At 62.4% G+C, this 57,671-nt stretch carries 47 protein-coding genes (2 of these 47 running past the window's edge); 21 read left to right on the top strand and 26 right to left on the bottom strand.

All coding sequences use genetic code 11. The features are described from left to right. Positions 1–713, top strand: the 3' portion of a protein-coding gene (gene sepH / locus J7I86_RS19515) for a septation protein SepH (RefSeq protein ID WP_214822527.1). Its footprint begins 631 nt before the window's first position; only the last 713 of its 1,344 coding nucleotides appear in the window; its start codon lies off the left edge, out of view; the stop codon is at positions 711–713. A gap of 69 nt (positions 714–782) precedes the next feature. Here the strand turns inward: sepH and J7I86_RS19520 are convergent, their stop codons facing one another. The 4 genes from J7I86_RS19520 to J7I86_RS19535 are packed head-to-tail and all read right to left on the bottom strand — an operon-like array spanning position 783 to position 6,224. Next, entirely contained in the window at positions 783–1,535 is a 753-nt protein-coding gene (locus J7I86_RS19520; protein WP_214822528.1) for a thymidine kinase, read from the bottom strand. Next, positions 1,528–2,757, bottom strand: a complete 1,230-nt coding sequence (locus J7I86_RS19525; RefSeq protein ID WP_214822529.1) for an alkaline phosphatase family protein — start codon at positions 2,755–2,757, stop codon at positions 1,528–1,530. The genes J7I86_RS19520 and J7I86_RS19525 overlap by 8 nt, the downstream gene beginning before the upstream one ends. Next, positions 2,754–3,479 carry a DUF5998 family protein gene (locus J7I86_RS19530; RefSeq protein ID WP_214822530.1) on the bottom strand — a complete coding sequence of 242 codons (726 nt, stop codon included), beginning with the start codon at positions 3,477–3,479 and terminating at the stop codon, positions 2,754–2,756. The genes J7I86_RS19525 and J7I86_RS19530 overlap by 4 nt, the downstream gene beginning before the upstream one ends. A gap of 57 nt (positions 3,480–3,536) precedes the next feature. Beyond that, positions 3,537–6,224 carry a bifunctional GNAT family N-acetyltransferase/acetate--CoA ligase family protein gene (locus tag J7I86_RS19535; protein WP_214822531.1) on the bottom strand — a complete coding sequence of 896 codons (2,688 nt, stop codon included), beginning with the start codon at positions 6,222–6,224 and terminating at the stop codon, positions 3,537–3,539. Positions 6,225–6,279: 55 nt separating this feature from the next. On the opposite strand from J7I86_RS19535, the gene J7I86_RS19540 reads away from it, so the two are divergent. Beyond that, the gene (locus J7I86_RS19540) at positions 6,280–8,796 is read left to right on the top strand and encodes a DNA topoisomerase (ATP-hydrolyzing) subunit A (RefSeq protein ID WP_214822532.1); all 2,517 of its coding nucleotides are present in this window, start codon (positions 6,280–6,282) and stop codon (positions 8,794–8,796) included. A 90-nt stretch (positions 8,797–8,886) separates the two neighbouring features. Here J7I86_RS19540 and J7I86_RS19545 read toward each other — a convergent pair whose 3' ends face one another. After that, a complete protein-coding gene (locus J7I86_RS19545; RefSeq protein ID WP_214822533.1) occupies positions 8,887–9,270 on the bottom strand; it encodes a VOC family protein in 384 nt (127 codons plus the stop codon). Positions 9,271–9,399: 129 nt separating this feature from the next. Here J7I86_RS19545 and J7I86_RS19550 point away from each other — a divergent pair, with 129 nt between their 5' ends. Continuing rightward, positions 9,400–9,918, top strand: a complete 519-nt coding sequence (locus tag J7I86_RS19550; RefSeq protein ID WP_214822534.1) for a DinB family protein — start codon at positions 9,400–9,402, stop codon at positions 9,916–9,918. Positions 9,919–9,922: 4 nt separating this feature from the next. On the opposite strand, the gene J7I86_RS19555 is transcribed toward J7I86_RS19550, so the two are convergent. The 4 genes from J7I86_RS19555 to J7I86_RS19570 are packed head-to-tail and all read right to left on the bottom strand — an operon-like array spanning position 9,923 to position 17,167. Continuing rightward, positions 9,923–10,933, bottom strand: coding sequence for a GNAT family N-acetyltransferase (locus tag J7I86_RS19555; RefSeq protein ID WP_214822535.1), 1,011 nt, complete (start codon positions 10,931–10,933; stop codon positions 9,923–9,925). A 9-nt stretch (positions 10,934–10,942) separates the two neighbouring features. Beyond that, a complete protein-coding gene (gene cydD / locus J7I86_RS19560) occupies positions 10,943–14,440 on the bottom strand; it encodes a thiol reductant ABC exporter subunit CydD (protein ID WP_214822536.1) in 3,498 nt (1,165 codons plus the stop codon). A gap of 7 nt (positions 14,441–14,447) precedes the next feature. Then, a complete protein-coding gene (gene cydB, locus J7I86_RS19565) occupies positions 14,448–15,530 on the bottom strand; it encodes a cytochrome d ubiquinol oxidase subunit II (protein WP_214822538.1) in 1,083 nt (360 codons plus the stop codon). A gap of 38 nt (positions 15,531–15,568) precedes the next feature. After that, positions 15,569–17,167 (bottom strand): cytochrome ubiquinol oxidase subunit I, encoded by a 1,599-nt coding sequence (locus J7I86_RS19570; protein ID WP_214822539.1) that lies wholly within the window; start codon positions 17,165–17,167, stop codon positions 15,569–15,571. A 279-nt stretch (positions 17,168–17,446) separates the two neighbouring features. Between J7I86_RS19570 and J7I86_RS19575 the strand changes: the two genes are divergently transcribed. Together J7I86_RS19575 and J7I86_RS19580 are read left to right on the top strand one after the other, a co-directional pair. Then, a complete protein-coding gene (locus J7I86_RS19575; protein WP_011774471.1) occupies positions 17,447–17,833 on the top strand; it encodes a BlaI/MecI/CopY family transcriptional regulator in 387 nt (128 codons plus the stop codon). Positions 17,834–17,838: 5 nt separating this feature from the next. Continuing rightward, positions 17,839–18,861, top strand: coding sequence for a M56 family metallopeptidase (locus J7I86_RS19580; protein WP_214822540.1), 1,023 nt, complete (start codon positions 17,839–17,841; stop codon positions 18,859–18,861). Positions 18,862–18,948: 87 nt separating this feature from the next. On the opposite strand, the gene J7I86_RS19585 is transcribed toward J7I86_RS19580, so the two are convergent. Continuing rightward, positions 18,949–19,485: a Chromate resistance protein ChrB gene (locus J7I86_RS19585; protein WP_214822541.1), complete on the bottom strand. Its 537-nt coding sequence runs from the start codon at positions 19,483–19,485 to the stop codon at positions 18,949–18,951. Between the two features lie 34 nt (positions 19,486–19,519). On the opposite strand from J7I86_RS19585, the gene J7I86_RS19590 reads away from it, so the two are divergent. Then, complete coding sequence (locus tag J7I86_RS19590) at positions 19,520–20,725, top strand: MFS transporter (protein ID WP_214822542.1); 1,206 nt, start codon at positions 19,520–19,522, stop codon at positions 20,723–20,725. Here the strand turns inward: J7I86_RS19590 and J7I86_RS19595 are convergent. Beyond that, the gene (locus J7I86_RS19595) at positions 20,722–22,830 is read right to left on the bottom strand and encodes a type IIA DNA topoisomerase subunit B (protein WP_214822543.1); all 2,109 of its coding nucleotides are present in this window, start codon (positions 22,828–22,830) and stop codon (positions 20,722–20,724) included. The genes J7I86_RS19590 and J7I86_RS19595 overlap by 4 nt on opposite strands. A 255-nt stretch (positions 22,831–23,085) precedes the next feature. Between J7I86_RS19595 and J7I86_RS19600 the strand changes: the two genes are divergently transcribed. Then, positions 23,086–23,307 carry a hypothetical protein gene (locus J7I86_RS19600; RefSeq protein ID WP_214822544.1) on the top strand — a complete coding sequence of 74 codons (222 nt, stop codon included), beginning with the start codon at positions 23,086–23,088 and terminating at the stop codon, positions 23,305–23,307. 170 nt (positions 23,308–23,477) lie between these two features. On the opposite strand, the gene J7I86_RS19605 is transcribed toward J7I86_RS19600, so the two are convergent. The 4 genes from J7I86_RS19605 to J7I86_RS19620 all read right to left on the bottom strand — a co-directional run bounded on the left by J7I86_RS19605 (position 23,478) and on the right by J7I86_RS19620 (position 28,710). Continuing rightward, the gene (locus tag J7I86_RS19605; protein ID WP_214822545.1) at positions 23,478–24,785 is read right to left on the bottom strand and encodes an RNA polymerase sigma factor; all 1,308 of its coding nucleotides are present in this window, start codon (positions 24,783–24,785) and stop codon (positions 23,478–23,480) included. A 246-nt stretch (positions 24,786–25,031) separates the two neighbouring features. Then, complete coding sequence (locus J7I86_RS19610) at positions 25,032–26,291, bottom strand: DUF4192 domain-containing protein (RefSeq protein WP_214822546.1); 1,260 nt, start codon at positions 26,289–26,291, stop codon at positions 25,032–25,034. Positions 26,292–26,380: 89 nt separating this feature from the next. Beyond that, positions 26,381–27,736, bottom strand: a complete 1,356-nt coding sequence (locus J7I86_RS19615; RefSeq protein WP_214822547.1) for a nitrate/nitrite transporter — start codon at positions 27,734–27,736, stop codon at positions 26,381–26,383. 35 nt (positions 27,737–27,771) lie between these two features. Continuing rightward, a complete protein-coding gene (locus tag J7I86_RS19620) occupies positions 27,772–28,710 on the bottom strand; it encodes a proteasome assembly chaperone family protein (RefSeq protein WP_214822548.1) in 939 nt (312 codons plus the stop codon). 361 nt (positions 28,711–29,071) lie between these two features. On the opposite strand from J7I86_RS19620, the gene J7I86_RS19625 reads away from it, so the two are divergent. From J7I86_RS19625 to J7I86_RS19640, 4 genes are all read left to right on the top strand, one after another. After that, positions 29,072–30,595, top strand: coding sequence for a leucyl aminopeptidase (locus J7I86_RS19625; RefSeq protein WP_214822549.1), 1,524 nt, complete (start codon positions 29,072–29,074; stop codon positions 30,593–30,595). Between the two features lie 295 nt (positions 30,596–30,890). After that, positions 30,891–32,273 (top strand): dihydrolipoyl dehydrogenase, encoded by a 1,383-nt coding sequence (lpdA, locus tag J7I86_RS19630; RefSeq protein ID WP_024820508.1) that lies wholly within the window; start codon positions 30,891–30,893, stop codon positions 32,271–32,273. Between the two features lie 111 nt (positions 32,274–32,384). Continuing rightward, complete coding sequence (gene sucB, locus J7I86_RS19635; protein WP_214822550.1) at positions 32,385–34,055, top strand: 2-oxoglutarate dehydrogenase, E2 component, dihydrolipoamide succinyltransferase; 1,671 nt, start codon at positions 32,385–32,387, stop codon at positions 34,053–34,055. A 178-nt stretch (positions 34,056–34,233) separates the two neighbouring features. Further along, positions 34,234–34,587 carry a hypothetical protein gene (locus tag J7I86_RS19640; protein ID WP_214822551.1) on the top strand — a complete coding sequence of 118 codons (354 nt, stop codon included), beginning with the start codon at positions 34,234–34,236 and terminating at the stop codon, positions 34,585–34,587. Here the strand turns inward: J7I86_RS19640 and J7I86_RS19645 are convergent. Continuing rightward, positions 34,584–34,967, bottom strand: a complete 384-nt coding sequence (locus tag J7I86_RS19645) for a VOC family protein (protein WP_214822552.1) — start codon at positions 34,965–34,967, stop codon at positions 34,584–34,586. The genes J7I86_RS19640 and J7I86_RS19645 overlap by 4 nt on opposite strands. 132 nt (positions 34,968–35,099) lie before the next feature. Between J7I86_RS19645 and J7I86_RS19650 the strand changes: the two genes are divergently transcribed. After that, positions 35,100–35,528, top strand: a complete 429-nt coding sequence (locus tag J7I86_RS19650) for an OsmC family protein (protein ID WP_024820504.1) — start codon at positions 35,100–35,102, stop codon at positions 35,526–35,528. Positions 35,529–35,626: 98 nt separating this feature from the next. Here the strand turns inward: J7I86_RS19650 and J7I86_RS19655 are convergent, their stop codons facing one another. Next, complete coding sequence (locus J7I86_RS19655; protein WP_214822553.1) at positions 35,627–39,154, bottom strand: S41 family peptidase; 3,528 nt, start codon at positions 39,152–39,154, stop codon at positions 35,627–35,629. 85 nt (positions 39,155–39,239) lie between these two features. Between J7I86_RS19655 and J7I86_RS19660 the strand changes: the two genes are divergently transcribed. Next, entirely contained in the window at positions 39,240–40,139 is a 900-nt protein-coding gene (locus J7I86_RS19660) for a TIGR01777 family oxidoreductase (protein WP_214822554.1), read from the top strand. Positions 40,140–40,179: 40 nt separating this feature from the next. Here the strand turns inward: J7I86_RS19660 and J7I86_RS19665 are convergent, their stop codons facing one another. Next, positions 40,180–41,844: a serine/threonine-protein kinase gene (locus tag J7I86_RS19665; RefSeq protein ID WP_214822555.1), complete on the bottom strand. Its 1,665-nt coding sequence runs from the start codon at positions 41,842–41,844 to the stop codon at positions 40,180–40,182. Positions 41,845–41,993: 149 nt separating this feature from the next. Between J7I86_RS19665 and lipB the strand changes: the two genes are divergently transcribed. The 3 genes from lipB (at position 41,994) to J7I86_RS19680 (ending at position 44,540) form a co-directional block, all read left to right on the top strand. After that, complete coding sequence (lipB, locus tag J7I86_RS19670) at positions 41,994–42,662, top strand: lipoyl(octanoyl) transferase LipB (protein WP_214822556.1); 669 nt, start codon at positions 41,994–41,996, stop codon at positions 42,660–42,662. Next, positions 42,659–43,666 (top strand): lipoyl synthase, encoded by a 1,008-nt coding sequence (gene lipA / locus J7I86_RS19675; RefSeq protein WP_011774451.1) that lies wholly within the window; start codon positions 42,659–42,661, stop codon positions 43,664–43,666. The genes lipB and lipA overlap by 4 nt, the downstream gene beginning before the upstream one ends. 112 nt (positions 43,667–43,778) lie before the next feature. Next, positions 43,779–44,540, top strand: a complete 762-nt coding sequence (locus tag J7I86_RS19680; RefSeq protein ID WP_214822557.1) for a DUF4191 domain-containing protein — start codon at positions 43,779–43,781, stop codon at positions 44,538–44,540. A gap of 93 nt (positions 44,541–44,633) precedes the next feature. On the opposite strand, the gene J7I86_RS19685 is transcribed toward J7I86_RS19680, so the two are convergent. Beyond that, positions 44,634–45,071, bottom strand: a complete 438-nt coding sequence (locus J7I86_RS19685) for an RDD family protein (RefSeq protein WP_214822558.1) — start codon at positions 45,069–45,071, stop codon at positions 44,634–44,636. Between the two features lie 311 nt (positions 45,072–45,382). On the opposite strand from J7I86_RS19685, the gene glnA (J7I86_RS19690) reads away from it, so the two are divergent. After that, positions 45,383–46,807 carry a type I glutamate--ammonia ligase gene (gene glnA / locus J7I86_RS19690; RefSeq protein WP_024820496.1) on the top strand — a complete coding sequence of 475 codons (1,425 nt, stop codon included), beginning with the start codon at positions 45,383–45,385 and terminating at the stop codon, positions 46,805–46,807. Positions 46,808–46,878: 71 nt separating this feature from the next. On the opposite strand, the gene J7I86_RS19695 is transcribed toward glnA (J7I86_RS19690), so the two are convergent. The 4 genes from J7I86_RS19695 to glnA (J7I86_RS19710) form a co-directional block, all read right to left on the bottom strand. Further along, positions 46,879–47,229, bottom strand: a complete 351-nt coding sequence (locus tag J7I86_RS19695; protein WP_214822559.1) for a hypothetical protein — start codon at positions 47,227–47,229, stop codon at positions 46,879–46,881. A gap of 123 nt (positions 47,230–47,352) precedes the next feature. After that, positions 47,353–47,910 (bottom strand): GNAT family N-acetyltransferase, encoded by a 558-nt coding sequence (locus J7I86_RS19700; RefSeq protein ID WP_396019919.1) that lies wholly within the window; start codon positions 47,908–47,910, stop codon positions 47,353–47,355. 32 nt (positions 47,911–47,942) lie between these two features. Further along, positions 47,943–50,954, bottom strand: a complete 3,012-nt coding sequence (locus J7I86_RS19705; protein ID WP_214822561.1) for a bifunctional [glutamine synthetase] adenylyltransferase/[glutamine synthetase]-adenylyl-L-tyrosine phosphorylase — start codon at positions 50,952–50,954, stop codon at positions 47,943–47,945. A gap of 9 nt (positions 50,955–50,963) precedes the next feature. Further along, entirely contained in the window at positions 50,964–52,304 is a 1,341-nt protein-coding gene (gene glnA, locus J7I86_RS19710; protein ID WP_142939511.1) for a type I glutamate--ammonia ligase, read from the bottom strand. Positions 52,305–52,494: 190 nt separating this feature from the next. On the opposite strand from glnA (J7I86_RS19710), the gene panB reads away from it, so the two are divergent. Then, positions 52,495–53,400, top strand: a complete 906-nt coding sequence (panB, locus tag J7I86_RS19715; protein ID WP_214822562.1) for a 3-methyl-2-oxobutanoate hydroxymethyltransferase — start codon at positions 52,495–52,497, stop codon at positions 53,398–53,400. 14 nt (positions 53,401–53,414) lie between these two features. On the opposite strand, the gene J7I86_RS19720 is transcribed toward panB, so the two are convergent. Further along, a complete protein-coding gene (locus tag J7I86_RS19720; protein WP_142939513.1) occupies positions 53,415–53,579 on the bottom strand; it encodes an SPOR domain-containing protein in 165 nt (54 codons plus the stop codon). A gap of 108 nt (positions 53,580–53,687) precedes the next feature. On the opposite strand from J7I86_RS19720, the gene map reads away from it, so the two are divergent. The 3 genes from map to J7I86_RS19735 all read left to right on the top strand — a co-directional run bounded on the left by map (position 53,688) and on the right by J7I86_RS19735 (position 56,228). Beyond that, positions 53,688–54,566: a type I methionyl aminopeptidase gene (gene map, locus J7I86_RS19725; protein WP_214822563.1), complete on the top strand. Its 879-nt coding sequence runs from the start codon at positions 53,688–53,690 to the stop codon at positions 54,564–54,566. A gap of 71 nt (positions 54,567–54,637) precedes the next feature. After that, positions 54,638–55,441 carry a polyphosphate--glucose phosphotransferase gene (ppgK, locus tag J7I86_RS19730; protein WP_286180053.1) on the top strand — a complete coding sequence of 268 codons (804 nt, stop codon included), beginning with the start codon at positions 54,638–54,640 and terminating at the stop codon, positions 55,439–55,441. 7 nt (positions 55,442–55,448) lie between these two features. Then, positions 55,449–56,228, top strand: coding sequence for an SDR family oxidoreductase (locus J7I86_RS19735; protein ID WP_214822565.1), 780 nt, complete (start codon positions 55,449–55,451; stop codon positions 56,226–56,228). A gap of 62 nt (positions 56,229–56,290) precedes the next feature. Here J7I86_RS19735 and nrdR read toward each other — a convergent pair whose 3' ends face one another. Together nrdR and hisD are read right to left on the bottom strand one after the other, a co-directional pair. Next, the gene (gene nrdR / locus J7I86_RS19740; protein WP_214822566.1) at positions 56,291–56,788 is read right to left on the bottom strand and encodes a transcriptional regulator NrdR; all 498 of its coding nucleotides are present in this window, start codon (positions 56,786–56,788) and stop codon (positions 56,291–56,293) included. Positions 56,789–56,963: 175 nt separating this feature from the next. Then, positions 56,964–57,671 carry the 3' portion of a histidinol dehydrogenase gene (hisD, locus tag J7I86_RS19745; RefSeq protein WP_214822567.1) on the bottom strand. It continues 657 nt past the right edge of the window, so 708 of the gene's 1,365 nt are visible here — the last part of the coding sequence; its start codon lies beyond the right edge, outside the window; its stop codon occupies positions 56,964–56,966.

Here is a 57,671-nt window from a genome sequence, read left to right on the forward strand (position 1 = left end):
CGGTCCCTGCACGGCGGCTTGCTGCGGTCTCGGACAAGCCGTTCGATTTCGAGTCCGACGCCGAAACAGCAGCACGTGCATCCGCGAAAGAATCAGACAGCCTTTTGGAAATGCTCCGTTCGCGGCGCGGCCAACGTTTGGGCGTGGACGAAGACGGCGACGACGCCTTGGCTATACTGCTGAGCAACGTCCCTGCAGCGCATCCCCGGCCGGGTGAAGAGGCCGATGAGACGGCCGAAGATACCAGCCTCACTGTCGCCGAGCCGGTGGCCCCTGGTGTTGAAGAGCCCGCACGAAAGGACGGGCGGCCTTCGATGTTGTCGCGGCTGAGCTTGGCTCCGCGGCACTTCGAGTCCCGGGACGACGCCGAAGACGATTCCCTTAAGCTCCACGACGGAGTCAGCACCGATACCCGTGAAATAACAGTGGTAGCCAGTCCGCTGCGTCCTGTGACGTCGCTGACGGGCCGCAAACCTGCAGGGCTGGATGAACTCCTGGGAGGCAGCGGAAACCCGCAACCGCGCTCAGACGATGAGTCCACTGATGCTCAAACGGCCCATGACGACCATCAGAACGAGTCGTCGTCAGAAGATCAGAAAGACGCCGAGGCACATAAAGACGTTGACGCCCCTGCAGAACGCCAACCGTCCCGCCCCAAGCGGTCCAGCATCCCGAGCTGGGACGAGATCGTCTTCGGAGCCCGCGGCGACTAGCTCCGGCGGCCGGCAGGATGCCGGCCTGTAGTAAACCGGGCACGGATGGATCCCGGCCAGTTGAAATGGCTAGCTACGCCGACGAGCCCCAGCGCCGGGCCAGAGGCAGGCATCAATGTCGAACGGCAGCGGCTGGTCCGCGCCGGCCATCACCTTGGCGCCGTGGGCCGTGACGCGCCTCATGTAGTGCCGGCGGCACAAAGTCTCATAACCCACCACCTGCGCGGGTACGGTTTCCATGGGCAAGGTGTCCTGCACGGCCTCCGGATGCGCAGCGTCGTCGCTGTTTTGCGGCGCGACGTCACCCACCATCACCTGGTCACCCTCCACTACCATGATGCCGTTGACGGTACGGGCGTTTTGGGTTGCGCGGCGGCCGCACCAGCACAGAGCTTCAACCTGGAGTACCTGGACTTTGTCGGCGAGTTCAATGAGCCGCTGCGAGCCGGGGAACAGGCGGGTGCGGAAGTCAGCGGTGATGCCGAACGCGAAGACGTCTACCTCCATCTCGTCTACAACCCGTGCCAATTGCTCCACCTGGAGGGGCGAATAGAACTGGGCTTCATCACAGATGAGGTAGTCCACTCGGAGCCCGTTGGTTCGCCGGGCCACTACTTCGTCCCAGAAATCGGTGGTATCCACAACTTCCATGGCATCGGTTTGAAGACCCAGCCTGCTGGAGATGGTTGAATCACCTGCGCGGTCGTTGCGGCTGAACCGGACACCTCCGCGTCCCCGTGCACGGTGGTTGTGGTCCATTTGGAGTGCCAGGGTGGATTTGCCGCAGTCCATGGTGCCTGAGAAGAAGACCAGCTCAGCCACGTTTGCCCTTTTTACCTGCAGCGGCGAAACACAGTAACGGTACTTCGCGTTCTGCTTTGGTCAGCGATCCGTGCTGGCCCACCACTTCCAGTGAGGCCGGGCGGGCCCTGCGGGTGTCATACAGCGCCAGTGTGTCCCGCGCTGCGATCATGACGTCGCCAATCCGGGGAGCGACCTCGGGGCGCACCGCACCGAACAACCCTGCGTCAATGGCCTGTTCCCGCGTAAAGGCCCAGATCCTCTCACCAAAGCGCGAACGCCAGGCCGTCATCAAGGATTCCTGGTGGGCCGGGGTGGCATCCGGTTCAAGATAGAGATGCACCATGCGGGGCTCCCCGGCAGTGTGCCGGACTCCGGCCACCAGAGGTTCATCAGCGGAGTAGTCGATCCTCTGGGATTCCGGGACGTCCAGCATGCCGTGGTCCCCCGTCACCAGGATGGTTGTCCCGGGGGGCAGCGTGGAGGAGAGCCTTTTCACCGTGGAGTCGAGTTCCTCCAGCTGGTGTTCCCAGCGATCCGACTGGCAGCCGTAGCGGTGGCCGGCTTTGTCCAGTTCATTGGCGTAAAAGTACATCAAGGATCGTCTGCCACCGGACATGGCCTCGGCGGCAGCGGCTGTCCGGGCATGGAGCGTGGTGCCGCCAACAAAGCGGCTCCCCCGGAGTGCGGCCTGAGTCATCGGGGAATTTCCGAACTGCGGCAGGCTCACGGTCACCACGTCCAGCTCTCCGGCCAGCCGCTCGAAGACCGTGGCGTGCGGTTGCCACTGTGCAGGGTCCACGTGGGAATCCCAATTGCCCAGGAGGTTCACTACCTTGTCCTGGGCGGGATCGAGGACGTCATAGCCCACCATTCCATGCTGCCCGGCCGGCAAACCAGTGCCGAGGCTCGCCAGGGATGCCGCGGTGGTGCTGGGGAAGGCGGCGTCGATCCACGTGGGGACGTTGCGTTGTCCCCCGGCCACGACCGATCGGAGGAAAGGCGCGTGGGAAGACTTCTGCTTCAACAGGCTCCGTCCGAGACCATCGGCAAGGACCACGCAGACGCGCTGCGCTGATGGCAGCTGCAGGTGATTGGTGAAGCCCGGCATGCCCAGGGATGCGGCAGAGCTGGTAAAGACTTCCGCTATGGACTTGCTTCCGAAAAGCGGGGGGGACGGGAGGTCAGCGGGCGGGTTGCTTTCCGCGGACGTGCTCACCGGGTTCTGTGCAGCTTCCCTCAACGCTGGTGTCCGCGGCTAAGGCGGTTGCTGAAGACGCCCGAACGCGGCCTCGGCGCAGGAATGCCGGCATGTTGGGCCGGAGAAGGATTGCCCGTATTGACCGCACGCAGTGCACGGGCAAAGATCTTGGCGTCCTGAACCGCTTGGAGCCCGTCTGCCTCAGCGCTGATCCGCAGGACGATGTCTTCCTGGGCGATGGTTCCGCTGTAACCGTGATCGGCTTCGCACTGGGGATCCCCGCAGCTTGCCGGTCCCATGTCCAGGCGTTGGCCGCCGGACCAGGCGATGGACACTGTCATTTCACGGACAGGGTCAGAGGGCTTGTAGTCCTGGGGCTGCGCATACATGTAGCTGAGGACCACCGAACGGATCTGGGCCACGGGAACAGATTCAGTGGAAACCTGGGCAACGATTTGTTCTCCGGCCTCATCCAACTGCTGGTCATCAACGTGGGCGATCACCAGCATGTCTTCGGTGAGCACCAGCACCGTGATGTGCCTGCGGACCTCGGCCCGGTCAAAGTGGGTCTCCAAGTGGACCAGGTGGGAGAGGCACTCCCGGCCGTCCAAGGCGTCATCAACGACGTCGGCCACCAACCGCGGGTAGAAACCTGCCTGCTGCAGCGCCTGGTCCAGGCTCTGTCCTTGCGAGCTGTGATGGTGGGCGGTGTGGGCCCCGGCATTGGACGGGCGGGATTGAGGCGTCGGAGACTGGGTGCTCATTCCCCCATTTTCACAGATCGCTTGGTGACTACCTAACTGTGCGGCGCACTCCTGTGACTAACCCCGCATCGCGCGCCGGGCACTGTCCGTGCGCTGCGCTGCGTTGCCGATCCACACATCCGCTCCCAGAATGGTGGCTCCAGAGGGACCCGCCAGAACGGGGTTGAACTCCACCAGTGCGATCCCGGGGTGATCGTCTTTGAGCTTGGCGAGCCGGGCCGCAATGTCCTCAAGGGCTTCCACGTCAACGGCGGGCAACCCTTGGTAGCCAAAGAGCTTCCGTGACGCCCGTGGTGAACGGATCACATCATGCAGATCGGCAGCTGACAGCGGTGGCACCCGATGCGCCCAGTCGTCCAGCAGGTTCACGGCATCACCGGCCAGCCCAAAGGACACTACCGGCCCCAAGAGCGGGTCCTCCATGGCACGGAAGGTGCAGGCCTGCCCCACAGGCGCCATCGCCTGTACTTCCAGTGACGGCGATCCGTAAGGCTCCAAGGCCCGGCGCATCTGGGCTACGTTCTGCCGCAGGGATTCGGCATCCTGGATATCCAGGCGCACCCCGCCGAGGTCCAAGCGGTGCCGCAACGCGGGATCGGTGGTTTTGAGTACCACCGGCCAGCCCACAGTCTCTGCGGCCTGCACGGCCTCTTCAGCGGTACCGAATCCCAGCGTAGGCACCACCTCGATCCCGTAACCTGACAGCAGCGCCGCGGCAGCACCGGCGTCGAGCTTCCTGATCTTCTCACCTGTGACGCCGGCCAGCATGGCACTTAGCATGTCCCTGGTGCCGTCTACATCGCAGTCCCCGGGCTCCACAAAGAGCCCTTGGTCCCGGTCGCGCCACTGCGCGTACCTCACGATCGCGCCAAGAGCCGCCACAGCGGCACCGGCATTGGAATAGCACGGCAGGACGGGCTTGCCGGCAGCACCCACCATTCCCTCGACCTGCACGGAGGGATCCAGGATTCCGGTGAACGCCGCCACAACAGGCTTGCCGGCCTCGGCAGCGCATTCGGCCAAGACGCCGGCGAGCGACTCCACGGTAAGCCCCCGCGCCGGAAGAAGGGCCGCCACAACAGCATGGACGGAGTCGTCCGCGAGGCTTTCCCGGAGGCTGGCCTTCAGTGCGGGAAGCGCGAGTGACATTCCGGCGTCGAGATCAAGGTCCGTCACCAGCCTGTTCACATCCAGCCCGAACGGGCCGGCAGAATCGGCCACCACTTTGGCCAGCGCCACGGAATTGGAGTAGACGGCCACACCCGGCCCCTTGGGCAACGCCTGCGAGGAAGCTATCTGGGCGATGTCCATGAGTTGCTCGATCGTCTCAACACGGATCACGCCGGCCTGGCGCATCATCGCATCCACTGCTGCCGAGGGCGCTTGGGTGGTGCGGACCTCGTGGCCGGGCGGCAGGCTGAGGCCCGTGACGTCGGACTTGGCAACAATCACGGGTTTGCTGCGGGACAACCTGCGTGCCAGTCGCGAGAATTTGCGGGGGTTGCCGATTGACTCAAGGTAGAGGCCCACGGCGGAAGTATCGGCGTCGTCCTCCCAATACTGCATGGCATCGTTACCGGATACATCCGCACGGTTTCCTGCGGACAGGAAAGAGGACAGGCCGAGCCGACGGCGGCTGGCGGCAGCGTAAACCGCCACGCCCACGGCAGCGGACTGGCTGAACAAGCCCAAGCTGCCCCTGGGCGGCATCGTGGGAGCCATGGAGGCGTTCAGGGACACCGACGGGTGGGTATTCAGGATTCCGAGGGACTCCGGGCCAATGACGCGCATGCCGTTCGCCCTGGCCCGTCGCACCAACTCATGCTGACGCGCGAGTCCCCGCTCGCCGTCGTCGGCAAATCCGGCCGTGGCCACCACGATCCCCTTGACGCCCGCAGCGGCGCAGTCGTCCACCACCTTGGGCACTTCTTCGTACGGAACAGCGATAATGGCCAACTGAACCGGCCCGGGGATCTCGGACAACTTTCCGAACGAAACCATCCCGGCGAGTTCGAAAGCTTCCGGATTGACGGCATAGACCGGTCCTGTGAAACCGCCTTCAATGATGTGCTCCAACAGTTGGTAACCCACGGTTCCCCACTTGCGGCTGGCACCAATGACGGCCACCGACGACGGCGACAAAAGGTCCCGCACGCTGCGCGCCTCCGCACGGTGCTCGCGTGACTCCATGACGGCCCGCGATTTCTCCGTGGGGTCGATGTTGAATTCCACGCTGACGACGCCGTCATCGAATTGGCGTTTGAGGTCATAGCCTGCGTCAGCGAAGACCATCAGCATCTTCCGGTTGTCGGGGAGGACCTCGGCGGTAAAGCGGCGGATCCCGTTCTCCCGGGCGGCAACGGCCAAATGCTCCAAAAGGATGGGGCCGATCCCGCGGCCTTGGTGGGCGTCGGAAATATTGAAGGCGACCTCGGCCTCGGTGGGATCGTCTAGACGGTCGTAGCGGCCGATCCCCATAATTTCGCCGCCGATGGTAATAACGAACGCCACGCGGTTGATGTGGTCCACTTCAGTGAAGCGCCGGACTTCCTTACCGGAGAGCTTTGGCTTGAAGGAGAAGAACCGCATGTAGATGGAGGCCTGTGACTGGCCGGCATGGAACGCCTGCAAAGCGTCGCCATCCTGTGGCCGTATGGGACGAAGGTGGGCTGTGCCGCCGTCGCGCAGCACGACATCAGCCTCCCAATATTCCGGATAAATGCCGACGCCGGGCTGATCCACCATAGGCTTAGCCTAGCTAAAACATCCGCAGTACAACTTTCGAGGATTCACCGACCCCATGGCCCGCAGCCAAAAATCAGCACGCACAGCCGAGCCCCTCGGCGATTTCACCGAGAACATCGTGGACATCGACGTCACTTCGGAGATGGAAGGCTCCTTCCTGGAGTACGCCTACTCGGTGATTTATTCGCGTGCACTCCCGGATGCCCGCGACGGACTAAAGCCTGTTCAACGGCGCATCCTGTACATGATGTCCGACATGGGCCTCCGCCCGGATCGCGGACACGTCAAGAGCGCGCGCGTGGTGGGCGAAGTCATGGGCAAGCTCCACCCGCACGGCGACACCGCGATCTATGACGCCATGGTGCGCATGGCGCAAGACTTTTCGCTCCGCCTGCCGCTGATTGACGGCCACGGCAACTTCGGATCGCTCGACGATGGACCGGCAGCACCGCGTTACACGGAGGCACGGTTGGCGGCCGCCGCGCTGACCATGACGGATCACCTGGACGAAGACGTCGTGGACTTCGTCCCCAACTACGACAACCAGCTGACGCAGCCCGATGTCCTCCCGGCAGCTTTCCCCAACCTGCTGGTTAACGGCACCACGGGCATCGCCGTGGGCATGGCGACGAACATGCCTCCGCACAACCTCGTTGAGGTCATCGCCGCTGCACGCCACCTGATCGCCAACCCCGGTGCCACGCTGGAGGAGATCATGAGGTTCATCCCGGGGCCCGACCTTCCCACCGGTGGCAGGATCGTGGGCTTGGACGGAATTCGTGACGCCTACGCCACGGGACGTGGATCCTTCAAGACCCGGGCGAAGGTTGAGGTGGAACAGCTGTCCGCCCGCCGCACCGGCTTGGTGGTGACTGAACTTCCTTACATGGTGGGTCCGGAAAAGGTGATCGAGAAGATCAAGGATGCGGTCAACGCGAAGAAGCTGACAGGCATCAGCGATGTGGTTGACCTCACGGACCGTAATCACGGCCTGCGCCTGGTTATCGAGCTGAAGAACGGTTTCAACCCCAACGCCGTGCTCCAGCAGCTGTACCGCTATTCGCCCATGGAAGATTCCTTCGGCATCAACAACGTCACCCTGGTGGACGGCCAGCCGCAAACGTTGGGCCTCCTGCAACTGTTGCAGGTGTACGTGGAACACCGCCTGAATGTGGTGCGCCGCCGTACCGCCTTCCGCCTCGGCAAAAAGAAGGACCGCCTCCACCTGGTGGAGGGCTTGCTGATCGCGATTGTGGACATCGATGAGGTCATCCAGATCATTCGTTCCTCCGACGAAGCCTCGGCCGCGCGTGAACGCCTCATGTCCATCTACGACCTCACCGAAATCCAGGCAAACTACATCCTGGAACTGCGCCTGCGGCAGTTGACCAAATACTCGCGTCTTGAACTTGAGAAGGAACAGGACGAACTCCGCCGCGAAATTGAGGCACTTGAAGCCATCCTTGCTTCGGATGAGTTGCTGCGTGACCTTGTCTCCGGCGAGTTGGCTGTAGTCGCGGAGAAGTACGGCACACCCAGGCGCACAGTGCTCCTGGAATCGGAAGCAGTCTCCCCCACTGTGGCTGCAGCCTTGGCAGCGTCCGTACCCGGGCCCAAGGGCAAGGCTGCAGCGCTCCCCCTGGAAATTCCGGACGACCCCTGCTGGGCCCTGCTGAGCGTTTCGGGCCAAATTGCCAGGACTTCCAATCAGGAACCGCTGGCTGAGGCGGGCCCCCGCACCAAGCATGATGTCTTCCGCTCCGTGGTGAAGACCACCGCCCGGGGCGAAATCGGTGCCGTCACATCACAGGGGCGCATGCTGCGGCTCCAAGTGATGGACATGCCCGTTTTGCCGCCCGTCTCAGGCCTGCCAAACCTGGCCGGTGGCGTTCCGGCCAAGGACTTCATCACCTTGCTCAAGGGGGAAACCCTGGTGGCATTCGTGCCCTTGGATGCCGTCTTGGCCATTGGCACAGTCCAGGGCGTAGTGAAGCGCGTCCAGCCGGACTACCCGCTGAACCGGGAGGACTGGGAGATCATCGCCCTGAAGGACAAGGACTCGGTCCTCGCGGTGGAACCGGCTCAGGAGGACAACGTTGACCTGGTCTTCGTGACACGGCAGGCGCAGTTGCTTCGATTCAGCGCATCCAATGTCCGCCCCCAAGGACGCACGGCCGGTGGCATGGCGGGCATCAAGCTTGCCGCTGACGACGAAGTGATCCACTTCGGTACCGTTCGCGCGGACGATCCTGCCGCCGTCGTGGTGACTATTGCAGGAACCAACGGCGCCCTGCCCGGGACGGCGCCGGGAACTGCGAAGGTAACCGCTTTCGAGGAGTATCCGGCCAAGGGCCGGGCCACCGGCGGCGTGCGTGTCCACCGATTCCTCAAGGGCGAAGACACCCTGCTCCTGGCTTGGGCAGGGCATGGTCCGGCCAAGGCGTCCTCAGCGGCAGGCGTTGCACGTGCACTCCCGCACGAACACGGCCGCAGGGATGGATCCGGGGTCCCGTTGTCCCAGCCCGTGGAAGCAATCGGCCCAAGCATGGCATGGGCTGAAGCGGTGGAATAACCGCAGACTCACTCTGACAGGCACGGCAAAGGCCGGAAGTTACAGACCTCCGGCCTTTGTGCTGCAGTGGCCTTGAAGCCACCGCATGGGCTAGCCGGTTTGGTTGAGGCTCAGTATGTTTCCCTCACTGTCCAGGAACCAGGCCGCAGCGCTGCCGTCCGGCATGGTGGCGACGCCGTCCTCGGTCTTCAGGCCAGGGAAGTCGTAGTCTTCAAACGCAACTCCCTTACCTCGGAGTTCCTGCACAGCGGCTTTGACGTCACTGACCATCCAACCCATCTGGGTGTTCTTCGCCGACCCGGCATTCGATGTCTGATAGATAAAGAATCCCGTTCCATCGCCGCACCTGTATTGCAGGTTGTCGTCGGCGTCCGGATTTTCGGGTTCGAGTCCGAGTTTCTCGCTGTAATACGCGCGCGCCCGGGCGATGTCCTGTGCCGGTAGGACGGCACCAACCTGCTGATCCTTGAGCATTGTTTTCTCTTTCCGGCTCTCCCCCCGGAACGAACTTTACTCCCGGGAGAGTCCCCGCGTAATCCAAAAACGACACCATATTTCCTGGCCCGGGCAAGGGTGAGTGCCGGGAAAGCTTAGACTGGCCGCATGCCGATCATCCCTGATGAAAAAGACTGGACCTGGGTGCTCTCGGAGCCCTGCCCCGAGTGCGGTTTCGACCCCGCCACGGTGACCCCTTCCACGGTGCCCGGCACCGTCCTGAACATGCTTCCCCGGTGGCGGGCCGTGCTGCGCAGGGAGGATGTGGCCACGCGTCCCAATGACCACACGTGGTCCAACCTTGAGTACGCATGCCACGTCCGCGACGTCTTCAGCCTGTTCGATCAGCGCCTGAACCTGATGCTCACGGAGGATGACGCCCGGTTCGCCAACTGGGACCAGGACCAAGCGGCGATCGACGGCGAGTATGGTTCCGCTGATCCGAGAATGGTGGCCGACGAACTTGAAGCGGAGGGTAAGGAAATTGCCGAGTCTTTTGCCCGGGTCACCGAAGATGATTGGCAGCGCACCGGGACGCGAAGCAACGGATCCTCATTCACCGTGCTGACGTTCTCCCAGTACTTCCTCCACGATGTTGTTCACCATCTTCATGACGTGGACGGCTAGGAACTCAGAGCATTTTTTCCCACGTCATGCTGCGGTTCACTGGCGTGTAGCCCATGCCAAGGTAGAGTTCCAGCGCGCCGGTGGGGTTGGCTGAGTCCACGTCCAGTGACGCCACCTCCATTCCGGCTGAGGCGTAGCGCTGCATCGCGTCGGCAAGCAGGGCTTGGGCTATGCCGCGGCCTCGATAGGCACGCCGCACGCCAATAAGCTCCGTGTAACCTTCCTTGAAACCGCGGTCTGCGGCAGAGTCGGGATCGAAGCTGGTCAGTTGGTACGCGGCTACCTCTCCTGTGGAGGAATCGATGACCACCGCGCTGAGATCATGCCGGGCAGTAGGTTCCTCGATGGTGAAACGCCAGGATTCTTCATCCCGTGGCTCGCTCCCCCAATGATCCCTAAACGCATCGTTGTGGGCCTGGCGCACGGGTTCAAAGAGCGAAGGGTCCAGCGTCCTGAGCTCAAGTCCTGCAATCAGTGGCGCCCGTGGCAGTTCGTGGGAAAGGGGCCGGTGCATTTCGTTGAACCAGCGCACAGCACCGTAGCCATGGCCCATCAGAAGTGTCGCCTGGTGCTCGTGCTGCTCCTCCGTCTGGATCCGGAGACGGGGTGGCGCAGTGGTGTGACCTGCCGCCTCATCGTCGTGGAACCGGTTGCGTACTTGTCCTTCCTGCCACACCAGGATTGCGGAGCCGATCCCCCGTTGCTGCCATTCCGGGTCAACACACGCCATTCCGGTGGCTTTGTCTCCGTCCGGGTTTTTGGCGATGCGTCCGTAGGCCCGGGCCACGCCGTCGGAGTCCAAACCCAGGAGTGTGCTTGTCTCCGCCGGGTTCTTGGTGGACTCCAGGACATGAACCAGATCGCCGCGCTTTTCGTACCAGACAGGATGTTCGACGGCGGCTGTGCGGGCGATCAGGCCTGCCCAGTTATCGAGGTCCGCCATGGTGGCTGGTCGCCAGCTCAGACCGGTGGCAACGGCATCAGGCAGGGCTTGGCTTGCGGATTCGAAAGGCATGCCAACAGGCTACTGAGGAGTAGGCCTTCCTGCCAGTTCCGGCGCGCCCTGCACCTTTCCCGCGGAAGCACGCTTCAAGGAAGCCTGCTCTTCGGAAACGTGCGTGGCGGGCAACTCCAACCTCGCGTCTGAGGGGTCAATGTCGTCCGGATTATGGGTGACCAGCACAACGGTCACGGCCTTGAGTCCGTTGCGCAGGATGGCCATCATTTCCCGGGCCGAGCCGGCATCCAAATGCGCTGTTGGTTCGTCGAGCAACAACACGGACGCTCCGGTCAGGAGCGTTCTGGCCATCGCCAGGCGCTGGCGTTCACCTCCACTGAGGAAAGAACCGCCGGGCCCGATCCTGGCGTCGAGCTTGTCCGGCAATGCTTCCACCACTGCATCAAGCCCGACGTCGGCCAGGGCCTTGTGCATCTCTGCCTCGCTGGGCTTGGAGGCAGCCGGCCGGCTCAGCAGGAGATTGCCCCGGATGGTGGAGTCGAACAGGTGCGCCTCCTGGGGGCACCACGCCGCCGTGCCGGAGATCTGCACAGTTCCTTCCGCCAACGGCAGGAATCCCAGCAGCACGGAGAGGAGCGTGGACTTCCCTGCGCCGGAGGGGCCGGTCACGGCGAGCCAACGGCCCGGCACGGCAACCGCGTTCACGCCGGAGAAGACCTTCGGGCCACCCGGCCACGCCGCTGAAGCGTCCCTCAATTCCAGTCCTGCCTGACCGGGACGATCCGGCAATTGCCGCCTGCCGGCGTCGTGGTCTATTGAGACGTTCTCTCCTGAGACGTTCCCTTGTGACGGGTTCGTCGAGTCGGGGGTGTGCAACGAGCCGGGGGTGTCCAACGCGCCGGATGCGGCCGCGCGGCCCAGGACGGCTGCGAGCGCCGGGGCCTGGCGGACGGCGGACACGGTTCCCCCGAAGGGTTCAACCAGGGCGAGTTGCATCAGGACTATGACGGCTGCGAGTTCCGGGGCAACAGTGCCATTGAGCACGGTGGGGGCGCTGAGGGCGCCCGCCCACAGCGCTGTCAACGAGCACGCCAGGACAATCATGGCTTGGCCGAGCCCTTCGGCCCATGCCGAGCGCTGCGCGGAGTGGGTGGCGCTGCGGTCCTGGGCGCGCAGTGCGGCGAGGACCGGCTCCCCCACCCCGTTGGCGCTGAGTTCCTCACGGGCGTCAAGGGCTGCGGCCACTCCCCTCAACACCATTGAGCGCATCTGTTGCTCGGCAATGGCAGCTTTCCTGTCGGCCAGGACAGCCAGGGTTGGTGCAACGAGCAGTCCCACCACGGTGGACGCCACTACAGCAGGCAGCGCCTCGGGCAGAACGACGGTTGTGGCGAGGATGGCCGCGACTCCAACTCCCACGGCAGTCATGGGCGGGAGGACAACCCTGGGCAGGAGATCGCGGAGGGTGTCAACGTCGTCCACGATGGACCCCAAGACGTTGCCGCCTTGGAGGAGGCGCCGGAGGGAAAGTGCCCTGCGGCTTAGTGAGGCCCAGAGCGCACCGCGGAGGCGGGTCATGGCTGCGAAGACGGCATCATGGGTCAGAAGCCGTTCGCAGTAGCGCAGCACGGCCCTTCCGATGCCGAAGAACCTTACTCCGACGATCGCGCCGAGCAGGTAGAGAATGGGGGGCTGTTCGCTGGCCCTGATGATGAGCCATCCGGACAGGCCTGATAACGCGACTGCGAAGAGGGCGTCCAGGACGGCCACTACACCTGCGGCGGCGAACTTCCAGCGCACGGGTTTCAGTGCCCGCAGGAGCCGTCGCAGGCTGCCTGTGGTGGGAGCGGAGAGCAAGTCACTGTGTAGGGTGGCGTCCTTCGGCGGGACTGTAGCGGCCCCTGATGATGTGGCGCTCCAGTCCGGAGTGGTCGCTCCGGACACTGCAGGCGCCGGGTGCCGACGCTGGTTCCCTATGGGTACCAGGTGGTCGGCGAGCGCCCGGGTGGCGGCGTCGTGGGCCACCAGGATCACGGTGACGTTGCCACGAAGCGACTCTATGGCGCGGCGGACCACGCTTGCCGAGTATTGGTCAAGATGGGCGGTGGGTTCGTCGAGCAGCAGGACGGTAGCGCCGGCTTCCACACGGGCCAGGCCACGGGCGAGGGCAACCCTCCGCAATTCTCCGGGGCTCAGTTCTGCTGGGTTCCCGGCTGCCAGGTGTTCCGCGGAGGCCTTCCTGAGGACACGGGTGACTGCCTCGGCTGTGTTCCCGGTGTATCCGTGCAGATAGAGCATAATTTCTTGCTGCACAGTTTCGGTGGCCATGACCGGGTGTTGGGGAACCCACGCGATTGAATCCGGGGCGGCACCGGTGATGGTTCCTGTGACCGAGGCTCCCGGTCCTTGCCCGATCAGCCCGGCAAGGACTCTCAGCACGGTGCTCTTCCCGGCGCCGCTGTCGCCGTCGAGGGCCGTGACGTGCCCCGGCTCAGCTCTAAAGCTGAGGGGCCCGACGGCGGGCGCGGACCTTCCGTGGTAGGTCACCGACAACCCGCTCACCACCACCCCCGTGGACTTGGATACGGCAGTTCCGGATGGACCGCCCCCTTGCAATCGCTGGTGCGAGGGGGCATCCAGTACGGCGTTGGTGGTTTCGAGTGCCGCGCGACCGTCATCACTGGCGTGGTGGGCAGTGCCGAGCTCCCGGAGGGGAAGGTAGCAATCCGGAGCCAGGATCAATGCCAGGAGTCCGGCTTCAAGTGCCATGTCGCCATGCACCAACCGGACACCGATGAACACCGCCACCACGGCCACGGAGATGGTTGCGATGAGTTCCAGGGCAAGTGCGGAAAGGAACGCAGTGCGGAGGGTTTCCATGGTCCGGGTACGGTATTGCTCGGAAATGTCTTCCAGGGCTGCGCGTTGCTCGGTGGCACGTCCAAGGCCCACCAGGACGGGAAGCCCTTTTGCGAGCTCCAGGATGTGGCCGGACAGTTTCCGGAGCGTGCTTTGCGCCTCCCGGACGGTGTCTTCGGTGTGCCTGCCGATCAGGACCATGAACAGCGGCACCAAAGGAACGGTCAAGACGATCACCACGGCACTGACCCAATCGGCAAAGAGGATCCGTGCCCCGATCAGCAGCGGGACCGTTGCGCAGTTCACGATTGCCGGCAGGTATTGGGTGTAGTAGTCGTCCAGCGCGTCCAGGCCCCGCGTGGCAAGGATCGCCAGGCCGCCGTCGTTCATTCCCGCTACCGGTGACGATCCGGCGTCGGACAATGAGCGCCGCAGCAGCCGCGCCCGCAATTCTTCCTTGACGCCCAGGGCAGCCCGCCTTGAGGCAATGCCTTGGGCGTATACGGTCAGCGACCTCAGAACTGCTCCGGCCGCACCCCAGACAAGCCCGCTGTTCCAGTCCCCTGATCCGGAGGCGAGCCCTGCCAGCATCCCTGCTACGGCTTGCGCCATGAGTACTAGGGACAGGGCCTTGAGGGCGGACATGAGGCCGATGGCGTAGAGCGCCGATCGCGTTGCCGGGCCGGAAGGGAACACGGGTTTCATGGGGCGACTAATCTCCGGGTCGGGTGGACGTGGCCGGGGTGTTGTCCTTGGGAATCATCACCTTGGCGGCAATTGCGGGCAGGAATCCGTGGGCTTCGGGGATGTGGGCCGCGCTGACACGCCGCCGGAACACCCAGTAGGTCCATGACTGGTAGGCAATCACGAGTGGCAGTCCAACTGCTGCGACGATGCTCATGAGGCCCAGCGTGTAGTCCGAGGACGAGGCGTTCGAGATGGTCAGGTTGAAGGCGGGGTCAATCGTGGAGGGAATGACCACGGGGAACGCGGCCCCGAAGATCGACGCTGTGGCGCAGACAATGAAGGCTCCGAGGGCACTGAAGGCGCGCCCTTCGGATCCCACGCGTGCCAGCCGCCAAGCCAGGACGACGGCTGCCACTGCCGCCGCCACCAAAGCCCAGGTCCACGGCTTGCCGCTCAAGAACTGGACAGATACCATCCACCCGAACATCGGCAACACCGCAAACGGCACGAGTCGCACAAACCAGCGGCGGGCCCGGTGCCGCACGTCGCCGTCGGTCTTCAGTGCAAGGAACGCCAGGGCGTGCACCAGCGCGAACGCCACCACACCGAAACCGCCCAGGAGTGCGTAACCGCTGAACCAGGACATGGGGCCGCCTACACGGTCGCCGTTCTCGTTCAAGGGCAGTCCCGTGGTGGTCAAGGCCAGAGCTGCGCCGATGCCGAACGCGGCTACGAAGGACCCGACGGCGATCGCCCAGTCCCAGCGGTTGCGCCAGCGTTCGGAATCCACCTTGCCGCGGTATTCGAAGGCGACCGCCCGGAAGATCAGAGCGGCCAGGACAGCCAGGAGCGGGAGGTACAGGGTGGAGAACAGCGAGGCGTACCAGAGGGGAAAGGCAGCGAAGGTGGCACCGGCTGCAGTGAGCAGCCACACTTCATTGCCGTCCCATACCGGGCCGATGGTGTTCAGCAGCACACGGCGGTCAGTGTTGTTGCGGGCGAACAGCTTCATGAGCATGCCCACACCGAGGTCAAATCCCTCCAGGAAGAGATAACCGGTCCACAACACCGCGATGGCCACGAACCAGATGGTTGGCAACAGTTCCATTGTCATTACCCTTTGGCGTTTAGTAGGCGAATTGGCTTCTAGTAGGCGAATGCCAGGACGTCGTCGCCGGACTTGCCCGGACCTGCGCCGTCGTCGTTCTTGTCGTGGTGGTCTGCCGAATCCTGGGCGTGCGCCAACTCAGGCATCGCCGAGGCCACACCACCACGGATGTACTTGACCAAGAGCTTCACTTCCACCACCAGCAGCGCGGCATAGATGGCGGTAAGAACCACCAGCGAGGTCATGAGCTCACCTGCGCTGACGCCCGGTGACACCGCAGCGGCGGTAAACATGAACACCTGGTCGATTCCGTTCATGTCCGGGTTGGGGGCAACCACGAACGGCTGCCTGCCCATTTCGGTGAAGATCCAGCCGGCCGCGTTGGCACCGAACGGTGCAAGGATCCCTAAGACGGCCAGACGCATGAGCCATTTGGACTCGGGGACTATGCCCTTGCGCGTCACCCAGAGCGCGAGCAGGGCGGCGAAGGCGGCGATACCGCCGAAGCCGATCATCATGCGGAAGCCCCAGTAAGTGACTTCCATAACGGGAACGTACTGGATTTCCTGCCCGGCGCGTTCGCCGTACAGCGGGTTGTCCGGCAGGTGGGTGCCGTACTTTTCCTTGTACTCACCCAGCAGGCTGTTCACACCCTTGACCTCGGTGGTGAAATCACCCTTGGCCAGGAAGGAGAGGATGCCTGGTACTTCAATGACCGCCACGATGTCATCGCAGTTTGTGGCACCGAGGTTGCCCACGCTCAGGACCGAGAAGCCCGTGCCGTCGTGGCAGGCAGCTTCAGCGGCTGCCATCTTCATGGGCTGCTGCTCGAACATGAGCTTGCCCTGCAGGTCACCCGTAATGGCAGTTCCTGCGAAGGAGATCATGGCAACTACTGCACCGATGCGCAGGGACGTCATCCACACGGTGTAATCGGTCTTGTCGCGACCCGGGATTACGGCCTCGCCAGGGACCAGCTTGCCGTCGTTGCCCACAACGTCAATGCCATCGTGGCGTCGACGCCAGAGGTGGTACCAGGCGATGCCCAGGAGGAAAGCTCCCGCTACAGCGAGTGCGCCAAACAACGTGTGGGGTACCGCAACCAGCGCCGTGTTGTTGGTGAACACAGCCCAGGCATCGGTCATCACGGGCCGGCCATCCACCATCTCAACGCCAACAGGGTGCTGCATCCAGGAGTTCGCCACAATGATGAAGTATGCGGAGAAAACTGAACCGATCACGGCGATCCACAAGCAGGCCAAGTGAACGCCACGCTTGAGCTGCTTCCAACCAAAGATCCACAAACCCAGGAAGGTGGATTCGACGAAGAAGGCCAACAAGGCTTCGAGGGCCAGCGGCGCACCGAAGACATCTCCGACGAAGCGACTGTACTCGCTCCATGCCATGCCGAACTGGAATTCCTGGACGATGCCGGTAGCTACACCCATGATGAAGTTGATGAGGAAGAGCTTTCCCCAGAACTTGGTCATCCGCAGGTATTCGGGCTTGCCGGTGCGGTACCAAATGGTTTGGATGATGGCCACCACAAGGCCGAGGCCGATGGTGAGCGGCACCATCATGAAGTGGTAGACGGTGGTGATGCCGAATTGCCAGCGTGCGATTTCCAAGGCGTCCATGGCTGTCCTTTGTGCGGTGGACCGAAGTACGATGACCCTACTTCTACGTCACGTAGAAAACTTCTCTTCTACACAGTGTAGAACAAATGGAGACCGCCGAGCCCCATTCTTCAAGTGGCGTGACGCACGCGCAAGGGTCTTCCGTCGCGAGCGGCGCGCCGATAGTTCTACCTCACGTAGAATGAAGGACTGAAAAGCGGTAGATTTATTACGGAATGTTGGATCATCGCTTCCGACTGCAGCACTCTGCATCGGGAAGCGGAAGGTAGGGACGTATAGATGGCAAGTCTTGGGGAACTGGAACGGGCAGTGATGGATCTGCTCTGGGCAGGCCAGGAGGCTGCAACTGCCAATACACTGCGTGATCTTTTGGCGCAGGATTCCGAGGCCGGCGACGGCACAGCGGGTCATCAGGGCAAGGACCTGGCAGTAACCACGGTCCTCACCGTGCTCTCTCGCTTGGAAAAGAAGGGCCTGGTGGAGCGCGAACGCGGAACGCGCCCGCACCGCTACCAAGCCGTATCGAGCCGCGCTGACCACACCGCAGAGCTCATGCATGAAGTTCTGGGCTCCGCGCCGGACCGCGAGGCCGTCCTCGCCCGGTTCATAGGCTCCGTCACCGAAAGTGAAGCCGCTACCCTGCGCAAACTGCTCGGCTACAATTAGCCACTATGTTCTGGACCTCATACCTGCTTGCGGTCCTGGCATTGATTCTGGCATGGCCGGTCCCCGTGTTGCTGTCGCGCGCGCAGTGGCCGGCACGATCCCCCTTCACAGCCATGGTGCTGTGGCAGGCGATCGCCCTCGCCGGTGGTTTGTCCATGATCGGAGCCATGCTCGTCTACGGACTGGAGCCGATCGGGGACAACCTGATAGCGGGGCTCAAGAGCCTGGCCGGGATGGTTTTCAATAACGAACCCACCACCGCGCTGGGCTTCTGGCACCTTTTTGCCCTCTCCGCGGCAGCGCTGCTGACCGCACACCTGGTCTTCACCCTGCTGCTGACCTATTACAAGATTGAGCGCCAACGGCGACGCCACCGCGAACTGCTCGCCCTGCTGGCATCACCTTCCGACGACGGCCCCGGCACCGTAGTGATCAACCACGACTCCCCCGTCGCATACTGCCTGCCCGGGGGTGCCCGGTCAGTAACGGTACTGTCCGACGGCCTCATGGCAGCACTGGAGCCGGCTGAGCTCAGGGCTGTCCTCATTCACGAGAACGCCCACCTGTCCCAGCGCCACGATCTCCTGCTGTGGGCCTTTGCTGCTTGGCGCCAGGCGCTGCCGTGGTTCCCCACCACCCGGCTGGCCCAGACGGCCGTGAATTCACTGATCGAAATGCTGGCCGACGACGTCGCACTCCGCACCGAGAGCAAAGGCACGCTCATCAAGGCCATCGCCATTGTTGCCAGCGGTAGCTCACAGCCGACCCCGGGCGGGCAGGCATTCAGCAGGGGTCCCGAGCTGGCCGGCAGCCAGGCATTAAGCGCTGGCAGCGCCGTCGTGGAGGGCAATGCCGTCAGCGCCACCGGCGGTGCCGACTCGCCGCGCACGACGGCGTCACGCGTCAGCCGCCTGCTCTCGCCCAAGCCGCCACTCACCAAGCCCGTCCGTGTGCTGGTCCTCTTGGCCTCGGCCCTGCTGCTAGCAGTGCCCACGGCCCTATTGATCGTTCCAGGCCTGCTGGGATGACTTCCTGCCCGATTGAATCCTTGCCCAGCTGAAATCTTGCCCAGCTGAATTCTTGCTCGGCCAATGGGCCCTTGAGGCTACTGACGCCTATTGGGGCAGCTTCGCGTCGTACACCAGGGATGCGTAGCCCTCCAAAGCTTCGATGCATCGGGCCAAGTGTCCAGCAGCGTCGCCCGCCTGGGGCAGGCGGAGGACGTCGCGCGACTTCAACTCCCTGTACCAGCGCCGCAAGCGCTCCAGGCTCTGCTCCTCCTCCTCTAGTTCGGCGAAAGTGAACTTTTCCCGTGAGATCTCTTTGGCTATCTCCTGCTCAAACTTGCCGCAATCGGCCGTAAACTCTTTCCATTCCTCCAGTCGGGCAGCTTCAAAGGCGTGACGGAGAGTAATCGCCCCCTGAGCGCGCGGCGCGGCGTCCACCAGCGTCCAGGAACCGCCACCTTTGGCTACCAGTGCCTCAGCCCGCGAGAGACCGTCGTCAAAGGCCGGGTGGGCAGGAAGAAGCCAGGTTCCCGGCGACAACGGAACTGCCCCGATCCGACGCAACTCCCGCCATACGGCCACCCTGTGCCTGGAGGGCTGCGCGGGAACCTGCACAAGAATCAGTAGCCAATGTTCATCAATCACACTTATGAATGTAGCAGCTGTTACATTCAGTGATGTGAACGCCCCAGAAGCACTTCCTTCCATCTCGGCCAGCCAGCGTTGGCCCCTCTACGCCGCCGATTTTACCACAGCCTTCGGCGCCCATGCTGTCGCTGCAGGACTGGGGGCCGAAAGCGCCGACATCGGACTGAGTTTGCTGGCTCTGGGCATCCTGTTGGCTTTGTACGACGTCGCGGAAGTGTTTCTCAAACCGATCTTCGGCGCCCTCAGCGACCGTATTGGACCCAAACCCGTCATCGTTGGTGGACTGCTGGCTTTTTCGGTCACGTCCTTGATTGGTCTATGGGCCGACCAGCCCGTCATGCTTGCCGCCGCCCGCTTGGGGCAAGGGATGGCGGCCTCTGCCTTTTCACCGGCCTCGTCGGCCAGCGTGGCCCGGCTCTCCGGCGGCAAGAGCGGACACTACTTCGGGCGGTACGGCTCATGGAAAGGGCTCGGTTACGCCATTGGTCCTCTGTTGGGAGCTATGGCCATCATCACGGGTGGTTTCAGCCTCCTGTTCGCTACCCTCGCGGTACTGGGCCTGACGGTAGCCGTGTGGGCCCTGGTATCAGTGCCTCCCCTGAAGCCGCTTCCTCGCCCCCGCTACACGATCGTGGACGTCTGGCGCCAAAGCACCGAGCGATCGTTCCTTGGACCAACACTCGTACTGGCTGCCGCCACGGGAGCACTTGGGGCGGCCGTTGGCTTTCTCCCTGCCCTGGCCGCAAGGGAGGGTTTGGGGACCGGCGGCAGCGTCGCCGTTGTCACAGTGCTTGCCGTAGCATCAGCGCTGATACAGCCCCGCGTGGGCCGGCTACGCGATCACGGAAGACTTTCCGACAGGCCAGGCATGGTAGCCGGCCTGCTCGCTATCTCGGCAGGCACCCTGATGGCCGCTGTGTTGCCAGGGGCAGCTTGGATCTACTGCGCGGCCGTGCTCATTGGCGTGGGGATCGGCACTTCCACGCCCCTCGCTTTCGCCCACTTGGCCGACGCGACGCCCGCCGAACGCCTCGGCAGGACCATGGGTTCAGCCGAACTGGGCCGTGAACTCGGCGACGCCGGTGGACCGCTACTGGTGGGCGGCGTTGCCGTGGCCGCCGGACTGCCCTGGGGTCTGGGGGCGCTGGCTTTGATGGTGGGCGCCGCCTCGTTCGCCGCACCCTGCCGCGCAACATCGGCTACTAATGATGCCCGGCTGCCGCCCACCTCGGGCTAAGCGTCGATGCGTTCCCGGTCCAAGGTGGCAGCGCCTGCAATGATGAATTCCTTGCGCGGTGCAACGTCGGAACCCATCAGGAGGTCGAAGACTTCCTCGGCGCGCTGGGCACTTTCGATGCCCACCTTCCGAAGCGTCCTATGGCGCGGATCCATGGTGGTCTCAGCCAACTGCTGCGCATCCATCTCGCCCAGACCCTTATACCGCTGGATGGGTTCTTTGTAGCGCTTGCCGTCCTTGGCAAGATTGGACAGGAGCACGTGGAGCTCGGCCTCCGAGTAGGTGTAGATCATCTCATTGGCTTTTTGGCCCGGGTTAATGACCTCCACGCGGTGCAGGGGCGGGACAGCCGCAAACACGCGGCCCGCCTCAACCATGGGCCGCATGTAACGGAAGAAAAGAGTCAGCAGCAGGGTGCGGATGTGCGCGCCGTCAACGTCTGCATCGGTCATCAGGATGACTTTGCCGTACCGGGCAACGTCAAGGTCGAAGCTGCGGCCCGAGCCTGCGCCAACAACCTGGATCAACGCCGCGCACTCAGCGTTGGACAACATGTCGCCAACGGATGCCTTCTGGACATTCAGAATCTTTCCCCGGATGGGAAGCAGCGCCTGGAAGTCCGAGGACCGCGCAAGCTTGGCGGTACCTAGAGCGGAGTCACCCTCTACGATGAACAATTCGGAGCGCGCCACGTCATCAGTCCGGCAGTCGGCAAGCTTGGTGGGCATCGATGACGTTTCAAGGGCATTTTTACGGCGCTGGGTTTCCTTGTGCACGCGGGCTGAGATGCGCGACTTCATCTCAGCCACCATCTTCTCCAAAAGGAGCGCGGACTGGGCTTTGTCATTGCGGTTGGCCGAATTGAGCCTCGCCGATATTTCCTTCTCAACAACCTTGGCAACGATGGCCCGGACCGCCGAGGTGCCAAGGATCTCTTTGGTCTGTCCCTCGAATTGCGGTTCCGCAAGGCGAACTGTCAGGACGGCTGTCAGACCGGCGAGAATGTCATCCTTCTCGATCTTGTCGTTCCCGGCTTTGAGCTTGCGTGCGTTCGTCTCCACTGCTTTGCGGAAGGTCTTCAGCAGCGCGGTTTCAAAACCGGACTGGTGTGTGCCGCCCTTGGGCGTAGCGATGATGTTGACGAAGCTGCGCATAGTGGTCTCATAACCAATGCCCCAGCGCAGGGCGATGTCCACTTCACAGTCACGTTCGACTTCGGCGATCTTGCTGTGCCCGTTGTCGTCCAGGACAGGAACGGTTTCCTTAAACTTTCCGGAACCATGAAGGCGCCAAACGTCCGTCACTCCGGAATCGGCCGCCAGATACTCGACGAACTCGGAGATGCCGCCGTCATGGTGGAATACCTCCTCATGGACGCCGGACTCCCCCGGTGTGCCGGCCAGTTTGCGTTCATCGCGCACGGTGATCTTCAGGCCGGGCACAAGGAAGGACGTCTGACGAGCCCTTGACGCCAGGTCGTCGTACGAGAACTTGGCATCCGGAGTGAAAATCTGGCGGTCCGCCCAGTAGCGCACGCGGGTTCCCGTGACACCACGCTTGGCCTTGCCCACAACATCGAGCACCGACTTTTCAACAAACGGCTCAAAGGGTGCATTGGGGCTCGGCTTTGCCCCGGAATCCACGAAACGTCCAGGCTCTCCCCTGCGGAATGACATCTGGTACGTTTTGCTGCCTCGATCCACCTGGACGTCCAGGCGGCTGGACAAGGCGTTTACTACAGAGGCACCTACACCGTGCAAGCCACCCGAGGCAGTGTAGGAACCGCCGCCGAATTTGCCTCCGGCGTGCAGTTTGGTGAACACAACCTCGACGCCGGAGAGGCCGGTCTTGGGTTCGAGGTCCACGGGAATACCGCGCCCATCGTCGTGGATTTCCACCGAGTTGTCCGCGTGAAGGATCACCTTGATGTCATGTCCAAAGCCGGCCAAGGCCTCATCCACGGCGTTATCAATGATTTCCCACAGGCAGTGCATGAGACCGCGGGAGTCCGTGGAGCCGATGTACATGCCCGGGCGCTTTCGAACGGCTTCCAGGCCCTCAAGGACAGACAGATGCCGGGCGTTGTATTCAGAACTCGGTGCCACTCGCGGTGTGCTCCTTCGGGGTATATCTCGGGGGTACTTCCCAGCCGCATTTGGCTGGTAAATCAAGGCAAACACTGCCCGTACCAGCCTAGCCGGGGAAGGCAACAAGGACCGTTTGCCACTCCAGTGGTGACGCAGCGTTCCCGGCTACGTTACGCACATGTGATACGCGGACAGCGAAAGTGACCCATCCTTGCCATGGATCTGCGTCGAATGCTGGTTATATGGATGTACAGAACTACTAAGGAGGCCGACATGACAACAGCAGTTGCAGACCGCACGCTGAACGCAGCTGATCGCTGTGACCGTTGCGGAGCCCAAGCGTACGTCCGCGTTGTACTCGAGTCCTCCGGCGGTGAGCTGCTTTTCTGCGGCCACCACGCCCGTGCAGTAGAAGCTACGCTCCGGCCCATGACTTCCGACTGGCACGATGAGACCGAGCGACTCACCGAGAAGGCTCCCGTAACCGTCGACTAGGCATTCCGGCTCACCGGAAACCCTTTTGATCAGATAACAAGGCTCCTCCCATCCGGGAGGGGCCTTGTTGCGTTTGACGGGTTGCGCTCAAGAAACCCAGACGGTTGCGCTCCAGAAAAAAGTGGCCCGGCCGGATGTCCGGCCGGGCCACTTCACATGACTCTGTTCGTTTAGTCCAGGTAGTCCCGCAAAACCTGCGAACGGGACGGGTGCCGCAGCTTGGACATGGTCTTGCTTTCGATCTGGCGGATGCGCTCACGCGTGACACCGTAGACCTTGCCGATTTCGTCTAAAGTCTTCGGCTGGCCATCGGTCAGGCCGAAGCGCATCGCCACAACTCCGGCCTCGCGCTCGGACAGGGTGTCTAAAACGGAGTGCAGCTGCTCCTGCAAGAGCGTGAAGCTCACGGCGTCGGCGGGAACAACAGCCTCCGAGTCCTCAATCAGGTCACCGAACTCCGAGTCACCGTCCTCACCCAGCGGGGTGTGCAGTGAAATCGGCTCGCGCCCGTACTTCTGAACCTCAACAACCTTTTCGGGCGTCATGTCCAGTTCGAGTGCCAGCTCTTCAGGTGTCGGTTCACGGCCGAGGTCCTGAAGCATTTGGCGCTGTACGCGGGCCAGCTTGTTGATGACTTCCACCATGTGCACCGGAATACGGATGGTACGGGCCTGGTCTGCCATGGCGCGGGTAATTGCCTGACGGATCCACCATGTTGCGTAAGTGGAGAACTTAAAGCCCTTGGTGTAGTCGAACTTCTCTACCGCGCGGATAAGGCCCAGGTTGCCTTCCTGAATCAGGTCCAGGAAGAGCATGCCACGGCCCGTGTAGCGCTTGGCCAACGAAACGACGAGGCGCAGGTTGGCTTCGAGCAGGTGGTTCTTGGCGCGCTTGCCATCATGGATGACAAATTCAAGCTCGCGCTTGAGCTTGGGATCCATGGATCCGTCGTCGGCGTTGATCTTTTCCTCGGCAAAGAGGCCGGCCTCAATACGAAGTGCAAGATCAACTTCCTGCTCCGCATTCAGCAGTGCAACCTTGCCGATCTGCTTGAGGTAGTCCTTGACGGGGTCGGCTGTTGCGCCGGCCGACATGACCTGCTGGACAGGTGCGTCGTCGTCATCGGCATCCGAGTAAACGAATCCCGAGCCGGAGGGCGCAGCCTTGTCCTTGGCGGCCGCGGCGCCGTCCTCGACGTCGTCGTCTCCGACTTCCTCGGCAGCTGCGGGATCAAAGTCTTCATCCTCGCCGCTGGAGTCCTCAGCGTCCGAGCCAGAGGTCTTATTCGCGGCTTCAGCGGCGGCCTTCGCACCGGGCTTGGGTCCACGCTTCTTGGGTGCCGGCTTGTCAGAGTCGCCCTCTGAGGCCTTGTTGGCAGCACGTGTCGCTGCGCGCTTTGCCGATGTTGCCGCCTTCTTTTCCTCAGCGGACAATTCGGCCTGGGCGGCGGGTTCCTTCTCGACGGAAGACGGGGTCACAGAAAACCTTTCTAGCGGCGGTCTGTGGAATCACCATACGGGCAACACCACTATGACCCTGTCAAGTCCGCGATCAATTTCAAATGCGATCGCCGTCTGCAGAGTCTCTATACAGAACTCTCGACGACACTGTATTGTTCCCGGCGAAGGGGCCAATTCAGGCATTCGAACGCGGACCCAACCGGGTCTCGGCATCCATTGTCTCACGGTTTTGCGAAACTCACGCCGGATGAATGTCCAAACCCTCTAAAAGACAGTGTCTTTGGGCCCCCGCCAAGCAGTGCTTGAACTTCGTGCCCAGGCACAAATGGTCCCTTGCCCCAGGAGATCCATGAGCAGCTCGGCGAGTCGATAGCCCGGTTGGGCCTCCCCTGCCCCGCTGAGGCACGCATAGGCAATGGATCCGCGCCCCTTGCACCAGGCAATCCAGCCCTGCAGGGTCAGTGCCGCCGCCGGGACAACGCCGGATTCGCCATCGACGCACAGCCCGATAAGAACTTTCTCCAGTGCATCCAGCGTGCCCCAGCACGGCATGTCCGGTTGCATTCCAAGCAGGACATCACCGTAGGTAAAGACGTCGCCATCGGTATTTGGTGCAGGCGGTACCTTGGCAGCGGGGAGGACCGGGACGGCTACTCCGAATTCTTGCGGGTCGAACGGAGTGTCGGAGTAATCGTCGTCGTCAACGAACAAACCCAACGCGGAGGCGCCGGACTTCGCGGATTCCATGCCTGCCGCCGCCATGACCACCACAGCGTCACGCCACGCAGGGACCCTGAGAGTTGTTCTAAGGAGGCCCATGATGTGTGCGTCGGTGCCGCACTGCAGGAGGTGGCCTGCTTCAACCCGGTTCAGCACGTGGTGCCATACAGCAAGGACAGTGTCCAGACAGTGCTCACTCCTCCATCTACCAAGAATCTGCTTGCCGTAGCGCGACTCCGCGGCGAGTACCAAAGGGTCGAGCACCCCTGGGCTGGCAAGCCGAGGTTTTGCAGACGTGCTCCTGGGTGATGGCCCTATGGAGCTCCCCCTGTACACCAGCTCTGCGCTGAGTCTGCTGTTTTTTATGCGATCAACCGGTAAGCCCGGAACCGGGCAACATTGCAAATCTGTGCAGTAGGCGCTGCGCCAATACTCGGGGCCAACAAGCCACGCGTCCCGGACCGATAAGTCAACCTCATCCAGACTCAGCTGAAGGGCTTCGAGCAACGGGATTGCCTGACGGACAACATTGCCGTCCTCCCAACCGGAGTCGGTATAGACGGCGAGCACCACCCCGTTGGCGTCCTCATCGGCAATCAGGAAGCTCCGGATCTGGTCCGCAAAACCTGCGCGGGCTTCGAGTGAAGCAAGGGTTGGCAGATCCACGCGCAGCGTGGCTCCCAGGACTTTCCCTTGCATGGTGATTGCCACAAGACTGTCCTCGGGCCAGTAACCCAACATGTGGGGAATGTAGCCAAGAATATCTTCGGGTTGGTGGATGCTGAGCGTTCTGTTCGAAGTCATGGTTCCACCCTGCTCAACTCCGGCCGGCGGAGACAGGGACCATCATGCTTATGTGGAAAAGCAGCGCGGCAATACAGCGACGTGCGGTCCTACTGGTCGTCCGCGGACGCGGGCCGTGTGGCGCGTCGTCGCTCCACCCGTTCCCGGCGCTGCCTGGCGAGGGCGGCCAGCAGCGGCTGCACGTGAATCCCCTGTGTTGCCATCTGGCGGCGCACCTTCCGCCGCGTCACCAGAATGAGTACGGTTCCGAGGCCCAGCAGTACGAATTGAATGCTAAGGGCAATGCGGAACGGTGCGAGACCGTAAAGATTACCGCCGGAGAAACCACTGGCGTACAGGATATCGAGCACCAAGCCGATGAGGTAGATCGCAACGAGCGCCGCGATGAAGCCGCCAACGTTGACAATACCGGTGGCTGTTCCGATCCGGTGCGAGGGATTGAAGGTACGGGCAAAGTCGAATCCGATCATGGATCCGGGCCCGCCCACAGCCAGCACCACTACCAAAATAGCCAGGAGCCACAGAGGGGCGCGCTCGGGAAGAATGAGCACAGCAGCCCAAGCCAAGGTCGTCGCCAAAGCTATGAGCAGGACCATGGCGGATCTTCGCATGGGATGTTTGGAAACGAATCGGCCGAACCCGGGCCCGGCAGCTATAGCGGTGGCCACGAAGAGCGCCATCAGGCCGGAGACTGTTGCGGCATCGAGTCCCTGGGCAGACAACAGGAAGGGATACCCCCAAGTCATCGCAAAAAGGTTGCCGCTGAATTGAACCGTGAAGTGGCTCCAAAGGCCCAGCCGGGTTCCGGGTTGTTTCCACGCGCGGGACAGGGAAACGCCAGTGGCACGGAGGCCCTGGCCGGTTTCCCGGGGCGGGTGCCCGGGCGGGGCATCGCGGAGCATCGCCAGTACGAGGACCACTGCCAGCACAGACATCGCCGCCAGAGTGAGGAATGCGGGTGTCCATCCGGCCGTGTGAAGAAGCAGTGCGAACGGAACAACGCTGAAGAGCTGACCGAGTTGGCCACTCATGCCGGTCAGCTGGGTGACCAGCGGAACCTTTGCAGGAGCGAACCACAAGGGGACCAAGCGAATTACCGAGATAAAGGTCATAGCATCGCCGGCCCCCACCAGGACCCGGCCCAGGACGCCTCCGGGGACACTGTCCGCAAAAGCCAACTGCAACTGCCCCAAGCCCATCAGCACGGCACCGCCGGCGATCATGGCCCTCGAACCAAACCTGTCCACCAGGACGCCCACGGGAATCTGCAAACCTGCGTAGACCAGAAGTTGAAGCACCGTGAAAAAAGAGATGGCGGAGGCGCTGGCGTGGAATCTGTCAGTGGCCTCCAAACCTGCCACACCAAACGAGGTTCGCTGCGCTACCGCAACCAGGTAGGCGAATACGCCGATCGTCCAGATGAGCCAGGCACGGGGAGCATTCACCCCATAATTATGCCTGCCGACCACTCAAAGCTGATTTATTGAGGCGAGTCTTTACGTGCCAGATAGGCCTCGACCGCAGCTCCAATGTCTTCGGCGTTGGGCAGTTCATCGTTCTCATCAGCCAACAGTGATCGGCGGACAACGCCTTCGGATTTCTCGTCGTAACGCGTCTCGAGATTCGTCACTACTGCCTGCACTTCCTCGGAAGCTTCGATCTGATCGGCGATCTGTCGGCCCACTTCACGGCCAGCTTCCCGGAGCCTGTCCGTCGGCAGCATGAGGGACGTTGCCGCTCCCAAGTATTCCAATCCGGCTACTGCTGCCGGCGGGTACTCCGCTTCGGAGAGGTAATGCGGGACATGGATGACGTACCCGGCCACGTTCCGTTCCGCTTCGGTGAGCCGGAGTTCAAGGACGTGTCCAATGGCGGCCGGTACATCAACGGTGGGCTTCCAACTGGAAATCCCCGCAATGAGCTCAGGCATGTTGCCATGAACCGTGACGCCAACAGGCCGCGTGTGCGGGACGGGCATGGGGATGGAATGGATCCAAGTCACCAAGTTGACGTCGAGCTCTTCCACGATTCCAACCACAGCCCGCGAGAAGCGCTCCCATTGCAGATCGGGCTCGAAGCCGGCAAGGAGCAAAAAAGGTTGGCCGAGGCCGTCATTGAGCTTGTAAAGGCCAAGCTTTGGCGCCTGGTAGTCCTGCAGATGGTCTTCAACGAAGCTGATGTGAGGCCGCCTGGAACGGTAATCGATGAGTTGGTCGGCGTCGAACATGGCCACCACCTCGGCGTCCAGTTCGTCCAACAGTTCCGCGTTGATCTGCCGGACTACGTGACCGGCATCGGCAAAACCCGTGAATCCCATGACCATGTTCAGCCCACGAAGTTCGGGGCTGTGGAAGGTCTCAATGTTTCGCGCATAGAGCGATTCGGGGTCCAGGAGAGAGCCGGATATCCGTTCAAACACGGCGTGTTCCTTTCGCAATGACAAAGTCAGGGAGGTCCACCGCACCGTCGAATGGACAACCGGTGAAGTGACGCCTGAAACATCACACCACCGGACACCACTGTTTGACTGCGGGGCACTATTAATTCATACAACGCTGCAATGCCAAGGCGCATTCCTGCCCCCAGTGTGCCGCAGCTCTCATTTGATGACCGTCCGCAGCGTTCGGAGAGACTACGATCGAAACGGGTCCTCGTCCTTTGCGACGCCGGACCTGGAGACCAAGGCCGCCGTCGCCAGAAGACGTCGGGCGCGTACCGGGGCAGGCCGCCAAACATGCGGTCCCGCCATGCAATGCAGAGAGAAGTGAGGACACATCCTCGTGGTCAAGACTACTGACATCATCCTGGGCATCATCGCCAAGGACCTGAAAAAGTCCCCCAGCGACGCACTCGTGATTGGCGTTGCCCAAGGAGCGGACGGGCCGGTACTGCTGTCCAACCCGTTGAGCGCAAAGGCCGCAGAATCCGTTGCGGGGTCACTGAAGCTCTTGGGAATCACCGGCGCTGCCGACCAGGCTCACCGACTTCCGGGCTTGCCGGAGACAGGCTCAGGGATTCTTGTCCTTGCAGGAGTAGGAAAGCTCTCCGATGACGGAGGCCTGAGCGAAGAAGCCCTACGGCGCGCCGCCGGATCCGCTGTGCGCCAACTCGCCGGGACACCTTCGGTCACCTTGGCGTTCCCGACGGCGACCCTCGCGGATGTCACGGCTGTGGCCGAAGGAGCCGCTTTGGGCGCGTACTCCTACACGGAGCACCGTTCCAGCAAGGACGGGCTGAAGGCGCCTGTCACCAAGGCGCTGATTTTCTCGGACGTTGATGCCAAGTCTGCCCAGCCTGCGCTGGATCGGGCCATTGTGCTCGCTCGTGCCGTCAACTCAACCCGCACCTTGGTCAACCAGCCGCCGAGCCACCTGTACCCCGAGTCCTTCGCGGAGTCGGCCAAGGAACTGGCTAAGGGCCTTCCGGTCAAGATCACTGTCTGGGATGAAAAGCGCCTGGAAAAGGAAGGCTTCGGGGGTATTCTGGGCGTCGGCAAGGGCTCCACGCGCCAGCCTCGCCTCGTCAAAGTCGAATACGCCCCCGCCAAGGCCACAAAGAAAATTGCCCTCGTCGGCAAGGGCATCACGTTCGATACCGGCGGCATTTCCATTAAGCCGGCCCTCGGCATGGGCGACATGAAGAGCGACATGGCCGGAGCCGCCGTCGTACTTAACACCGTCCTGGCCATCGCCTCACTCGGTCTGCCCCTCAAGGCGACCGCATGGCTCTGCATTGCCGAAAATATGCCTTCAGGCGCCGCAGCCCGGCCTGCTGACGTATTCACCATTTATGGCGGCAAGACAGTTGAGGTTCTGAACACGGACGCTGAAGGTCGTTTGGTCATGGCCGACGGCATCGTCGCTGCCAGCATGGAGAAGCCGGACGCCATCATTGATGTCGCAACACTGACAGGTGCTCAGCTGATCGCCCTTGGTTTACGCACGGCCGGCGTCATGGGATCCGATTCCGTCACCGCAGCTCTGAAGTCAGCCGCTGACAGGGCAGGCGAACTGGTATGGCCCATGCCACTGCCCGAAGAGCTCCGTCCGAGCCTGGATTCACAGGTGGCGGACCTGGCTAACATCGGTGAACGCAACGGCGGCATGATGACCGCAGCGGTCTTCCTCCGCGAATTCGTGGGAAAGAACGACGCCGGCCAGCAGATCCCGTGGGCCCACGTGGACATCGCCGGACCGTCGTTCAACAACGGCGCCCCTTATGGTTACACGCCCAAGCAGGGTACCGGATGCACCGTCCGCACGCTGGTTGCCTACGCCGAGGATCTCCTGGCCGTCTCCGCCTAGCACCCGCCTTGCCCTTCCGGGGCTGTGCGGGACCCTGCCGGATCTCCGGCGAGGACCCGCGCAACCCCGGAATTATGCGGGGTGTAGCGCTGTGTCACAAGTGAACGTGAGTCTGGACACAAGCGCTCCCCAAAACGCCCGCAGAGGGTGGAGCATGGGTAGGTGGTTCGCTAAGGTGAACTCGATAGTCACAAATGCAAGAGAACTTAGGTGCTGGCATAATCACGGCAGAACAAGTTCCAAAGACCAGATGGCACGCAGTCCCGTGTCATCATTCACGCGAGGGAGCGTTTTAGTGGCCGATCAGGCAACTGCGCAAGAATTCGACATCCTGGTACTCGGTGGCGGCAGCGGCGGCTACGCCACTGCCCTGCGGGCCGTTCAGCTTGGGTTCACCGTTGGCCTTGTGGAAAAGGCAAAGCTCGGCGGAACCTGCCTGCACAACGGTTGCATTCCCACCAAGGCACTCCTGCACTCGGCCGAGCTGGCCGACCATGCACGCGATTCCGCCAAGTACGGCGTGAACGTCACGCTCGACAGCATCGACATGTCGGCCGTGAACGCGTACAAGGACGGCATTATTGCCGGTAAGTTCAAGGGCCTCCAGGGACTTATCAAGTCCAAGGGCATCACCGTCATTGAGGGTGAAGGCAAGCTCCAGGGCAACAACACCGTCGTTGTGAACGGCACCTCCTACACGGGCAAGAACATCGTCCTGGCCACGGGTTCCTACTCCCGTTCACTGCCTGGACTGGAAATCGGCGGCAAGGTCATCACCTCTGACCAGGCCCTCACCATGGACTACATCCCCAAGAGCGCCATTGTCCTGGGCGGCGGCGTCATCGGTGTCGAATTCGCTTCCGTGTGGAAGTCCTTCGGCGTGGACGTCACCATCATTGAAGGCCTCCCCTCCTTGGTTCCCAACGAGGACGCCGCGATCGTGAAGAACCTTGAGCGTGCTTTCAAGAAGCGCGGCATCAAGTTCACCACCGGCATCTTCTTCCAGGGTGTTGAGCAGAACGACGACGGCGTCAAGGTCACCTTGGTTGACGGCCAGACGTTCGAAGCCGACCTCCTCCTGGTTGCCGTTGGCCGTGGTCCCGTGACCGCCAACCTCGGCTACGAAGAAGCCGGTATCACCATCGACCGAGGCTTCGTCATCACCAACGAACGCCTCCACACCGGTGTTGGCAACATCTACGCCGTTGGCGACATCGTCCCCGGCGTCCAGCTCGCACACCGCGGCTACCAGCAGGGCATCTTCGTCGCCGAGGAAATCGCCGGCCTGAACCCGGCAATCGTCGAGGACATCAACATCCCCAAGGTCACCTACTGCGAGCCCGAAATCGCCACTGTGGGCTACACCGAAAAGGCCGCCAAGGAAAAGTTCGGCGACGACCAGGTGCAGACCCAGGAATACAACCTGGCCGGCAACGGCAAGAGCTCAATCCTTGGCACCGGTGGCCTCGTCAAGCTTGTCCGCCAGAAGGATGGCCCCGTGGTGGGCATCCACATGATCGGCTCCCGCATGGGCGAGCAGATCGGTGAAGCCCAGCTGATCGTGAACTGGGAAGCCTACCCGGAGGACGTGGCCCAGCTGGTCCACGCCCACCCCACCCAGAACGAAAGCCTGGGCGAAGCCCACCTTGCCCTCGCGGGCAAGGCTCTCCACGGCTAAGTCTTACCAAGACCCACGGGTCGGGTGCATGCGGCGCAATATGCCGCATGCACCTGACCCGGACCAGCAGAATTCATCCGCACAAAGATCAATAAGGAGAACGGGGACGACATGTCTGAATCCGTTAACTTGCCCGCCCTCGGTGAGAGTGTCACCGAAGGAACCGTCACCCGCTGGCTCAAGCAGGTTGGTGACCGGGTGGAGATCGACGAGCCGTTGCTCGAGGTTTCAACCGACAAAGTAGACACCGAAATCCCTTCTCCGATCTCTGGCGTCATCGAAGAAATCCTCGTCGCTGAAGACGAGACGGCCGAAGTAGGCGCCCCCTTGGTCCGCATCGGCGACGGCTCCGGTTCAGCCGCGCCGGCAGCTGAGGCCGCACCGGCTGAGGAAGCCCCCGCTGAGCAGGCCGCACCGGCCGAAGAAGCTCCCGCAGCCCCCGCAGCTGAAGAAGCACCGTCAACCGAAGCACCCGCGGCTTCAGGCGAAGGCCACGAAGTTACCCTTCCTGCTTTGGGCGAGAGCGTTACCGAAGGTACCGTCACCCGCTGGCTGAAGGCTGTAGGCGACACCGTTGAGGTGGATGAGCCCCTCCTTGAGGTTTCCACCGACAAGGTAGACACCGAGATCCCCTCCCCCGTTGCCGGCACTCTGCAGGAAATCCGCGTGAGCGAGGACGAGACAGCAGAGGTTGGCTCAGTCCTGGCCGTCATCGGCTCCGGCGCCGCTCCGGCTTCGGCTCCCGCCCCGGCTGCAGCACCAGCCGCAGAAGCACCGTCTGCGCCTGCAGCTGCACCGGCACCCTCGGCTCCGGCCCCGGCTGCTCCCGCAGCAGAAGGTTCTTCGGAATCCGGTTACGTCACTCCCTTGGTTCGCAAGCTTGCCAACCAGCACGGCGTAGACATCGCGTCGGTCTCCGGCACCGGTGTCGGCGGCCGCATCCGCAAGCAGGATGTCCTCGCCGCAGCTGAGGCCAAGCAGGCAGCCGCAGCCCCCGCTGCAGCTGCTCCTGCCGCAGCTCCTGCTGCCAAGGCCACTGCACCCGTGGTCGCGTCCTCCTTGCGAGGCACCACCGAGAAGGCCCCGCGTATCCGCCAGGTTATTGCCCGCCGTATGCGCGAGTCACTTGAGGTCTCCACTCAGCTGACCCAGGTGCACGAGGTGGACATGACCAAGATCGCCAAACTCCGTCTCAAGGCCAAGAACTCGTTCCAGGCCCAGAACGGCGTCAAGCTGACGTTCCTGCCGTTCATCGCCAAGGCTGTGGCCGAGGCCCTGAAGCAGCACCCCAAGCTCAACGCTGCCTACGACGAATCCAAGCAGGAAATCACGTACCACAACGCCGAGCACCTGGCGATCGCCGTCGACACTGACAAGGGTCTTCTGGTTCCCGTCATTTCCGACGCCGGCAACCTGAACCTCGCAGGCCTGGCCAGCAAGATCGCCGACGTCGCAGGCCGTACCCGCGACGGCAAGATTGGCCCGGATGAGCTTTCCGGTGGCACCTTCAGCATCACCAACATCGGCTCCGTTGGTGCATTGTTTGACACCCCGATCATCAACCAGCCGCAGGTCGGCATCCTCGGAACCGGCGCGATCGTCAAGCGCGCCGTCGTAGTTGCCGATGAGAACGGTGACGACTCGATCGCCATCCGCTCCATGATGTACCTGTCGTTGACGTACGATCACCGCTTGGTGGACGGTGCGGATGCAGGCCGCTTCCTGCAGACCCTCAAGGCCCGCCTCGAAGAAGGTGCTTTCGAAGCTGACCTCGGTCTCTAGCACCAAGCGGCACTAAGAACGGCTTGATGAACCAAAAGGCAGGTTACCGGACACCGGTAACCTGCCCTTTTGCTTTGTCTGCCCGTTTGTTATAGGTACTCTCCAGCTTCATCAGCACCTGACCCGCATCCGCGTGGCTTTACTACGGGACGTAGAACCAACTGGATAAGCTGGGTTCATGAGTATTCTCTTCAGCATTCTGGTGTTCTTGCACATCGTCGGCGCAGCCATGATTGTGGGCTACTGGATCGCCACCCTCAAGACACCCACGGTTCACCCGCGCCAGCGCGACGGCGCCTTCCTTCAGCTCCTCACAGGCATCGCCATGATGGGCTTGTTTCCCTTGCTGCCGGACGCCGATCCCAACTACTTCAAGCTCGGCGTCAAGTTCGCCATTGGTGTGGTTGTCGCTGTCCTCGCCGTTATCGGCTCCCGCAAGGTGAAGAACGGCGAGCCGGTTTCAACGGGGCTGGCCCACGGCGTAGGTGGCCTGGCATTGATCAACATCGCCATAGCCACCCTCTGGAACTAGTCCCGGGCTATACAGAATTCGTTGCCCTCGGGATCCTGCATTACGTCCCAGTGGAAGTCTCCAATGGTGTATTCCTCAACAAAAGTGGCCCCCAACGTCTCAGCTTTACGCCGCAACGCTGAGGGGTCGGCGTCGTGAAGGTCCAGGTGCAGGCGGCGCCGCCCCTCGGTGGGTGCTGCGACTTGTTGAAATGCCAGCTGCGGCAGGCCGGATTCAGCGGGACGAAGCCAGATAAAACCCTCGTATTCCGCTGACACGGGCATGTCCAGCAGCACTGACCAAAATGATGACAAGCGGGCAGCATCCACGGCGTTGACCACGATGGACGCGATTCTGGGGCCGCTGATGCGCCCGGACTGTGCAAGTTCTTCGGTTTCCATGTCGCCAGTGTAAGGGTCACAATCCACCGTCAGCGGAATGGCCGTGCGGTCCGGCGGGCGAATCCATAGGATTGATCCGGTGGCACCTGCCGAAGGCTGGTTGCCGACTCACAACGATCCCAAGGAGTGGACATGGCAGCAACACGCACCGCACACACGGTTTGGAACGGCAACCTGATCGAGGGCGCCGGCAACACAACGCTGGACAGCTCAGGACTGGGCACGTTCGATGTCACTTGGAAGGCACGCACCGAGCAGTCCGGCGGCAAGACCAGCCCCGAAGAACTGATTGCCGCTGCCCACTCCGCTTGCTTCTCCATGGCGTTCAGCCACGCACTGGCAGGCGAAGGGTTCACGGCAGAAGAAGTGAACACCAAGGCGGATGTTACGTTCGTTCCCGGTACGGGCATCACTGGTAGCCACTTGACCATGACCGCAAAGGTTCCGGGCCTCTCCGAGGAAGACTTCCGCCGGATCTCCGAAGACGCCAAGACCGGCTGCCCGGTTTCCGGCGCGCTGGCAAGCATCGAGATCACTCTGGATGCCACCCTCGCCGCATAGCATCACACAGGGGCTGAACATCACGGCCCTGACAGCATGGAAAGAGCCCCGCCACTCCCTGAGGGAAGTTGCGGGGCTCTTTCCATACCTGGGTTTCGCTAGCCCTTTTGGGGACGCGACGGCAGCGGTGCCGGCCGGAGCTTTCGGTAGCCTTCACGCAACGGTGGACGGTCGGTGGGCAGTTCCTGGACCATTTCCTTCAGCGCACCAATTCCGTACTCCAACTGGGGATCCGTTCCGGCCGCATACGCGTGGGGCGGGAACAGTACCTCGATGTCCGGCTCCACGCCACGGTTTTCGACGTCCCAACCGATTCCGCCATTGAACCACGTGGCATATCGAGGCTGGGTGACACCGGTGCCGTCAGCAAGTGAGAAGCGGTTATCTATGCCCACTACGCCACCCCACGTCCGCGTTCCAATGACGGGGCCGATGCCCCTCAGCTTGGACACCTGGGTGATGATGTCGCCATCGGATCCGGCAAATTCATCGGCAAGGATGATCACCGGTCCACGTGGCGCATGATGCGGGTAGGTCCGCGGCTTTTCGCCACGCGGCATACTCCATCCCGTGACCTTGCGTCCGATCAGTTCGGCAACCAACTGGGATGTGTGTCCACCGCGGTTGCGGCGCACATCCACAATCAGGCCGTCCAGCGCCGTCTCTGTGTCCAGATCGCGGTGGAGTTGGGCCCAGCCGTTGGCCATCATGTCCGGGACGTGCAGGTAGCCGAATTTGCCGTCCGAGGCCTCGCGGACGGTGCGCCGGTTGGAGCGGACCCAATCCTGGTAGCGCAGCCGTTCCTCATCACGGACGGGAACCACCGCAACGCGTCGTTGGGTACCGGCAGCGCCGCCATGGCCCTCACCGTTCAAGAGGGTCAGTTCCACTGTCCTGCCCGCCGAACCCACCAGCTGCATGGCCGGGGTCAGTACCGCTGAAAGCTCGACGCCGTCGATCGCCAAGAGGACGTCGCCCACCTTCGCGTCCGCCCCGGGACGAGTCAACGGTGAAGTAGCCAAGGGGTCGGAAGACTCTCCTGCGAGGATCCGGATAATTTCCCACCCCTTGTCGGCGAGCTGAAACTCTGCCCCAAGCCTGCCCTGGCCGTTTCGTCCGGGCTCGGTGACAGCTGTCGGCTTGACGTAGGCGTGCGAAGTTCCCAACTCACCATGGATCTCCCACAGCAAGTCCACCAGGTCATCGTGGGAACCGAGCCTCTCCACGATGGGCCGGTAGCGCTTATACACGGAGTCCCAATCCTGGCCGGCCATGTCGGCGGTCCAGAAGAAGTCCCTCTGCAGCCTCCAAGCCTCATCGAAGGCCTGTCCCCAAGCAGCCACGGGGTCCATGATGACCCGAACCCTGTTGAGCTCCACTTTCACGAGTTCGGCAGAGTCCTCTTCCACCTTGCTCTCGGCAGGGACGGACGTAATTTGCTTGTCGAGTACGTAAACGATGCGGCTAAGGTCACCCGACAGCCGGTAGCTGTCCACGGCTGTGACGAGGATGACCTGCTTGCGCTTGGCGAGGTCGTAACGGACCAGGGACGGCGCTGTCTTTTTGTCCTGGAGGGTTCCCCGACCATCGCCCATGACACCCGAAAGTTCGGTGTCCAGCCACAACAGTGCGCCGTCACCAACAGCCAGATTGGAGTAGTTTCCCTGAGGCACCGGCACAGCAATAACCCTGTGAGCCAACCCCTCCGGGTCCACGCGCACGGCAGACACGTCACCGTCGTCGGATGTGGCCGCCTCTGACTTGGCCGCCGTGGGCGAGACGTCCTCCAGCGCGTCTATTGAAGGGCCGAACGGTGAAGGCGTGTCCGCTGCCAAGGCAACCATGTACGGCTTGATGGGACTCGGGAAGGAGAGGTCGAAGGAGTGACCGTCGTACACGGGGTCGAAGCTCCTGTTGGACAGGAATGCCAGGAACTTTCCGTCCGGCGTGAATTGTGGAGACTCGTCGCAGAACCGGCCGTCCGTGACATCGATGATGCCTGAGCCAGGCTCAGCCGGGCGGGCAATCCGGAGCTTGCTCCGCGAACCGAAGGACGTTACCGGCTCGGACCAGGCAAGCCACTGGGAGTCGCTGGACCACGACAACTGCTCGATGCTGCCTTCGCCGACGCTGACAAGCCGCTCCAGTGTTCCTGCAGAGGTGTCAGCAATGAAGACGTCGCCGAAAGACGTGCCGACGGCAATCCAGCGGCCGTCCGGGCTGGTCTCCAACGCACTCGTCCGTGTAGGGGCAGGGAATTCGAAACGAAGATCCGCGGAGACTTCCGATGCCACGGGAACTGCGGGTGTTGCGGTGCCACCTGCAGTGTCAGCGGATGGTTCGGCGTTGGCGGTCTCGCCCGCACCGGCCTGAGCTTGCTCTCCGGATGCCTGCGTGGAGTGAGTGACGGCCTGGGCGCTTGCTTGTCCCAGCACATTGGATGCGGCAACGGGCTTGGGCAAAGATGCCGATTCTTCTGCAGGCGCGGGTTGTTCAGCATTGATTTTGGGTACGTCCACCACAGCAGCCAGACGGGCGGCGATGCGCTTGATGTACAACGCTTCCACTCCCCCATGGTCTGCGATGTAAGCTATCCGGCCATCTGTAAGTGGCCGGGGAAGCCGGGCGCGGACGCCCGGGGTCGCCTCAACCACCCGCGAGGGTCCGTCCTTGTGACGGAGCCAGTGGATAGTGCCGTGCGATTCCACGGCGCTGGCAGTTCCGGTCACGTTGGGGAAGACGTCCCCCAAGTGGGCCGAGGTCTTCAGCGGCGCGGGGCGGCGACCCGGTGATGCCGAGCCAAGGGTGACGTCCAATTTGACGGGCTCGGCTTCGGCATCCAACGACGACAACATCCAGAGCTCGCCTGCCGACTCAAAGACCACCCTGGTGCCGTCCGTGCTGGCGTGCCGAACGTAGAAGTCCTCGTGGTCCGTGTGCCGGCGCAGGCCGGAACCATCCGGAAGCACCGAATAAAGGTTTCCGTAACCCTCGTGGTCTGAGAGGAACGCGATCCGCCCTTGAATCCACAGGGGGTCGGTCAGGTTCCCGTCGATCTCCTTCACCAGTCGTTCGAACTCGCCGTTGCCGTCAGCGTCGATCCAGAGCTTCCCGGCAGTGCCGCCACGGTAGCGCTTCCACCAAGCGGGCTCGCGTGAAAGCACGCTTGCCAGGACAACAGGTTTCTCGTCACCGATTTCGGGACCGAAGGCAACGGCCTCCACCGGGCCGAAAGGAAGTTCGACGGCGGCGCCGCCGTCCAGCGGGAGGCTGTAGGCGTGCGTGTGGCGACTTTCGGCCTGTTGGAAGGCGCTCGTTACCAGCACATTCCCTGCAGGTGTGAAGCCCTTAACCTTGGTAGTACTGTGCCCGAAGTATGTCAGCTGCCTGTACCCGCCGCCGTCGACGTTTGCGGTGACCACCTCCGGTGACGTGCCCACAACGGTGGTCCAGACCAGCTTCTTGCCGTCCGGAGTGAACCGTGGGTTCCTGGCCGGCAATTGCTGGGAGGAAACCCGCCAGGCGCGGCCGCCTGAAAGGGGTGCGATCCAGATGTCGTCTTCGGCCACAAAGGTGACCAGATCGCCGTGCACATGCGGGAAACGGAGGTAGCTGGAGGAGGTCATTGTTCGATCATAGTCAAGAGGCACCCGTCAGTTGCGGCATCCACTGTCGTTTCCACCACAAGCGTTCGCCATGGTGAGATGGGTCATGAGAATCGTGATGTCCGGAGCTTCGGGAATGATCGGGACGGCCTTGTCCGAGCAATTGACTGCTGAAGGCAACGAGGTGGTCCGGCTGGTGCGGCGCCCAGCCAAAACGGCACTTGAATGGACGTGGGACCCGGCCAAGGACGAACTTGATGAGGCTGTCCTGGACGGAGCCGATGCTGTGGTCAACCTATCGGGTGCAGGCATCGGAGACCGTCCGTGGACTAAACGTCGGATCCAGGTCCTCACGGAATCCCGCCTTCGGCCAACGCAGACGCTGACCGCCGCCATGCGGCGGCTCAGCAACCCACCCGCCACCTTTATCAGCCAATCCGCTTCAGGCTATTACGGAGCCTCACGCGAAGGGGTCCTGCGGGAAGATTCCGGCCAAGGCAGCGGCGTGTTGGGGCATCTTTCCTTTGAATGGGAGCGAATGGCACGAACGGCGCCTTCCGGAGTGAGAGTAGTGAATCCCCGGACAGGCGTGGTGCTCAGTACCTCCGGCGGCGCGCTCGGGCCTCTGCTTCCCTTGCTTAAGCTCGGGCTGGGAGGACCGTTCGGCAACGGCCGCCAGTATTGGCCATGGATCACGCTGGCCGATGAAGCCCGCGCACTCGCCTACCTCCTCACAGCAGATCTTGAAGGCCCGGTGAATGTCTGCGCCCCGGAGAGTGCGGATGTCAACACCATCGTTGCGGAACTTGCCAAGGCCTTCCACCGGCCGGCGTTCCTCCGCGTCCCCCGACCAGCCCTGAAACTGGTTCTGGGCGGGCTGGCTGACGAACTCGTCATGGCCAACCAACGAATGGAACCCGCACGATTGCAGGAAGCCGGCTTCACTTGGCTGCATCCCACCCTCCCCGACGCCGTGGCATGGCTACGCCAGGCAAAGAACCTCTGACAAGGCCCCGGTCGCTGCTGGCCAGGACTCTGCGCTGCCATTACTTTGCGGGAGCGGCGGCGCCCAGGATTCCCGAAATACGCCAGCGACCGTCTGTTCGAACCACATCCAGCCGGAGCTGCTGTGGCACTCCTGCCTGCTGGGTACTGACAACCTCGCCTGACGCCAAACGTTCCTCATACCCGGACGTAGTGGCCGTCACCGCCACCAGCACACGATCTTCCTGCGGGGGTTCATCCAAGGTCAGGGCTGTCAACGTTGTATGGAGCCCTGCAAACGCTGTTCCGGCGCCTCGTAAATACTTTTCCAGCTCTTTGTCGGTGGCCTCGGCCTGTGAACCTGGCGCATTAACCGCTTCCAGAAGGTCCAGGCGCCGGTCTCCCAAGGCGATGTCGCGCACGGCTGACAATGCCGGCACGGCAGCCAAGGGATTCTGGGATTGAAGCCCTTCGGAAAGGGCTTGCGGCAGATCCCGGGTCGCCGGAAGATCCTGGCTGTTCGAAAGATCCTGAGCGTTCCTAAGATCCGCTGCCTGCACGGGATCGGCAACGCCAGTCTCCGTCGCTGCTTGCTGCACCATCGCCGTCGTCGGACCGTTCTGCTGCCAAAAGATCCATGATGCGGCGCCAATCACCACGCCCATTGCTGCCACAAGAACCAGCCTGCGGCCCCCACGGCCCCGACGGCGTGGTGGGCGAAGCGAGCGGCGTGGCGCCGGAAGCCCCACGATGCGCATGGACGGAAGCCATCTCCACATCACCCCCAACCAAGAGGTTGGGCGGCGGGGCGAACGCCCCAAAGTCCCGCGCCTGGTCAGCAATTCAGGGATCACCGAGGCATGCACGGCGCCGGACAAGTCGAGGGCCTCGGGAGCAGCACTTCTGAAGATCGCCGTGCCAAGTTCCCTGGCCGACGGACGATTCCGGGGATTTAGGTCCAAGGCGGCCTCGAGGGCCGAGGCGAGGGCCTTGGGTACCTCCGGTACCAGAAGCATCAGGGGCGGGCGGTCCCGCTCCGGCCCCGGCGTTGTCCCCGTTAGGCAGTACCAGCCCACTGCTCCGAGCGCATATACATCGCGCTGCGGCTGGAGGATGTCTCTGGAATACTCGGCGTTCCCGGATGCCTGAGGCAGGGGCTCCATGAATCCAGGTGTTCCGAATTGCGGGTCGCGTGGCTTGTCACCCACCTTGGCGGCAAGGCCAAAATCTGCCAGCAACGGCATCCCTTCCGCCGTAAACAAAACGTTTCCAGGTGACACGTCGCCATGTTCCGCCCCGTTGACATGAAGGTAGTCCAACGCTTGGGCGATGGGAGTCAGGATAGTCACGGCCTCGCCGATCCCAAGCTTCCCCCTCGCGGAGATCAGGTTACCCAGCGAGCCTCCCGCCGCGTAGTCCATGACGATCCCCAGCGTCCCCTCAGCCATCCCAGCCACGGGAAGGACTTCGTGGACACGTATGAGGTGCTTGTGCTTCAACCCGTAGAGGAGCCTCATCTCCCGGTCTACGTCATCCGGCACCTGCGCTGTTGCCGTTGACTCGCCACTGGCGGCATCAGGCCGGGCGCACTTGACCGCGAACCGCGCACCGTCCTTATCCCTCGTGGCAAGCCAAACAGTGGCACTACTGCCATGGCCCAGCGGGCGGGATATCGAATAACCCGCAACGTGGGGAGCCATGGCCTCGGGGGTGTCCAAAGTTTCCATAAACAAGGTGTACCGGAATGCAGGAATTCGCGCAGAAGTTATCCACAGGCAGTGCCCCGTCCGCTGCCCCGTCCCAACCGCTCGGGATGCGACTGAGAGCTTCACCACAAAACCATGGTCAACCTCCTGCTGGGTCTAAGCTTGAACCCATGACTCTTGAGTTTTCACAACTGGGTCTTGCCCCGGAGTTCGTTGATTACATGCAGGGCTGGGACCTGCAACGCGAAATCCACAACGATGTTGTTGCGGGCGAGAAGAACAGCACCGTCTTGATCCTCGAACACGCCGCCGTATACACGGCAGGCAAGCTCACGGAGGACCACGAGCGCCCCTTTGACGGCACTCCCGTAGTTCCCGTGGATCGTGGCGGGAAACTGACCTGGCATGGCCCGGGGCAGCTCATTGCTTATCCAATCCTCAAGCTCAAGAACCGTGCCGGTATCCGCGATTACGTGGAACGGCTTGAGGCGATCATGATCGCCGTCATGCAGGACTACGGCATCAAAGCCGTCACTGTGAAGGGCCGGGCCGGAGTCTGGATCCTCGCCGACGAGCACGGACCCGACCGCAAAATTGCCGCGATTGGTATTCGTGTCCTGGACGGCGTCACCATGCACGGCGTGGCCATCAACTGCAGCAATGACCTGGCACCCTATGCGCAGATCATTGCCTGTGGCATCACCGACGCCAGCGTCACCACCATGTCGCTGGAAGCCGGCCGGACCATCAACCCTGCCGACATCGTTGACCGCTTCGTTGAAGAATTCAGCAAGCACGAAGAAGCACTCGTTTCCACACCCGAAGGAGCACTCCAGTGACCTTGGCACCTGAAGGCCGTAAGTTGCTGCGCGTTGAGCAGCGTAACTCGGCGGTCCCGGTTGAACGTAAGCCTGAGTGGATCAAGGCCAAGGTCCAGATGGGTCCGGAGTTTGTCCAGCTCAAGAATCTGGTGAAGAAGGAAGGCCTGCACACGGTGTGTGAGGAGGCCGGTTGCCCGAACATTTTTGAGTGTTGGGAAGACAAGGAAGCGACGTTCCTGATCGGCGGGTCCGAGTGCACCCGGCGCTGTGATTTCTGCCAGATCGATACCGGCAAACCGTCGCCGGTGGACATGTTCGAACCCACCAAGGTGGCCCGCAGTGTCCAGGCGATGCAGTTGCGGTACGCGACCGTGACCGGGGTGGCCCGTGATGACCTGGCCGATGAGGGTGTGTGGTTGTACGCCGAAACGGTCCGGAAGATCCACGAGCTGAATCCGGGCACCGGGGTGGAGTTGTTGATCCCTGATTTTTCCGGCAAGCCCGAGCACATCGCGGCGATCTGTGATTCCAAGCCCGAGGTGTTCGCGCACAACGTGGAGACCGTGCCGAGGATTTTCAAGCGGATCCGTCCGGCGTTCCGGTACGAGCGGTCCTTGGATGTCATCACGCAGGGCCGGGATTTGGGGATGGTGACCAAGTCCAACCTGATCCTGGGCATGGGCGAGACCCGTGAGGAGATCTCCGAGGCGTTGCGGGATCTGCACGCGGCCGGCTGTGATTTGATCACGATCACCCAGTACCTGCGCCCGTCCGAGCGGCACTTGCCGGTGGACCGGTGGGTCAAGCCGCAGGAGTTCGTGGACCTTCAGCACGAGGCCGAGGAGATCGGGTTCCTTGGTGTGATGTCCGGGCCGTTGGTGCGGTCCTCGTACCGGGCCGGGCGTTTGTGGGCCACCGCGATGCGGAAAAAGGGCTGGGAAATCCCCGCCGCCCTGGCACACATCGAGTCCTCCGGCACCACCCGCCAGGAAGCCTCCACCATCCTCGCCGCCCACGGCTAAAGACCAACACCTGCCAACACCACGCACAGCACCACCAATCAGCATTGAGGGACCGGATGCCCACGTCATGGCGTCCGGTCCTTCTGCGTCCATCACGTAGAATTAAGGCACTATGGCGAACTCCTCTGATTCCAGCAATTCGACCCCCTCGGCCGACGCACCCAAGCGTGGGCTGTTCAAGCGCAAGCCCAAGGAAGCCAAGGCCAAGAAGCCGAGCCAGCTGAAGCAGATCGCTGAAGTCTTCAAGATGACCCGGCGGAATGATCCGCAGGTTGTCTGGGTCATGCTGTTGGCATTCCTTGCAGTGGTTGCCGTGGCCCTCCTCATCGGCTTCCTGCTGGAGAACTGGGTTACCGGCCTGATCATTGGTATCCCGCTGGGTCTGCTCGCGGCCGTTTTCATTCTTTCCCGTCGGGCCGAAAAGGCCGCTTTCGCGCAGATCGAGAACCAGCCGGGCGCTTCCGGCGCAGCCTTGGGTACTCTTCGCCGCGGTTGGGTAACCCAGGATCAGCCTGTTGCCGTCAACCCGCGCACTCAAGACGCCGTCTTCATGGCCATTGGCCGACCCGGCGTCGTCCTGGTCAGCGAAGGCCCCACCCACCGGGTCAAGCCCCTGGTGGATGCCGAGCGTAAGCGCCTCGCGCGTATCCTGCCCAACGTAACCATTCACGTCCTGGAATCCGGTCGCGGTGAAGGCCAGGTACCGCTGAACAAGTTGGCCAAAACCATGGGCAAACTGAAGAACGAACTCACCAAGGTGGAAGTTAACGCAGTGTCAAAGCGAATCAACTCCCTTGGAAACCGCCTGCCGATCCCCAAGGGCATTGACCCTTACAAGGCCCGCCCGGACCGCAAGGCCGCTCGCGGACGCTGATCCAAAACGGAAACCGCCCCTGTCTCTCACTAAGAGACAGGGGCGGTTTTTCGTTGACGTTGCGTTATCGCGGCGACGGCGCATCTAAAGTGCTTACATCCTGATGAGGATCGTGTTCATCGCTTTATCATGCAGGCCACGCTGGTCGGGGTCGAACACCACGGCGGGAATGACCAAGCAGAGGAGGAGGGTCCGCACCACAGCAGCCATGGGCCCGGCAGGGCCACCACCCAAGCGAACCACGTGAATGCCGGCGATCCTGTGACCAATGCTGTATCCCAGCGTTCCGATCAGGAGAATTTGCTCCGCCGCAAAAATGGCCAAGGTTGCCCACGAGTCACCGCCAAAGGCGAAATTGCTGATTACCAGGGCGATCGTCCAGTCCACCACGATGCCCAGAATGCGGCGGCCGGCGCGCGCCATGGAACCCGGGCCGGACTCGGGCAAGCCCAGCCGCTCGCCGGGATATTTGGAGATTCCGGAAGTGTCCGGGCCGCTCAACCATGAGCCAATGTCTTTTCGATCTACCACACTCCAAGCCTAACGGCTGGTATGACTGATTACCGACCCGCCGGAACGCTGAACGGCGCGCAGCGGCCCGGGTGTTCGCCCACCGGACCCGGATGGACCAGACACCGGACAGCCGACTACCGTTTACACGACAGATGATTCTGTAACCTGCCGGAAACAATACTGACACCCCCGGGAAATCCCATCTCCCTATGGTGGTATGAGTTGCCAGCCACCATGGCACGGGGATCTTTTTGTGTCTCCGGACCCTTGGAATGGGCTGCACCACGCGGCCTTCCGGGCCTGTTACTTGATATGCATAAGGAGCATAGATGTTCAAGACTGCGGACGAAGTCCTCAAGTTCATCAAAGACGAAGACGTCAAATTCGTCGATATCCGCTTCACCGACCTCCCTGGTGTCCAGCAGCACTTCAACGTGCCGGCCAAGAGCGTCGACCTCGATTTCTTCGTCCACGGCCAGCTCTTCGACGGATCTTCCATCCGCGGCTTCCAGGGCATCGCCGAGTCCGACATGCAGCTCATCCCGGATGTGACCTCGGCCTTCATCGACACCTTCCGGATCGAGAAGACGCTCGCGCTGAACTTCTCCATCGTGAACCCCCGCACGGGTGACCCTTACCACCGCGACCCCCGCGGCGTGGCTGAGAAGGCCGAAGCGTACCTGGCGTCCACCGGCATCGCCGACACCGCGTTCTTCGCTCCCGAGGCCGAGTTCTTCGTCTTCGACAACATCCAGTACGAGTCCTCCCCGCAGGGCAGCTTCTACAAGATCGACTCTGAAGAAGCGCACTGGAACACCGGCCGTAAGGAAGAGGGCGGAAACCTCGGTTACAAGACCCCCGTCAAGGGCGGTTACTTCCCGGTCTCCCCCACCGACAAGCAGGCCGACCTCCGCGACGCCATGTGCATCGAACTGGACAAGGCCGGCCTTGAGGTTGAGCGCTCCCACCACGAAGTTGGCTCCGCCGGCCAGGCTGAGATCAACTACAAGTTCACCACGCTGACCGCAGCTGCTGATGATCTGCAGAAGTTCAAGTACATCATCAAGAACACGGCCGACGCTTGGGGCAAGTCCGTCACCTTCATGCCGAAGCCTGTCTTCGGTGACAACGGCTCGGGCATGCACTGCCACCAGTCGTTGTGGAGCAACGGCGACCCGCTGTTCTATGACGAGAAGGGCTACGCAGGCCTCTCGGACATGGCTCGCTGGTACATCGGCGGCCTGCTGAAGCACTCTTCGGCAGTCCTGGCGTTCACCAACCCGACCGTCAACTCGTACCGTCGACTGGTCAAGGGCTTCGAGGCCCCCGTAAACATGGTCTACTCGCAGGGCAACCGCTCCGCCGGTATCCGTATCCCGATCACGGGCACCAACCCGAAGGCAAAGCGCATCGAGTTCCGCGCGCCGGACCCCTCGTCCAACCCGTACCTGGCATTCGCTGCCCAGCTGATGGCCGGCATCGACGGCATCCGCAACCGCATCGAACCCCCGGCTCCCATCGACAAGGACCTCTATGAGCTCCCGGCCGAGGAAGCCAAGGACATCCCCAAGGCTCCGGGCTCGCTGGAAGAAGCACTTGAGGCCCTGCGCGAGGACAACGAGTTCCTCCAGGCCGGCGGCGTCTTCACCCAGGACCTGATCGATACTTGGATTGACTACAAGTACGAGAACGAGATCCGCCCGCTGTCCCTGCGCCCGAACCCCTACGAGTTCGAGCTCTACTACGGCGTCTAGTATCACCACGTAACAAAAGAGGCCAGCCTCAGTCCCAACGGACTGAGGCTGGCCTCTTTTGTGGGCGCGGACTACTCGGACTTGCCTGCGTCGCGGTCCCTGAGATTTTTGGTGATCTCGTCCAGCTTATCCTTGACGAAACTGGCGGCCTCCGAAAGCCCCTTTTCCGCGCTGCCCAGCGGATCCAACTGAAGGTACACGTTCTTATCAATGGGCAGATCGTATTCGTCTTTCAGATGAGTACCACCGCCAACCCCGTCCAGGGACAGATAGACAAGAGCTTCGGTCCTTGCAATGCCCGCGATGGTGCCGAAAACGACGGTGAAATCATTGGGCTGAAAGCTCACAGAATGGCCCACGTGACGCCGGTCCAGTTCTCCGGCAGGAATGGCCTTCTCAGACGGATTTCCGTTGTATTCCATGTACTTCCCCTATGCGTTGAGATCAGATACACAAGAAGTCTATAAGGATACTTACCTCCTGGGGCCATCGCGTGTCATCACGCTCCACGGATGAACTGCTGACCACTGGTGGCGGAGCCGCGGTTACCCGAAAGTCTTGTACATGGTCCGCTGCGGTCCCGCGCCACCGCCCATATAGCGACCGGAGTCCACGAAGCCCGCTTTCGTATACGCCGCCAGTCCTGCAGGATTGCGCTCGTTGACCGAAAGCACGACGCCGGCCTGTCCGCCACCCAGCCTCGCCGTCAGTTTGCGCGCCTCGTCCGCTGCGGCCCGCGCAGCCGAGGTACCGAGTCCGCGTCCTTGTCTTCTTGCGTCGATAAGAAATCCCCGCAACAACCACACCGACTCGTCATCGGGCCAGCCTGCGAGCGTGGCTGCCCCGGATTGGAGGGTCAGCACCCCCACGGCGGCTCCCCCTGACTCAATGACGTATGGGAATCGGGAATCTTCTTCCAACGAGATCAGCATCATGCGCAGCGGATCTCCCACGAATTCCCGTTGCTGTGCTTCCACGGCCAACTCCGCGACCGCGCCGAGCTGGATGGCCCGGGCGTCGTCGTCGAGCATTTTGAGGGGAATCAGCCAGACATCTCCGCGCTCGTGAGGATCACCGTCGGTCGAATATTCTTCCTCTGACATAGACTCAAGCATTCCTGAAATGTCTTACCCCCTCAGTTGCCGTAGAACTCTTTCTCGAAAACACCCCGGGCACGACGACTGAGCCGCAGATAGTCCTCTTCGAAATGACCCGCGTTCCCTGGTTGGTATCCGCACCAGCGCGCCACAGCCTCCAGGTCTTTCCGTGAAGACGGCAGGAGATCTGAGGCGCGTCCTGTCACAATGACGTTGGCGGAGCGGATGCGGCTGGCGAGTCTCCATGCCTCCCGCAGCAGCGCGGCGTCGTCCTCGGAGATGTACTCCAACTTTTCCGCGACGGCCAATGCGTCCAAGGTTGACGAGGTCCTCAGCTCCGGGTGTTTTCCAGCGTGCTGGAGCTGAATCAACTGAACCAGCCATTCAACATCGCTCAGGCCGCCGCGGCCGAGCTTGACGTGCCGGGCAGGATCGGCGCCACGAGGCAGCCGTTCGGACTCCACCCGGGCCTTAACACGGCGGATCTCCCGGAGATCGTTCTCGGCGAGTTGCTCCGGGTAACGGATGGGGTCAATAAGACGGACAAAGTCGGCGGCAAGGTCATCCGAGCCTGCCATCGGGCGAGCTCGCAGAAGGGCCTGTGCCTCCCAAATGAGGGACCACCGCCGGTAGTACTCCGCGTACGATTCCAAGGACCGGACCATGGCCCCGTTCTTGCCTTCGGGACGGAGGTCGGCGTCCACCATGAGCACCCGTTCGGCCATGATGGCGGGCTTGAGCGGCTGGGTGAGAAAGCTGGAAATCTTGGCCACGATGGTGGTCGCCTGCTCCTGAGCCTCAGCATCAGTGAACCCGGGACGGGCACGGTGCACGTAGATGACGTCCGCATCCGAGCCGTAGCCAATCTCCCGTCCACCCTGTCGACCCATCGCCACCACCAGGACATCGGTTTTCAAAGGACCAGCTGCAGTGACCACAGACTCCGCCACGTGCAATGCTCCCAGAACCGCCGCCCGATCCGTTTCTGACAAGGCCAACCCCACGGCATCCTGATCGAGCAATCCAGCGCTGTCCGCAATTGCGGTTCGCAGGATCTCACGACGCCGGATCAGCCGGATCAGCCTCATGGCACTCTCGGGATCCGCATGGCGGGAAAGCTTGGACTGGATTTCCTGCCACTGGGCTTCAAACGGTATCGGCGCCAGTTCCTTGTCGCTGCCCAACCATGCAACGGATTCCGGAGATACTTCCAACAGATCCGAAATCAGCCGGGAGTTGGCAAGCACTTGGCACAGCCGCTCAGCTGCTGCTTGGGAATCCCGGAGCAGCCCCAAGTACCAGTGAGTGGTTCCGAGGGCTTCGCTGACCCTGCGGAAGGCGAGCAGTCCGGCGTCGGGGTCAACTCCCTCGGCGAGCCATCCCAAGAGAATCGGCAAGAGCTGCCTCTGCAGTGCAGCGCGTCGGCTGACGCCCGCGGTGAGTGCTTCAATATGCCGCATGGCGCCTTGAGGGTCCACATAGCCAAGTGCGGCGAGACGGCCCTGGGCAGCTTCCGGGCTGAGCTTCGCGTCTTCGCTGCTCAGCTTTGCTGCGGTGTTGAGCAGCGGCCGGTAAAAGATTCGTTCGTGGAGCTCGCGGACAGCCTTCTTGGTCTTTTGCCATGTGGCCATCAGCTGGTCAGGGTGTGGCCGCTCCAAAGCGAACGGACCCAGGACAGCTTTGGCGAGAAAGCGCTGAGCATCCTCGGCAACAGGCATGAGGTGGGTCCGACGCAACTGGAAAAGCTGGATTCTGTGCTCCAGCAGACGCAGGTAACGGTACGCGTTGTCAAAAGCCGCGGCATCCGTGCGGCCGATGTAACCTCCGGCAGAAAGGGCAGCGATGGCAGAGGTGGTATCCCTGCAACGAAGTGACTCGTCAGATTTTCCGTGCACCAGTTGCAGCAGTTGCACCGTGAATTCGACGTCGCGGAGGCCGCCACGCCCCAGCTTGATCTGACGTTGTTCCTCGGCTGCCGGGATGTGGTCGGTCACCCTGCGCCGCATGGCTTGGACCGACTCCACAAAACCCTCACGTCCCGCGGATGCCCAGACAAGAGGCTCTACGGCCTTCTCATAGCGCTGGCCCAAGTCCCGATCCCCGGCAATGGTCCGCGCCTTCAGCAGCGCCTGGAATTCCCAGCTTTCGGCCCACCGGGCGTAATAGCTCAAGTGTGAGGGCAGCGTACGAACCAGCGGGCCGGACTTTCCCTCCGGACGAAGGTTGGCGTCAACCTCCCACAGCCCCGGTTCCGGCGCTGAGGAAGAGATCGCCCTGGAAATACCGGAGGCCAAGGCAGTGCCGATGGTTGACGCGCGGGCGTCATCAACCTCCCCCGCTTCAATGACGTAAATGACGTCGACGTCGGAAATGTAGTTCAGCTCCCGGGCGCCGCATTTGCCCATGCCAATAACGGCAAGCCCGACGTCGGCGATCTCGTCCGCATCGAACTGGGCCGCAGCTTCGGCCCGGGACACAGCGAGGGCAGCCTCGATAGCCGCGCCGGCGAGGTCGGCCAGCTCCGCACCAACCGCGGGCATGAAATCTGTTGGGGAGGCGGCGCAGATATCCTTGATAGCCAGCTCAGTCAGACCGCGACGGTACGCGCTCCGCAAGGCCGCATAGGCCGGCAGGCCGGTCATTCCTGCCACGGGGCGCTGGGCCCCTGGCTCGGCTTTCACGGAGCGCAGCAGCCCGGCCCGGAGCTCTTCGTAGGAAGCCTGAACAGGCTCCGGACTGACCCGGACATTGAACACATCCAGATGTTCCGGCCGCCGCATGAGGAACTCGCCCAGCGCCTCCGAGGCACCCAGGAGCCGGTACATGGGCTCGCTGGTGTCCTGATCAGCCGCGGCCAGCTTCTTCAGAACGGGGTTCTTCTCAATCAGCCGGACCAGTGACTGGAGAGCGGTATCCGGGCTTGCGGACAAGGAAAGCCCGGCGAACAGGGCATCCTCATCTATCCCATCAAGTTCCGGGGCAGCGAGGAACCGTTCGCCTTTTTCGAGGTCACTGAATCCGGCTGAGATGAGCCGACGCGCAAGGCTCATTGCCCCGGCCTAGAGAATGCCGAGGTTGCGCTGCAACTCGTACGGGGTGACCTGGAGACGGTAGTCCTGCCACTCTGCACGCTTGTTGCGCAGGAAGTGCTCGAATACCTGCTCCCCCAGGATCTCGGCCACCAATTCGGATTCCTCCATGGCGCGGATGGCATCGTGGAGACTGGCCGGCAACGGCGCGTGCCCCATGGCCCTGCGCTCCGCGGTGGTCAATGACCATACGTCGTCTTCAGCTGCGGCAGGAAGTTCGTAGCCTTCCTCGATGCCCTTCAAACCGGCACCCAGCAGGACGGCGTATGCCAGGTAGGGGTTGGTTGCGCTGTCAATGCCACGGTATTCAATGCGTGCCGACTGGCCCTTGCCGGGCTTGTACAGCGGAACACGAACCAACGCCGAGCGGTTGTTGTGACCCCAGCTCAAGTAGCTCGGGGCTTCGCCACCGCCCCAGAGACGCTTGTAAGAATTGACGAACTGGTTGGTGACGGCCGTGAACTCAGGAGCGTGCTTGAGGATGCCGGCAATGAATTGGCGCGCAGTCTTGGACAGCTGGAACTCGGCACCGGCTTCGAAGAAAGCATTGGTGTCGCCCTCGAAGAGCGAGAAGTGGGTGTGCATGCCCGAGCCCGGGTGGTCCGTGAACGGCTTGGGCATGAAGGTGGCATATGTCCCCTGCTGAAGGGCCACTTCCTTGATGACCGTCCGGAACGTCATGATGTTGTCCGCGGTCTGAAGCGCATCCGCATAGCGGAGGTCGATCTCGTTCTGGCCCGGGCCAGCCTCGTGGTGGCTGAACTCCACCGAGATGCCCACGGATTCGAGCATGGTGACCGCAGTGCGGCGGAAGTCCTGCGCTACTCCGCCCGGCACATGGTCAAAGTAGCCTCCCTCGTCCACAGGAACAGGGGCGCTGTCCGGGCCCAAGTCCTTGGACTTCAACAGGTAGAACTCAATCTCCGGGTGGGTGTAGCAGGTAAAGCCCATGTCGGCGGCCTTCGCAAGGGTCCTTTTGAGGACATTGCGGGGGTCCGCGGCGGATGGCTCGCCGTCTGGAGTAAGGACGTCACAGAACATGCGCGAGGTCTGCTCCGTCTCTCCACGCCACGGCAGGATCTGGAAAGTGGACGGGTCAGGCTGCGCGAGCATGTCCGACTCGAACACGCGGGCCAGGCCTTCGATGGCCGAACCGTCAAAGCCAAGGCCCTCTTCAAAGGCACCCTCAACTTCGGCCGGCGCAAGCGCCACCGATTTAAGGGAACCCACGACGTCGGTGAACCACAAGCGTACGAAGCGCACGTCACGCTCTTCGATTGTCCGCAGAACGAACTCTTGCTGGCGGTCCATAGGGCCTCTTTTCCGATTCAGTGTCCATGCCGCTGGTTTCAAGGGGTAGAAGCCACGGCAGCTCAGCCTTCACTCTACTAAGAGTTCCGTGCTAATGCCGCAGCAGTAGCTGCGCGTAACACAGCGTTTACATTAGGTGATGCCGGGCACACTGGTGGCAGCCGCCGTCGGCACCGCTTAGGCTCTATCCATGGCCCCAAGCAACCTTCCTGAGTCCACCACGCCCGCCGAAGTTCCCGCACCCTACGGCACGGGCCCAGCAGCGGCGGCCAACGTGCCGACGGCGGCCGGCAGGAAGCCCATCAGCCGGGTCCGCATTCCCCACCTCCAGCAGGCCAAGGACAACGGCGAACACTTTGCCATGCTGACGGCATATGAGCAGTACACGGCCGAGATCTTTGACCAGGCCGGAATCGAAGTCCTCCTTGTGGGCGATTCCGCGTCCAACAATGTCTTCGGAAATGAGACGAGCCTTCCCGTCACCGTGGACGAGCTCCTGCCCTTGACGCGGGCAGTCAGCAGGGCTGCCAAACGGGCACTGGTAGTGGCGGACCTGCCTTTCGGCAGCTACGAAGTTTCGCCCGGACAAGCAGTTGCCACCGGCGTCCGGTTCCTCAAGGAAGGCCTGGCACACGCCGTCAAAATCGAGGGAACCGCTTACTACGCCGAGACCGTCAAGGCCATGGTCCAGGCGGGAATCCCCGTCATGGCCCACATCGGATTCACCCCCCAAAGCGAGCATTCCCTCGGCGGATACCGCGTTCAGGGCCGTGGCGATGACGCTCAGCGTCTCGTGGACGACGCCGTCGCGCTGCAGGACGCGGGCGCTTTCAGTGTCCTCATGGAAATGGTGCCTGCCGAGACCGCAGCCGCTGTGGATGCGGCCTTGCGGGTCCCCACCGTGGGTATCGGCGCCGGCAAGAGCACCACGGGGCAGGTCCTCGTATGGCAGGACATGGCCGGTCTGCGGGGCGGCAAGATGGCCAAATTCGTCAAGCAATACGCAGACCTTCGCACCACACTCAGCGATGCCGCCGCCGCCTACGGGGAGGAAGTTCGCTCCGGTCAGTTCCCCGGACCGGAGCACTCCTTCTAGTCCTCGTCCCGGGCCTAGTCGTCGTCCTGAGCGTCCCAGGCGTCATTGCGCGCTTTGACCTTCTCCAAGGCGTGCTCAGCCTCTTCCCTGGTTTTATAGGGGCCAATCAGCTGAGACCAATCGGACATCGCATCCTCTTCGATCTCGTGCGTTTTGACGTTGTACCAGTACTCCGTCACGTCTCCTCCTCCATCGCGGGGCCCTTCGACGCGTAACGTTGGCGGGGTCACAGGAACCCGGCCTCACTTTGTTACTTACGTCTCTTGTGTGCCTTATATGATCAATCTATGCCTTCTCTTGCTTCGACTGCACCCATTGGCGCCCTCACACCGGGAACCATCAGCCCTGAACGACCCGTCCCGGCGTCGATTCCCAGGCCGGAGTACGTAGGCAAGAAGGCGCCCGCCAAGTTCACCGGCTCCGAAGTGAAGTCTCCGGAGACCATCGAAAAGATCCGGATTGCCGGAAAGATCGCTGCACAAGCGATCGCTGAGGTGGGCAAGCACATCCAACCCGGCGTCACCACGGACCAGCTGGACAAAGTGGGGCACGAGTTCCTCCTGGATCACCATGCCTACCCTTCCACGCTCGGCTATCGAGGGTTCCCCAAATCGCTGTGTTCCTCCCTCAACGAAGTTATTTGCCACGGAATCCCCGATTCCACCGAGCTCCAGGATGGCGACATCCTGAATATTGACATCACAGCCTTCATCAATGGAGTGCACGGGGATACTAATTACACTTTCCTGGTTGGCGACGTGGATGAAGAATCCCGTTTGCTGGTTGAGCGTACGCAGGAGTCGCTCAACCGGGCCATCAAGGCTGTGGCCCCTGGCCGCGAAATCAACGTAATAGGCCGAGCCATCCAGTCCTACGCCAAACGCTTCGGCTATGGCGTAGTTAGGGATTTCACCGGCCACGGCGTGGGTGAGGCCTTTCACACCGGCCTCATCATTCCGCATTACGACGCAGCCCCGGCGTACAACACCGTGATCGAGGCAGGCATGGTTTTCACCATCGAACCCATGCTGACCCTTGGCACCATCGAATGGGAAATGTGGGCCGACGACTGGACTGTTGTCACTAAGGACCACAAGCGCACGGCCCAATTCGAACACACCCTGCTGGTCACCGAGACCGGCGCGGAAATCCTTACCCTTCCCTAGCTCTCCGGAAGGTCCACGCAGCCCGGGCGGCTGCGCCATGCCCATCCCCTCCTGCCATGATCGGAAATGCATTGTCCAAGAAGGATGAGAAGACCCACAAGAACGCCCCGTTGATCGGTATCGACATCGGTGGCACAGGCATCAAGGGCGGCATTGTCGACCTGAAGAAGGGCAAGCTGATAGGCGACCGCTTCCGCGTTCCCACTCCCCAGCCCGCCACCCCTGAGGCTGTTGCTGAGGTAGTCGCCCAAATCGTTGAGGAACTCTCCAGCCGTCCCGACGCCCCGGCAGCGGACACACCGGTGGGTGTGACCTTCCCCGGCATCATCCAGCACGGCGTGGTCAACTCTGCGGCCAACGTGGACAAGACCTGGCTTAGCACCGACATCGACGCCACCTTCACCAAGCGCCTGGGCCGCCCGGTAGAGGTCATTAATGACGCCGACGCAGCAGGCCTCGCCGAAGCCCGTTATGGTGCCGGCGAGGGCGTGGACGGCACTGTCCTGGTGATCACCCTGGGTACCGGGATCGGCTCGGCATTCATCTTCAATGGACAGTTGGTCCCCAACGCCGAACTGGGCCACCTGGAAGTGGACGGACACGACGCCGAGACCAAGGCCTCCGCTGTTGCCCGCGAACGCGATGGCCTGAGCTGGGACGAGTACGGTGTCCTGTTGAACCGCTACCTCCAGCATGTTGAGTTCCTGTTTTCCCCCGAACTCTTCATTGTGGGTGGCGGCATTTCAAAGCGCTCCGATGAGTACTTCCCGCACCTACAGCTGCGCACCGAAATCGTCACGGCGAAGTTGAAGAACGACGCCGGGATCGTGGGCGCGGCCCTTGAGGTCGCTTTGCACCACAAGCTCGCGAAGTAGCCGCGGCATGGCAGAGCAGCCGACTACTGCCCGGCCCACCAATCCGGGCGTCGCGATCGTCACTGGCGCCAGCCGCGGGATCGGTGCCGCCGTGGCAAAAGCCGCGGCTGCTGCCGGCTATGACGTCGTCGTCAACTACTCTGCAGACAGCGAAGGCGCAGAGACGGTAGTCAATGACATCCTGACCCGGGGCGGCAAAGCAGTCAGCATGCAAGCCGATGTCAGCCAAGCCGCCGACGTCGGGCGTTTGTTCGAGGCCGCTGCCGGTCGGGGTACGCTGACCGCCGTCATCAACCACGCCGCCATTACCGGGAACCTGATCGGCGCCCTGGCTGAAGTACCGGTGGAAACGGTGCAGCGGGTTGTTGATGTCAACGTCTCCGGGATGATTTTCATGTGCCAAGAGGCCGTTCGGAGGCTCTCCACGCACAATGGCGGCAGCGGCGGATCCATCATCAACATCTCCTCCACAGCCACCAAGGCCGGCTCACCCGGAACCTGGGTCCACTACGCGGCCACCAAGGGCGCCGTTGACGTCCTGACGGTGGGTCTGGCAGCAGAAGTGGCCAAGCAGGGCATCCGCGTCAACGCCGTTGCCCCCGGGAGCACCAACACCGGCCTCCATGCAGCGGCCGGAATGCCGGACCGGGTGGAGAAGTTGAACCCCACCATTCCGATGGGGCGCGGGGCTGAACCGGAAGAGGTGGCTGCGGCCGTGATGTGGCTGATGTCCGACGGTGCCGGCTACATTACAGGGGCAGTGCTCCCTGTGTCCGGCGGACGCTAGCACCGGGTTCAAGATTGATGCCGGTGGCGGCTGCGGCTTCCCCTCCGCTACCGCCACCGGAGCTAGAGTTGGCTCTTTTCCGAACCTGTGCCTTTAGCGCCTGCCTTGGCTTCTTCTGCCTCGTGGCGGAGCAGCGAGATGGCTGACTCGAAGTCTTCCAAAGACTCGAACGCCTGATAAACACTCGCAAATCGAAGGTACGCCACTTCATCAAGTTTCCGCAGCGGACCCAGGATGGCCAGCCCCACCTCATGGGCGTCGATCTCCGCCGCGCCCGAGGAACGAATATTCTCCTCGACTTCCTGGGCAAGCATGGCCAGATCGTCTTCGGTTACCGGACGCCCCTGGCATGCCTTACGGACTCCACTGATGACCTTGATCCGACTGAACGGTTCACCGACGCCCGACCTCTTGATGACGGACAGGCTGGTGGTCTCCACCGTGGTGAAGCGGCGTCCGCATTCGGGGCATTGGCGGCGACGGCGGATGGAGGAGCCGTCGTCAGCCATGCGGCTGTCCACGACGCGGGAGTCGGGATTCCGGCAGAACGGACAATACACGCTGGGCCTCCCCTGACAGCTCCGGCACGGAATCGAAAGCGGCGGGACGCCGGATACGCAAAAGGTGCCGGAAGATTCTCTTCCGGCACCAGTTTACGGTCCGCCACACTGTAATGACAAGCGTGTAACTACTACATGTAGTGGTGGTGACCCTTATATGTAGTGGTTAACGCGCTCAAGCGAAGCGGATCCGGACAGCATCGCCGTGGCCGGGAAGGTCCTCAGCACCGGACAGGCTCACAATATGTCCGCTGACCTGCTCCAAAGCGGCGCGGTCATAGTTGATGACCTGAACCGCGCGGAGGAACGTGGTGACGTTGAGCCCCGACGAGAAAGCCGCCGTCCCGCTGGTGGGCAGCACGTGATTGGAGCCCGCGCAGTAGTCCCCCAAGCTCACCGGGCTGAAATCGCCCACAAAAATCGCCCCCGCGTTACGGATGCGGGACGCAACGGCGGCGGCGTCCGCGGTCATGATTTCCAGGTGTTCAGCGGCGTACGCATTGCAGACGGCGATACCCTGCTCAAGATCATCCACCAGGACCACACCGGACTGCGGTCCGGTCAAAGCCTCAAGGACGCGGGAACTGTGCTTGGTTGCGCCGGCTTGGCGTGCCAGTTCAAGCACGACGGCGTCAGCCAGCTCCGGGGAGTCCGTCACCAGGACGGAAGCTGCCTTGGGGTCATGCTCGGCTTGGCTGATGAGATCAGCGGCCACCAAGGGCGCCTGTGCCGTGGAGTCGGCGAGGATAGCGATCTCCGTGGTTCCTGCCTCGGAGTCGATGCCCACCACGCCCTTTACCAGCCGCTTGGCTGTGGCAACGAAGATGTTTCCGGGTCCCGTGACCACGTCAACAGGCTCAATGGGCAACTCGTCTCCGGTTCC

The organism is Arthrobacter sp. ISL-95, from assembly GCF_018613695.1.
GTDB lineage: Bacteria > Actinomycetota > Actinomycetes > Actinomycetales > Micrococcaceae > Arthrobacter.

Excerpts from the sequence above, each read along its gene's own strand:
- J7I86_RS19530 (WP_214822530.1), bottom strand. The coding sequence starts at position 3,479 with ATGAGCACCCAGTCTCCGACGCCTCAATCCCGCCCGTCCAATGCCGGG.
- J7I86_RS19535 (WP_214822531.1), bottom strand. The coding sequence starts at position 6,224 with ATGGTGGATCAGCCCGGCGTCGGCATTTATCCGGAATATTGGGAGGCT.
- J7I86_RS19540 (WP_214822532.1), top strand. The coding sequence starts at position 6,280 with ATGGCCCGCAGCCAAAAATCAGCACGCACAGCCGAGCCCCTCGGCGAT.
- J7I86_RS19545 (WP_214822533.1), bottom strand. The coding sequence starts at position 9,270 with ATGCTCAAGGATCAGCAGGTTGGTGCCGTCCTACCGGCACAGGACATC.
- J7I86_RS19550 (WP_214822534.1), top strand. The coding sequence starts at position 9,400 with ATGCCGATCATCCCTGATGAAAAAGACTGGACCTGGGTGCTCTCGGAG.
- J7I86_RS19555 (WP_214822535.1), bottom strand. The coding sequence starts at position 10,933 with ATGCCTTTCGAATCCGCAAGCCAAGCCCTGCCTGATGCCGTTGCCACC.
- cydD (WP_214822536.1), bottom strand. The coding sequence starts at position 14,440 with ATGAAACCCGTGTTCCCTTCCGGCCCGGCAACGCGATCGGCGCTCTAC.
- cydB (WP_214822538.1), bottom strand. The coding sequence starts at position 15,530 with ATGGAACTGTTGCCAACCATCTGGTTCGTGGCCATCGCGGTGTTGTGG.
- J7I86_RS19570 (WP_214822539.1), bottom strand. The coding sequence starts at position 17,167 with ATGGACGCCTTGGAAATCGCACGCTGGCAATTCGGCATCACCACCGTC.
- J7I86_RS19575 (WP_011774471.1), top strand. The coding sequence starts at position 17,447 with ATGGCAAGTCTTGGGGAACTGGAACGGGCAGTGATGGATCTGCTCTGG.
- J7I86_RS19580 (WP_214822540.1), top strand. The coding sequence starts at position 17,839 with ATGTTCTGGACCTCATACCTGCTTGCGGTCCTGGCATTGATTCTGGCA.
- J7I86_RS19600 (WP_214822544.1), top strand. The coding sequence starts at position 23,086 with ATGACAACAGCAGTTGCAGACCGCACGCTGAACGCAGCTGATCGCTGT.
- J7I86_RS19610 (WP_214822546.1), bottom strand. The coding sequence starts at position 26,291 with ATGACTTCGAACAGAACGCTCAGCATCCACCAACCCGAAGATATTCTT.
- sucB (WP_214822550.1), top strand. The coding sequence starts at position 32,385 with ATGTCTGAATCCGTTAACTTGCCCGCCCTCGGTGAGAGTGTCACCGAA.
- J7I86_RS19640 (WP_214822551.1), top strand. The coding sequence starts at position 34,234 with ATGAGTATTCTCTTCAGCATTCTGGTGTTCTTGCACATCGTCGGCGCA.
- J7I86_RS19645 (WP_214822552.1), bottom strand. The coding sequence starts at position 34,967 with ATGGAAACCGAAGAACTTGCACAGTCCGGGCGCATCAGCGGCCCCAGA.
- J7I86_RS19650 (WP_024820504.1), top strand. The coding sequence starts at position 35,100 with ATGGCAGCAACACGCACCGCACACACGGTTTGGAACGGCAACCTGATC.
- J7I86_RS19655 (WP_214822553.1), bottom strand. The coding sequence starts at position 39,154 with ATGACCTCCTCCAGCTACCTCCGTTTCCCGCATGTGCACGGCGATCTG.
- J7I86_RS19660 (WP_214822554.1), top strand. The coding sequence starts at position 39,240 with ATGAGAATCGTGATGTCCGGAGCTTCGGGAATGATCGGGACGGCCTTG.
- J7I86_RS19665 (WP_214822555.1), bottom strand. The coding sequence starts at position 41,844 with ATGGAAACTTTGGACACCCCCGAGGCCATGGCTCCCCACGTTGCGGGT.
- lipB (WP_214822556.1), top strand. The coding sequence starts at position 41,994 with ATGACTCTTGAGTTTTCACAACTGGGTCTTGCCCCGGAGTTCGTTGAT.
- J7I86_RS19680 (WP_214822557.1), top strand. The coding sequence starts at position 43,779 with ATGGCGAACTCCTCTGATTCCAGCAATTCGACCCCCTCGGCCGACGCA.
- glnA (WP_024820496.1), top strand. The coding sequence starts at position 45,383 with ATGTTCAAGACTGCGGACGAAGTCCTCAAGTTCATCAAAGACGAAGAC.
- J7I86_RS19695 (WP_214822559.1), bottom strand. The coding sequence starts at position 47,229 with ATGGAATACAACGGAAATCCGTCTGAGAAGGCCATTCCTGCCGGAGAA.
- J7I86_RS19700 (WP_396019919.1), bottom strand. The coding sequence starts at position 47,910 with ATGTCAGAGGAAGAATATTCGACCGACGGTGATCCTCACGAGCGCGGA.
- J7I86_RS19705 (WP_214822561.1), bottom strand. The coding sequence starts at position 50,954 with ATGAGCCTTGCGCGTCGGCTCATCTCAGCCGGATTCAGTGACCTCGAA.
- glnA (WP_142939511.1), bottom strand. The coding sequence starts at position 52,304 with ATGGACCGCCAGCAAGAGTTCGTTCTGCGGACAATCGAAGAGCGTGAC.
- panB (WP_214822562.1), top strand. The coding sequence starts at position 52,495 with ATGGCCCCAAGCAACCTTCCTGAGTCCACCACGCCCGCCGAAGTTCCC.
- map (WP_214822563.1), top strand. The coding sequence starts at position 53,688 with ATGCCTTCTCTTGCTTCGACTGCACCCATTGGCGCCCTCACACCGGGA.
- J7I86_RS19735 (WP_214822565.1), top strand. The coding sequence starts at position 55,449 with ATGGCAGAGCAGCCGACTACTGCCCGGCCCACCAATCCGGGCGTCGCG.